The sequence below is a fragment of the Pseudomonas sp. YNh genome (genome assembly GCF_037993085.1).
Classification (GTDB): Bacteria; Pseudomonadota; Gammaproteobacteria; order Pseudomonadales; family Pseudomonadaceae; genus Aquipseudomonas; species Aquipseudomonas putida.
In genome coordinates this window covers 1-55,654 of the sequence record NZ_JBBMRJ010000035.1, presented here as the reverse complement: position 1 = coordinate 55,654, position 55,654 = coordinate 1, and the positions used below count along the sequence as shown (strand labels likewise).

Below are 55,654 nucleotides of genomic sequence, written 5' to 3'. Positions count from 1 at the left end.
CAGCACGTCATAGCAACGGCGTAGAGTGACGAGAGGCTCTCGGCAGTTAGGTCTCTCAGGAGGTCGTCGTCTTCCACAATGAGGATGGTTTTCGGCATGTAGGGTTTGCTCGCGGGTCATATGCATTAGGGCTCTGGGCCTCTACGCCGTTGCTCCTGGGCGATGAGTGGTGCCCTAGGCGCCGTCATGAATTAGCGGCTATGGTAGGAAAGCGGTAAGCGAAACGACTGTACGCTCTGAAAGGATTCTGGGCGTTTCCCGTTATTGCGGAAGGGAAGACTATGCAGCAGCTACCAGTGGACGAAACCATCCGAGCGGCATTGAAGAAGACTCATGCGCGCTTGCACCGCCAACATGAGCTCGTGGTCGAGTTTGGCGTAATGTCCCTGAAGGCTGCGGACTTGGATCTGTTGCTGACCCGTGCATGTGAAGTAGTCGCTGAAGGGATGAGCACTCGTTTTTCCAAGGTGCTCCAGCCAGCAGAGGACGGGGAAGGGGAAGGGTTTGTTCTGACCCACGGCGTTGGCTGGGATGCTTCTGACATCGGGCGGGCAACCGTGGGCGGCGATGTGGCTAGTCCCGCAGGCTATGCATTGGCCACCTACAGGCCCGTACTCTCGAATCATTTGGGTATGGAAAATCGCTTTCGAACGCCGGAACTGCTGAAAAAATATGGAATCGAGCGGGCCATCAATGTCCCGATCCGGGGTGTGCTCAGCCCGTTTGGTGTACTGGAAGCCGACAGCAGCAACGGGGACGATTTTGTAGAGAGCGATCTGGTATTTCTGGAAGGCATCTCGAACGTCATTTCCATGGCTGTCGAAAGAATATCTGCAGGCGTGGATGTTCCAGTTCCCGACCCTTATTCCGAGACCATTCTGAACGCAAGCCCTGACTGGGTGGATATTTTGGCCCCGAGCGGCGAGATCGAGTTCATGAATGAAGCCGGGCTGACATTCCTGGATACCCAACTGACCACTGTTAAAGGTCAGCGATGGTATGACTTGTGGCCTGAGGAGTCGCGATCACTTGTTTGGGAGGCGGTAGCTAAAGTCAGCGCTGGCGAAACCATGAGGTTCGAATCGTACTGCCCAATCGCTCCCGATGAACCCAAATGGTGGGACGTGACTGTGGCGCCAATCATGGGCACGGATGGTCAGGTCGAACGAATCATAGCGGTATCACGGGATATCACTGAACGGCACCAGTACGAAGCTCAGCTGCTCTCTCTCATTGAGGCGCAGAACAGCAGGCAAAATCGAAGCGACCTTTATCTCGAAGAAATCCATCATCGCGTCAAAAATAGCCTTCACCTTGTAAACACCCTGCTGTTACTTCAAGCCAATCTCACGCCAGATGCGGCTGTTAAGTTGCAGCTCGAAACTGCCGCAGGGCGAGTGGTGACCATTGCCAGTGTTCACGAGAGACTATACCTGGCCGCCGAAGACCAAGAGGTATGTGCTAGCGATTACCTGAATGCTCTGTTGGGTGATCTGGGCAAGGCCTTGGCCGACCGACAAATTCTGTTGGAGGCTGACGACTTCGTCCTGCCACCAGAAAGAATGGCGCCTTTGGGGTTAGTGATGTCCGAGTTGGTCACCAACGCCCTCAAGTACGGCAAAGGCACCATCGACGTTATCGTCAAGCATGCCGGCGACCATGCCCAGCTTACCGTCAGGGATGAGGGGGAAGGCTTCCCAGAAGATTACCCTAAGCCCACGGGTACAGGTCTTGGTATGCGTCTGGTCAAAAGCTATTCCGGTTACGGCAGCGCGGCAGTGGTAGTTGATCGCCAAGATAGTAAAAGCTGTATCCATGTTCGCTTCAAGCTCTAGACGTATAAGGGTTACCTCTACGCGTCGATGGCACTTTGCCTAAAGCGTATGGTCTTGTATCAAGTCGAATTGATCGCGAGCCATCAACATTGAGGAGGGGGCGATGCGAAACTGGGGATGGTTTATGACCGCTATGGGCTGCGCTGGACTTTTCGGAGCGCTAGCCATGGTGGTTGCTGTGATTTTGGGATCACATGACCGCTTTGGTCAAATGCTCGGAATGAGCCTTGCCCTAACGGCTGCTTCATTGATGCTGGTGTTAATCGGTGGGCGGCTGCGAGCGAGAGGCAAACCCTTGTTGCCTATTTTGCTATCTTCCTGAGACTGTCTCGTCTCGTCCGGGCTTACAGGCTCTGTAAAGTGCTTAGCTCGCCAATTAATGCTCAACCTCCATAGAAGCTGATTGCAGATAGGCGAGTCGTTCTTTAGGTAAACCAGCCAGAACCTTGGCCATGGCCATGGCAATGATACTGACTCGGGATGTCACCCGTTGACGACTGTAAATCCTTCCCTTCTTAGCAGTTCTATATTCGTAGGTTTTACTAAAATGCGGGAGATCTCCTGAATCGCGAACCAGCGACATTCGACAATCTCGTGCGAAGGGTGGGGCATCACAGAGGCCGCTACGGCCATCCGATACAGCCAATGCTCTTCAGTCTCCAGAACGTGATGCCCCAGGAACTGAGGGTCAGTGAGTTCCAGCCTGGTTTCTTCCTGTAGCTCACGACGTGCCGCTTCAAGTTGAGTTTCACCTGGATCAATTTTTCCGCCAGGGAGAGACCACTCTGGGGCCTCCTTTCGCACAAGCAATACCTTGCCGGCCTGCAGGCAGATGACGGTGGAGTGAAGCTCTCTCGATGGGTTCATCACTTGTCCTCCCTTTGACGGAAGGCTCTCATGATCAGGTGAAGTTCACTTTGGGTGCCGAGAGGTCTCTATCCACGCAAGGGGGAGAGAACGTGAATGCTTGCAGGGTAAATGTATGCGGATCAAGTCGGTAAGGCGCTGAAACAATTCCATTGGTCTGAACATGTAATGAGCCACTGAATAGCCGGTTGCACGAGCGTCGCCTTGCGCTATGTTGGAATGACACATGTCTAATACTAAAGTCGTAGGAGGGCGGCATGCGCATACGCGGTGACATTTTTTGGAAATGGTCAGACCCGACGCTTCACCACCGAACTCACGATGAAACGCTGGACGACGGCACGACGTTGGATATCCAGGTGCGGTTGTCGCGAACGGGCAGCACGCAAATGTTCATAGGCGTGTATGCCGGCAGCGGTATGGCACTGCATGAAGAAGCTTTCGACACGCGTCCAGGAGAGTCTATGACGCGTGCCTTGGCCTGGGGGGTTGGCCGTGCGAGGTGCCTCGCTACCGAACGAAACCAGCCTTCGCACTGCTTGCGTAAACAATCTGCTGGTAGCCGTGAACAGCAATTTCCTCTCAGCGATCCGGCGCTTGATGAGTCCAGGCGGCATAATCCGCTTTGAGAGATTGGGGCAGGTGAGACAAGTTGGGTTTCAATCCGCCCGACTTTTTCACCCACTCCGTCAACCATGCGATGACCAGAGTGCGAGTGACAGAGCTGGGCCCAACCTGGCGCTCCAGTTCGGCAGCTACCTGATCTAGGAACGCGATCTCAGCGTCCAACTGGGCCAGCTGATCAACCATTGTCTTGTCCTCCTACACCATGTGCTGCTTTGGTTCCAAGGTGGATAGCGCACGACCCCGGCCAGCACCCCACGCCATGGCTCGAGTCACCGATTCACCAGGGCGCTTTGCATAGGCTTCCTCAATCCTCGCCAAGCCTGAGCGCTCATAGATCCCGATGAACAACTGCGTATCCCCAGTGCGGGAGAGCCGAACCTGAATATCGAGCTTGGCTCCATCTTCTAGCTCTTCCTCGTGGGAGTGGTGCTGCAGAGCTGGATCTGCCCATGCCCAAAATACTGCTCCTCGATGTCGCATCCTTGCCTCCTGATCACCTCTCCTTCAAGCGAGCTTAGTCCGTTTCGTCTAGAGCGGCGTTTTCAATCATTTCAGGACATTCAAATGCATGCCTTCTCTGACTCAAGCATGCTCATATGGCCGCTGGGAATTCGGAGACTCCATGCTTCTTCGCCAGGAAAGCTGCCAGTTCGGAACTCCGTATTCAGCGATGGATCATCAGATCATGGATGATCACTTTCGCGTTTAGGATGTCGCCCATTCTCCAGGTGCGATCCCTCATGAGCGTCACCAAGCATCGCCCGGTCAGAGCTAAGGGCACGATCATCTGCTCACGAAATGACAAGGTTCTGCTTGTCCGCAGGAAGGGTGCTAAATGGAAGTTTCCAAGCGGCGAGCTCGCGACCGGTGAAGCGCCAATCGTTGCCGCTGCCCGTGAGCTTTGGAAGGCCTTAGCGCTTCATTGCACAGGCTTAAAAGCTGTGGGCACCGTCGAGGTAGGCAATGTTCTTCACCACATTTTTACGACTGATCTACCTGACAGTTGCAGTGCCGCGCTTGGCAGAGGCATTGTCGCCTGTAAGTGGATTTGCTGGGAGGACTTGAGTTCAACCATGCTGAAGCCCACAGCCGCTGCTTTGCTTTCACGAGACCTGCAGGAGCTCGTTCACCAGGATGGGCGTCCTGCATCAGTGTCGGCTTTCAACACAAACTGAACGACGAGATTGGCGTTCGAGTCGGATCGTTAACTGCCATGAAAAAGGAAGTTAGCGATGAAAGCGATGACTCGACTGTTCACAGGCTTGGCATTGGTTGGTGCGATGGGAGCTTCTTCCGCTTGGGCTGATACGCCCGGTGCTGACTGGAAGGTGAACAAGGATCAGGCCGAGGCAGCCCTGAAAGGGGCAGGCTACACCCAGATCACCAAGATCGAGGCCGACGACGGTCACTGGGAAGGCGAGGGCATCAAGGCTGACGGCAAACGGTACGAATTCCAGGTAAATCCGCACGACGGCAAAATCGTCAAAGACGAACTGGATAACTGATCAGGGCGGGTATTGCTCTCTGAGCGGCCCGCGCGTGAAGCGCGGGCTTTTTTCGGCTAGCAGTCCATTCTCTGAGACTCTGAACAAAGTTATCGAAAGTTATCGATTGTCCTCAGTCATGCCGCTGTCTTCGTCCTGTACCGCTTGCGAAGCTTCATCAATTTTGCTTTGCCCATTGTCCGATTTGGGCCCCGTGGTATGACCTCCCATGCCACCCTGATGAGCTGCACCAGCTGCGCCCTGGTGATCGCTTTGGTATCCACCGCCTAAGTCTTGACCACCTTGAGGGACTTCTCGTTGAGGGTCGGATTCGCCTCCCCACGTCTGTCCGCCCCTTTGACCGGGCTCAGATGGCAAGTGTGGATCATTCTCGAAGCCATCAGGATCGTTCTGATCGGTGCCGCCTTGTTGACCGGTCTTGTCTGGATCGTTTGCCATGATCACTTACCTCGAAGTTTCACACAGGGAGCCTGTGTTACCTTGAGATACCGAGCAACAGCATCCCGCTCCCAATACTTTCGTACTGGCTGACCGGGGGCGCGAAAGGTCGTAAAGGGTAACGTCTTGCACGATAAAGGTCATTGCGATACGCCCCGCAAGCGGAGCGCGCCGGCCAGGATGGCCAGAGGCGTGAGGATGGAAGCCCGACCGGGCCGTAACCTGCCAACGGCAGGGTGCGGTTCACGACAGCCGTCCCCAGAGGGGCACGTAAAGGTGGCGATCAAGCTTCCGCTGCTAATCAGGCGTGAAACGCCAATGTGATTGGATTTTCGCAGTCTGAGAAGGTAGGGCCGACAACTTCCCAATTGATCGTGGAACAGTACCCAAAAGAAAGCCCGCTGGGGGCGGGCAAAGGAGCTTCTATCACACGTAGGGATAGCTAACGTTCCCACACCGCATGTGAAAAGGACATGAATAGTATCGGGCGAGGTCTATCGCAAACCGCTTGCGTGAGCCCAGGCTGTGTAAGCCGAAACCAGGCTTTGAGGGATGCTCGGCAAGCCCTGCTCAATTTCGGCCAACTGTGACTCTCATCGCAGGCGCGTTTCGTCCGCACTACCTATGCAGGCAGGCATTTTCGGAATACTGTATGTCTATACAGTTATAGAGAATGCCGCCATGACAGGCACCAATCTGCCCGTAATGTCGATCCAAGAGTGGCAGCAGCTGCTCAACGACACCGAGGCCCTGCTCCTCGCACCTAAGAAACACCACAGGGAGCTTCTGCATCACGCATATGCGCTACGTGATGCCCATGCCGTAGACTCAGGAACCTTGGCCGATATGCTGGAGCTCGCAGACGAAGCATTGATGTACGCCCACTCCGTCCAAGCGGATCACCACTGGTAGGCTAGAAGACGGCTCTGCGGGATGGAGTCCTGTGGGATAGCAATGGCGAAAATGTGGTCTAGCGGTTGCGTAAGGTATCCAGTGCAGGTGACCAGACGTTATGTCCGCAGCGTTCACACACGACTGAATCTTCAGGTTCATGGAAGGTTGGGAAGCCGCAGCTGACGCAACAATGTAGGCCAGCGTTCGGCGGTGCCAGGTACTCTGGACGATGTTCAACTGGCAGCACCGATAGCCCAGGCCGGGTGTCATCAGGCCCATAGAAATACAGACTGATATCGCCATCGGTTTCCAATAGGCCGAGTCGAACCTGGCCGAGATGCTCCACGCCTTGTTGGCGCAGTTCCATGAAGAGCTCGTTGGACGAGATGTTCAAATTGCGCAGCGAATGGATCTCGTACATGCCATCCTTTACGACCGTGATGGGCAATCCATCGATCCAGGCCTCACATGTTCTGCTGCGCCTCATCATGTAGACGGTTCCGCGATAGAGCAGCAAAAGCGTGATGAAAACCAGTGCAACCGGGAGGAGGGGTACATCTTCATAGAAAGTCACATCGCCTGCAGCTGAGCCCAGGGTGAGGATCACCACGAGCTCGAATCGGGAAAGCTGCCTGATTCCACGGCGACCACTGAATTTCAGAAAGAAGAACACGGCTAGAAAAGCCGCTGAAACGCGGAGCGCTACCTCTAAGAGAAAGGTTAGTGGGAACTCGCCAATGAGCATCCTTTGCAGATCAAATGAAACCATTACCTGTATCCCACCTGTTGCAATCTCCCGTTACAGATCGACCGGCAATTTTCGGTCTTGGTTCAAGCGCTGGTGTCATTGAGAGATGTATTCATGTCCACTGGGAGCGAAGCGGCTCTTTCATGGTGCCGGCAGGCTCAGCTATTCGCATTGCTGATGCAGGCGAGGGTACTTGAACGCCACTGCATATAAATTGAACAAGAATGGAGATGCATGCTCAAAATTTAAGTAGGGCGAGCTGAAAATGGTTTACAGTGACCCACTAATTCATCCGGTATTTGGGGAGTTATCTATGTCACGTCTTGCAGAATTCCGTAAGCTCGAGCAAACATTGGCCGCACAATTGGCCGAACTGGAAGCTATGAAAGGCTCCTCCGAGCTGCAAGCGGAGATCCAATTTGAAACCAAGCTGCGTGATCTGCTGGCCGAGTACGGCTACAGCCTGAGAGACGTCATCAACATCCTGGATCCTCAAGCCAGCCGTCGTGCGGCTGCCCCTGTAGCAGCTGAGAAGGCACCGCGTCGTGCGCGCCAGGTTAAGCTGTACAAGAACCCACACTCCGGCGAAGTGATTGAGACCAAAGGTGGCAATCACAGGAAATTGAAGGAGTGGAAAGCAGAATACGGCTCTGACGAAGTTGAGAGCTGGGTTTCAAAGTAAGTCGGAAAGAGATGAAGGAGCCTCCGGGTGGGGGCTTTTTTATGGCTGGGAATGAGGTCTTATCTGCTGAACCAAGCCTAATTACGGCACCTCATGCGTAACCTCGCTGGCTATGCAGGATGGGGAGTCTCCTTTCGGTAGGGCAGATAGCTGAGGCTTCAGACGATCAATGACTTCATGCGCTGCAAGCGTAGGGACGTGCTGACTGGATGCCGGCCTCGAAAGGGGGAGTTAGGCAGATGTCCTCCCGAGCAGTGTCGGCCGCCTTTGGCTGTTGAACAGGAGGACGGGAGAAAGTGAACCCAACGGAAAAATGAATAATCGCCTTGGCACTCGAGAGGCTTTCCCCATGCAGGAAGACCAAAAAGCACAGCTCACTAAGGCTACAGAAGGCCTGCGCTACCTTGACTTGATACTCACAGCCCAAGAAGCTGATGATCTCAGGAAGCTCGTTCAAGAACTTCAAGCCGCAGGTAAGTACTCTACGCTGGACGGCGTGTTCAGATCCATGTTGGAAGATACATGGAGCTGTGATGAGCCTTGGCCCAAGATCTCGTCACCGGCAACGCCCAAGGGCGATTGAGCTCTACTCTTTGGCTGGCAGTCGGATCTGAATGGTATATCTGCGGGCTATCCAACCTTCCAAGGTCTCACCAGCGACATCTACAGACACTCGAATCCAGACTTCGCCATCCTCCAGAACCTGAAGTAGGGCGCCCTTCTGGGGCAAAGCCTTAATTTCAGATTGTTCTGATGGCTCGGTTCTCAAGTTTACCTTGTCGCCAGTGAGCACCCTGTGCCCTTCGAGCAAACTGAGTTTGTCCACGGGAATGGTGGCTAGAGTTCCGGTGATTTCTGTTGAGCTTTCCGCGCCGAACAATTTCTCTTGTACGAAGTCGTAAGCCTGCCAAACACCTATGACATCCACGATCGCACTGGCCATACCTATCAGGAACACGAGGCACGCAATTAGACGGGCTCTGGAGGCTGCGGGCAACTGCTCAACTGCATCCCCACGGTCTAACCGTTCGACTAACTGACCGTCCACTGCAGTGGCTTCGAACTCTTCAAACTCACTGCTTTCAATCAAATCCAGCGGGTCATCGAATGCAGCTTCACGCAGCAGCAGAGCAAGGTCAGGTGCTTCGTCAGAGGCGAGATAGCTCAGCAACGGTGAATTCAGCTCTCCCCACGAGGTGACAGCTGCTGCAGCCATACGCAGGGCCGAACGGTTTGTTAACGAATCCAGCCCGGCAAAAGCACTTTTCCATGAAGCGAGATTCAGCGAATCCAGTGCTGCTCTGGCTGATCGCAAGCTGGAATTATTGAGGGAATTGAGTGCAGCTGCAGTCGCTCTCCATGAGGCGTTGTCCATTGCGTTGACGGCAGCCATTGCCTGCTTCCAAGGCGGGTTCTTTATCGACTCGATAGCTGCTACGGCCTGTCTCAAGGACGAGGTATTGATCGAATCGATTGTCGCCATTGCCAGCTTTATGGACGGAATGTTCATCGACTTGACCGCTGCCACCGCCTGCTGCAAGGACGAGCTGTTCATCGACTCAACTGCTGCCAAGTTCGGCCTCAAAGACGAACTGTTGAACGATTCAACCGCAGCTCTTGCTTGCTGGAGGGAGGCGCTGTTCATCGACTCAGCTGCCGCCAATGTCTGCCTCAGCGGCGAGTTGTTTATCGATTCAACCACTGCCCTGGCCTGCTGCAGAGACGAAGTGTTCATCGACTGAACTGACGCCAGTGCCTGCTTCCAAGATGAGTCTTTCATCAGGTTCAGAGCAGAAATCGTCTTTTCCCAGGGCGGGTTTTTTATTGCATCGAGTGTGGCTCTCGCTTGCTTCAGGGACGGAGAATCCAACATGTCCCGAGCTTTCGATAACGTCCGGGCGGCTTCTTTTGGGCTCTGCGGTGCTGGCTCAGCTTCGCCAGTCGCGTTACCCAGATCAAGGACGAAGGGTTCGGGCTTGGGCTTTGCAGCGATTGGCCCCGCCCCCTGAATATCGACTGCTTCGTGTGGAGCAATGCCGGATCCAAGGATGGCTTGATCGAGTTCGTTCCCTGAGCCTTCGGAGCTCTTTTTCGGTTTGCCTGCACTGCTGCTCGGAGCCTGGCTCTTGTCTTCCACTCGATCACCATCCTTCTCCGGCCTCTGAGATGGGGCCTGGATGGAGGCGATTCTAAGCCATTTTCCTCCATCGCTGGCTGGCCGCAAGACAAAGTAACAGCGGCATTCTCTAGCCCAAGCCGCCTTCTCGGACACTCTGCACCAATCATGAGATGGCACCTACCCGTCGTTTCTCCGGCTCGAAGAGTCCGGCTACTTGTGGACGCTTTTCGTTGAACGTGCGGCTCTGGGGGTCGGAGACGCGAGGTGGTGGAAGGGGCGGCATCGGGTTGATGAGCGGGGCGCGCGCATCTTCTGCATGGGACAGGGACTTGCATTGAGGCAAAGGAACTCAATCAAATTTCGGCTTGGCTTCAAAGTTGAGGCTTCACACAACAATCCTCATTGGGATTGGGAAATTGACGTCAAACAAATCACATTAAGAGGATGCTCTTAGCATACCGTTTTTATACTCTGTCAGAGTATGCGCTTTACATACCGTTAAACATTCTTTGCGATAGTCGTTTACGCGGTGTTACTATCTGGCCGACCAACTATTTCGAGCTGTATTTTTGTACAGTGTCAGTATCTGATGGCTGTGCTTTTGTACAGTGGCGACTACGTATTCGAATATCGAAGGGCCGCAGTGTTGAAGCGATCCTTGATAACTTACGTGCCTATTTCGGGCGCTCGCGGAATCTTTATGGACAAATCTCCGGACAAATTACCTTTTGACGCGACAAAGTTATTCGAGGCGCTCCAGTATCAGCTCGTCGTTGCGCTTGAATATTGCTACAAGCTCGAAAAGGGCAAGCGCCTGTGGATCGAGGTCTACGGCGATGTGACGCTGGAAGACGTAGTTCAGGTAGAGGTCAAGCTTTACGCCGACACCCTGCGAGACGGGCATCAGAATATCTGGAACACGATCAACAACTGGCTGCATCCAGCGTTTGACCATCGAGCCTATGAGGGCCTGATGCTGGTGACAAACCAGCGGTTTTCGGCAAGGTCTACCCTGAAGGATTGGAATATAAGCACTGCCGCGGAGAAGCATGCCCTGCTCGCTGCCATCTACGAGCCCGCCGAGAAGAAGTTCGCTGCTTCCAGTGGCAAAGAACCGTCCGAGGGCCTGGCGCTGCAGCGTTCCGTCATGGATCCCGCGCTAAAGGATGACCTCTTGGAGATTTTGGACAAGGTCGAATTCCTCACCGGATCGCCTTCGCTCCAGCAACGCATTCACGACTTCAAGGTTCGCCACCTCAAGGCGATCCGGGAGTCCAAGCATCAAAGCTTCATCGATGACATTCTCGGCTTCATCGGCAGTACCAAGTACATCGAGGCCGGCTGGGAGATCACCTGCGAAGAGTTTACCGCCAAGGTCGCTGAGCTGACCAAGCGCTACATGCCCCATTCCAGCATTTTTCCCGAGGTTGACGCGGATGCCCTGGAGCAAAAGATCGACCTCGATCAAATTGCTGACCGACCTTTCGTGAAGAAAATTCGCGAGATCGATGGTGATAGGAAGGTTCAGCAGGCGGCCTTGCACTTGCTGATTGCCGGCGAAGTCATTGATCAGCTGTACGCAGATAGCTTGGCCTCTCCGTTCGACATCCAGCGCTACCAGAAAAACCACCTGAATCGTCACAAGGATGGGCGGGAGGGTGCGATGTTCGACTGCATCGGTGAAACGTGCCCGACCCAACTCAAGCATAAATCGATGAGGTTTTTCTTCGCTCAGCATTCTGCTCCGGTCGTGAAGCTGAACACTTTTGAAGACACCACCACGGAATTCCGCAACGGCATCTACCACATGCTCGCCGATGTGAAGGCCGACAAGGTGGAAGATGAGTTCTACTGGAGGCTCTGGGATGAGTAAAAACGCTGCGGATCACATCTACACTCTGCGCCGAACTCCCTTTGCTCTCGCGCCGGTGATCCATTCCTTCTATGACCACTGGGATGGCACCGAGAAGGACGTCTTGCTCAGCTACCTGATCCTCCCGCTGGTGACGTACAAGCCGCTTCACAAATTCCTGCATAACGCCAACAGGAATAGCTCGATGCGTACGCTGCTGCAGGAGCCAAGCCGCGTTCTAGGCCTTGAGCTGCGTATCGAAGAATTCAAGCCAATCACCAATGCAGCGCTGCTGATCCTGACGTCAGAACGGGGTATTCAGATCGCCGACGACATGTCGGTCGCGTCGCAGGGGAAAATCCGGGAAGAAAACGCCGACGAGAAGCTCATGAAGTACGCAAGAAAGCTGGCGGTGGTTTTCAACGGGGAAAGTGTCGTTTCCATTTACAGGTCGCTGGGGCTCAAATCGCTATGAATTGCTACGTTAGCTACATCGGTGTCGTGGACAAGGACAAGGAGCTGCACTACGTCCCGCTGACCCCAGGCCTGAACATCATCACTGGCAGGTCGTCGACCGGAAAAAGCGCGATCCTGGAAATCTTCGATTACTGCTTGGGTAGCAGTGAGGACACCATTCCGGACGGCAAGCTGACCGACCGTGGCGAGATTTTTTTCACCGTCCTACAGTTCCCCGAGCTGACCCTCGTGGTAGGGCGAGTGGCGGCGTCGAAGCGTTGCTTCCTGCGTGAGGCGATCGGGCCAGGCGCTGAAGAGATCATCGAGACCATGAAGCATGTCGACTACTTCTTCGAGGATCGGTACTTCATCCACCGAGACCAATATCTCAAAAGCCTTGGGAGGTTTTTCGGCGTAACACTGGAGAACATTGACGTCGACCCTATGTACCAGCAGGTCACCGGCGCGAAGGGTGCAACGCCTTCGGTACGCAGCTTCCCGTCGCTGATGCTCCAGCACCAGAACCTGGTGGCGAACAAGCACGCGATTTTCTACCGATTCGACGAGAAAGTTAAACGTGATCAGGCGATCGATCACTTCAAGATCCTGATGGGGATCGTCGGCGAGGAGTACTTCGATATCGCCAAGGAGCTGACCGAAGCCAACTACGAGCTGCGTCGGGCCAGGCTCAAGATCACCAAGGATGACAAGCAGAAAGAGATCACCATCAGGAAGTTCGATGATCTGCTTTCAGAGTACAAAGCGCTCGCAGGTAAGCCTCTCTTCGACAAGACTGCCGAGGAGATATACATCAAGCCTCAGGCAGCGTTGCGCTTGCTGCAGGACGCCCCGGTCTTGGTCGATGGCCTAGCTGATGATTACCAGACCACCCTGAACACGCTGCGTGAGAAAAAGGCCAAGTATGTTCTGGAATTGCGCTCGGCACTGGGTAGGAGCGACCTTCTTGAGCGCTCTGCCAAGCAGGCAAAAGGGATCGGTGCCAACTTTGCATCGCTGCCGGTACCGCGCTCGACCAACCTTGAACACACCTTCTGCCCGGTGTGCGAATCTCATTCCGACATTCCGGAAGACCAGGCCAACAAGCTGACCGAGGCCATCGAATGGCTGAACGGCCAACTGAAGCTTTCGTCTTATGCGAGAGAAAGCTTGGGCCAGGAAAGCCGCGACCTGAAGGATGAGATCAAGGGCATACGCCTCCAGATCAGGGAAGTGCAGGCTGCACTCAGACCGTTCGAAGAGCAGGAGGCGCGGCGCGCAGAGGCGAACGCTCTGGAGGATGCTCCCAAGAAGACGAAGATGCGGCTTGAGATCGAGATCGAGAAATTCCTTGAAGATCTACCTTCCGAGTCGAAAAGCATGGTGGAGTTCTGGGAGCATAAAGTCGCCCAGCTGAAGGCCCTTCTTGGCTCTTATGATGTCGAGGTCGAACTCGACCGCCTGACCCGCGACATCAACAAGATGATGAAGGAACTGGGTAAGGGCTTCCCCTTCGAGAAGCATTACAGGACGGGCTCACTCAAATTCGACCTGAACACGTTCGATTTATGGCATGAAAAAGACGCGTTCAAAAAAGTGTTCCTGCGATCCATGGGTAGCGGTGCCAACTGGCTGTACTCCCACCTCACGCTGTTCATGGCGCTCCATTACCAATTTGCTGCGCGAGCCAAGGACTGCAAGATTCCACCGATCCTTTTTCTCGATCAGCCGACCCAGGTCTACTTCCCTTCAGCTGACCATGGGGATGAGTTCGACCCGGCGAACCTCCGCTCGGATGAGAACAAGGGGGTGGATTGGCATGATGACCTGGATGCAGTGGCCAACATGTTCACCCAGCTTGCCCGATTCTGCGATCAGACCAAGCACGAGACAGGTGTGATGCCGCAGATCATCGTCTGCGATCACGCGGATCACCTCGAGTTGGGAGAGGGCTATCGCTACAACGACTTCGTTCGCGCCCGGTGGCGTCAGCGTGGGCTCATAGCAGACTGATCACCAGATACAGTCAGCTATCTCGCCTGAGGCTCGCGTAATCACGGCTGCGGATTACGTTGGCCTCAGTGCATTGAGCAGGGTATGCGTGGTGATCGTGTGCCTGCAGCGAAACCCGCATCTATGCGCATAGGGCGCTAGGGTGTTGGAGCGCTCCCAAGGACGGCGGAGTCAGTTTTTGCGGGCAACGATGGGGCAGGGCGTTGTTGGGCCGCTTCGGCGGAAATGCTCGCCTGTTTGTCACCCTTGAGCATGCCCTCTAGCCCGCCATCGTTCTGGAACTTCGAATACAGCGTGAAGAAACCGAACAGGCTGATTGCAACCACTGCGGAGCAGATGCCGCCAAGCAGGTGATTGCCGATGACCTTCGAAAATGGAGGCTTCAGTCCGTCGATCTTGCTTATCAGGGCTGGCTCCATCACATCGATGCGTGCCATGAACTCGCTCGTCATCAAGCTGGTTCGCATCTCTTCGCCGTGCTCTTCAAGCGTGATGTCGATGAAGTTCTTCGCCATCTGTTCAGCCTGGTTGCGATACATCCCAATCTGCTGCGGGGTGCACGCTACCTTCTTGAACGCCTGGTGATCGTCTTGCGGGTGAGTCTGCAGCCACTCGATCTTATGTCGCTTGTATAGGGAGTAAGCAAGCAGACCCAAGAAGTCATCAGGTGCGTTCACCAGCTGACTAAACACGTCAAAGGATTCGCCGCTCAACGAAGAAACCGACTCCGCCTGGCTCGCCAGGGAAGGCGGCGAGGTATCGAAGTCGGTATCTTGTTTTGATGCGGCTTGCGCGATATCGGTGATTCGGCCGGTGGACGGTGCTGACAAGATTTTCCAGTCCAGTTCAGCGCGCTAGGCGCTCGTACGCCTTCTTCATAAGGCTGTTGATCGCGTCGGAGGAAAGCTTGGAAGAGCGGGCGGTTACGGTTTTCCGAGCACCTGAAGCGAGCATTTTGTTGCTCTGCTTGATGAGCGCAATCGATACGGTAGGCATCCAGACCTCCTGATCCAGAATGAGTACTTGACTCGTGAAGGCTATCTAGAGCCTTCCGTTGATCATTTTTGATCAACGGTAAAAGAATTTCAAGGATTCTCGTGCTCCAAATTACGCGAAAAACGCCTTAAACGCTGCCTCTGCACGACCTTTAGCGGCAAAAGGGTGGTGATTTCTAACAGCGGAGCGTTCTACACGATTTCAACGTTCCAATCGGTTGGCTGATGGTACCTAGGAAGCCGTAGGCATCGCCTTGGTTGACTCTCATGCCGAAGGCATTTCCTGGGTCGTATACGCCGGTCAGGCTGAATCTACTGTTCGAGCGCTCCGGCTTCACGCGCTCGTTCTTCTTCGCACTCCAGAATCCAGTTCTGAGCGCTGTCCAAGACCATGAATGCGGTGTGTTTCGCGGCGTCTAAGCTGTCCTGCCAGCGCGGGTAAGGGGCAACGTAGCCACCCGTATGTGCAACCACTACGAGCCACCGGCCTTTGCTCTGCGGGATAAGGGTGATGGTGAAATCCTCAATCCGCGTTGTGTGGGAGCCATTCCCCAGCTCCGTCCATTGCGTGTTGCCATATGTGCGGAGCAACCGGCGCTTGAAGCGCACCATCTGCCGAACCAAGGCCAATAACTCGCCAGAAGGCCGTACCTCTCCCTCCAGGGCACGATTGATTCCTCTTAGTATCGTCTGGGGTTTTCGGTAGTCGCCTAACGAGCGCATCCGATCCATCAGTGCTGCTGGTGTCCAGCCCAGTTCCTCAAGGTCTTCGCGCAGATTCTCGACATGCACGGCAACGTTCTCGGTTTCGCTTGGGAAATCATCTGCATCGTTCATAAGGCACCAAAATGTCGTTAATCAAGTGACAATTTGTCATGCTGCTCGTGACATTTAAGCACCTTTGTACGGCTTTGCAAGCGGATGCGCTCAAATCATGGCGATGCCCCGGAGCCGCTAGCGCAGTGAGGCTCATGATCAGGTTGCTGCACGGGCTGCCATTGGCGCTCATTCGCGTTGAGATCAAGAGTCCCGGTCATCCAATCAGCACTCTGATGGATTGACCGAATGATGCCAGAACGCTTAACTGTACACATATACAGTTCAGGCGTTCCGTCATGGTCACCATCTCCGGCCCACTCGAGCCAAGTGGAGTGAAGCTTCCGCTCTCTTCCTTCCATGTCCCGGCAGGTTTTCCGTCGCCTGCTGGGGTATGCGCCGGGAGATGATGAGCCAAAGCTTCACCACTCGAATTGATGAGCCATGGACTGTCTACTCCAAGTGAAAGGCTGGGACAACGGTAGGTTTGTTGGTGAGCGTTTCATTTCCGCTGCTGAGTGCCTGATACTTAGAGCTAACAAAGGGGACATCGATCTATGAAGGCGTTTTGGAATGCATTACGCGTAACTGCTGCCCGGTGGCGGGCAAAGAATGAGGAGTACCGGGGCGGCATTGTGATGATCTGGGAAGGGGAGGTATACGCTTGGAAAAATGAGGTTCGAGATCCTCAATGCGAACGACCAGGCGTGTACGCAGTTGATGAGAAGGGACAAATCTATATCGCAGTAGGCGGTGATGACTACAACGGAGCAGAACGCTGGATAGTGAAACAGCCAGCGGTGGAAGATTGTTCAGGTTCAAGCTGATCAAATATTCAGGGCCTTCTCTTTGAATTGTCACCCAAGCAAGCCATGCGCGGTAGAGGAGCTAGAGCGGCCCTGCCCATAGGGAGCAACAGGCATGAAAGTCCTCAGCAGAATGCTTCTTCCTGATCACCCGATGTACACGGCAGCCGTCGAGGCAATGAAGGCGTATCACCAGGCGCAGGCGGACGGTATCACTGGTGCTGAGCTTGAGCGGCTGCGCCTGATGTCCGAGCATCGCTTCCAGGCGACTACTGACTACCAGCTTCAGATTGTGGGTGGCCCGGCAGAGACCAGTCATTAGCCGGAAGCTCTATGCGTAGGATGAACGAGGGTTGAGTTCGGAGTTGCTTCAGTTGATCCTCTGCCCTGCTTCATCAGCGTCATCTGGTGTAATCAGGGAAGACGGTAAAACCAATAGGAATGCAAAAAAGCCCGCAGTAGATCACCGGAGAGGGTGCGGGGGATCTGCAGCGAGCTAAGCACTTCGCGAAATCGCTAAGGTTAATGATGCAGAACGAACTCAGCTTCACAGATGTAATCCGACAGATACTCCGCCAGAACCCTGAGGGGCTGACACCCCAACAGATCCGAGAAATTGTGAAGGTGGAGTACCCCCAGCACGTTGGCACCCCCAGCCATTTGAAAAACGTCGCGGCTGGCAACTACAAGGATCTGGATCATGCGGTGCTGGCACGAATCTACCTAGCGTGCAGAAGCGCTTCGGATATCACTGCAGACAAGAGCAGGAAGCCTCACCTGATGACGCTCCTGGCAGACGCAAATGCCGTCGAGATCAAGGCTGATGAATTCATTGAGGGGGAAGACCTGGCGAAGCTCGAGGCTGATGTCGGTACCCTGTACGTGCTTTCCACCGGTCTCTATACCGCCGAACAGGTCGAGATCGTCAAAATCGGAATTACTACTGGTTCGGTCGACAAGCGAATCACCCAGCTATACACGACTGGAGTGCCATTCCGCTTCACGATTTTGAGTCAACTTGAAACCACTAACTACTCCAAGCTAGAGCAGGCCTTGCACTGTTTGTTCGACAAGTATCGGATCAACAAATCGCGTGAGTTCTTTACATCGGACTGTCTACAGTTCATGCCAGAGCTAATCGCGATCCATCGCAAGATTGAGGAGGCGTGAGAAGCGGGTTTCGGTTTGAGGCGTTCATAGCATCGGCCGGAATCAGACCAACGTAGCTTTCTAATTCGCGGGTCGCTCGTTGCCTGAACGCGAGTTCGAGTCGAAGTGACCGGTGATGCAGCTAAGATAGTGGAGCAATGCCGGCGAGGAGGACGTGCCTAACGGGCGCTTCATCTAGGCGTTGACGAATCGCGACTTTGCAGCAGGGTCATTAAAAATGATTTGGTTCCTCGGGGACGTTCATGGCCATTTTGATCATGTGATCCGACTTGTGAAAAAACATCGGCCCGAGGCAGTGGTCTTCCTGGGTGATCTTGAATGTAGCCTACCCCTAGACGTCATCCTGCGGCCGATCCTAGGGCTCACGGAGGTATGGTTCATCCATGGTAACCACGACGTCGACCAAGTCTCTTATTGGCAGAATCTGTATGGCAGCGGCCTGTCCGAGCGCAGCTTGCATGGACGAGTAGTAGAAATCGCTGGCTACCGCGTAGGTGGATTGGGAGGTACTTTTGAGGCTCCAGTTTGGCGTCCAGGGAGTCCTGATACAGGCATTCAAAACTACTCGGATTTTCTTGAGCGCTTGGCTGCTCGGCCGCAGCACGAAGACTTCATTGCGACGAAAAAACGGCACGCGCTGTCCGCGATATTCCCTGACGACTATTTCTCGCTCGCGCTCGAAAAAGCCGACATCCTGGTTTGCCACGAAGCACCGAGCTGCCATCCCTATGGCTTCTTCGAAATCGATGAGCTCGCGCTAGCCATAGGCGCAAAGCTGGTGGTGCACGGCCATCATCACGATTCCTTGGATTACAGAGCCGACTGGCCCCGGTTGGGCTTTGAGGCCTATGGCGTTGCTTTCAGGTCAATCATGGGCATCGACGGCTCGGTCATTAATTGATGATTCGGTGCCGGGGCTGCGAAGCTGCTTATCTAGCATAGGTCGTGGCTCCGGGCTCGTAGGGCCGGCTACTCTGTGAAAGGCGTGGTGTTGGTGCTAGCGGGCTTTGCGGGCAAAAGAAAGCCCGCTGCTAGGCGGGCAAGGTCTATCACACGTAGGGATAACACAAAGAATGCGCTACCCAGTGTGAAAATAAGGTGAAGGCGTTTGCCCCTATCGCTGAGGTAGCACCTAGCCGAGGGATAGCATCCGTTTTTGAAAAACATCGGTCTTCCGTTATCGAATTACGCCAAGTTTTTGTTTTTAAAGAGTACACCTACTTGGCATCGCCGCAAGACTGTTTCGCTTTTGAAACACATTTGCAGCCCTAGTGGAAAATTGTTCTTGGCTTTCGCTAGGTTGGACTACGCTTTCGTTAATCGTTATGACCGCGAGCGGAGTTGTTAATATGAATGAGACGAAACTCATACCAGCAATTCAGCTTTATCACAATGAGCATAAGATCTTCACTCCTCCGGAAGATGAGTTGCAGACGATGAAGCTCGATATGGCCAGTACATGCAATATAGCTTGTGATTACTGCTTCGTTGATGAAGGTCACGCCTTGCCTGGGCCCAAGCTAATGAGCGTTGAAACTATTACTAAGTCGATAGCGTGGTTTGCACAGGGTCGGAACAGTAAAAGTGAGCCTGCTGCGGTGGTCATGTTCGGCGGTGAGCCGCTATTAAATATTAAAGGCGTAATTGCTGCTTGTGAAAGAGTAATAGATCTTCGGAGTCGGGGGGTGGATATAAGGCTTCAGTTGATAACGAATGCAATGTTAATGACTGATAAGGTCGCAGATCTTCTCGGTAAAGCTGAAGCAACAATTATGGTCAGTGTTGATGGGGGGCAAGAGCTACATGACTCCCACAGGATTGATCACCGTGGTCGCCCTACCTATCAGAAGGTCATGCGCGGTTTGAAAGTTCTAAAGCGGCATGTGAAAAGTGAGCGGATTTGGGCGCGGGCTACCATGGCGCCAGGGGCTTCTGAGCTAGAATATTTTGATGAGTTGACTAAATCTGGGATTTATCAGATAAGTTTGGGCTACATAGATGATGCGCTGCCAGCTGACTTGACAAAAGAAAACTATAAAGTATTAATTGACGAGTTTCTAGAGAGGATGGTCGCTTTTACGAAAGAGGGTAAGCCTGTTCAGGTTCATCCGTACAGTACATATCTTTCCTTGATTTATGGTGAATTAGGGAAGGGTGAAGTATGGCCAAGATATGACTGCGGCGCAGCGACTAGGATTATTAGTATTACACCTGATGGTTCCATCTATCCATGCGAGCAAGCAGTTATAGTTAGGAACACACATCAATGGGCCCTTGGCTCGGTTGATACCGGTATTGATAAGGCTGCGGTTCAAAAATTCCTTGCTGAAACTTCGCGAACTCACTCCGGCTGCACTAACTGTGGTAGCTCAAAAATGTGTGATCAGGGTTGCAAGGTAGAGTCGACCGTGCATGGGACTCGTGACAGCTGTCATGGATACGAATCGAAACTTTTGGTGTTATGGGAGAGGTTGCGTTATTGGTACCTAAAGCTGTCCGATGAAGATCCGGGGGTGTTGTTAAGGCTCATTGATCCAACAGCATACAGAGTGGTCAGAGTTAATTAAGAATTTGAGCGCAATGGAGGTGATATCATGACGTCAAATAGTTCTGTAGATACCATGGCCTTGGCAATCTGCGATCGCTTATGTCTGAATCATGACTTGTATTTGGAGTTCAAGGAGAATCCAATGCTTGTCATAAATAAGTTTGTTTTAATCGCCGCTGAGCAGTCGCTTGTGCTGAAGCAGGTTCAAAAAAAGATGGATAAGGTGAAGCTTGAAGCTCATTGGAAAAATCAAGTTTCCTGCGCTTGTCGAGATGTTTACTATCAGTTGCCTGTCTAAGTAGGAAGCTTGAGTGGCTGAAAAATGTTAGTAGCCACTTAAGGTCGCCTGAAAATTTATAATGCTTAAGCTTTGGAGGATTGCATTGAGGCTCACCTCAAGGTTTCTGCAAAAATATGTATTAAAGAGAGACCGAAGGTGGCTTACTAAGGAAGTAGCTACAGGAAGGCTGAGCACATGTCATCCGAAACCATTGCTTATCGGAGCAGCAGTCATGAAATACCTCAGCAGAATCCTGATCATCCTATGTATGCGGAAGCCGTCGAGGCGATGAAGGCATATCACCAGGCGCAGGCGAACGGTGTCACTGGTGCTGAGCTTGAGCGGCTGCATATGCTAGCCGAGCATCGCTTCCATGCGACCACGGACTATCAGCTTAGAGCTCCAGCCATTGGTATGGATAGCTGAGTGGTGTTGATCAGTCGTTGAGCCATTAGGCCGATGACCTGCAGGTCGCCTACCTCCTGGCGAAGCTGTGTGAAATGGTACATCTGACGACCTGGTGTGAAGACGACGTTCTTGCTCATGATAGGCTCCGCTCGGGATACATTGGGTGCTTCGAAGATAAGCTTCCTGATGAGTCCTGCAGAGGATCGAATCTTAAGAATCCTGGTGTAAGGCTTCTTTTGGTGCTCCATGGCATGTGCTTTGAGGGCGGCGAAAATTCTCGCTTTGGTCGGTCGAATGCGCCCTGGGCGATGTCTAGCCTAGAACCGTCGCGTTGCCCGAAGGGGCTGCAGGCTGCAAGAGAATCCCGTTCTTGGGACGCCTCGTTCGGAGAACAAGTACCACTGCTTCGATGGAGCGGAAGCGTGATTAGGATGATTTTTGGATTGATATTTTGGGCCTTCGTTACGCTTACGGTCTTAGCCGCGACCTTCATTCCTCTGTTGGTAGTAAGCCTATTCGCCCTGACGGTGCTCATTGGAGACGACAGCTTGGTAAACCCATTGGTCGTCTACGGGATCTTCCCTACGGCGGTTGTAGCTACGGCCTACCTAATGTACCGCTATGGCCGGCAGATCGCCGATTTCGTCCAATTCCTCTCGCCCTAGAGGGCTCATCCAGGATGCTGCAGCTGAACTCGTGATTCTCTAGATGCTTTTTTTAAAAAGCATATTTTGCTTCTTGATGTATTCCATGGGATGCTTTTAGCCATCTGAAAAGGAGTCTTCCATGAGTGACATCATTTCCTTGATCGAGAATGTTGCTAAGACCAAGAGTGACCTAGCTTCCGCGTCTATTCGGATGCCAAAAGAGCTCTATTCCTTCATTGAAGGGCTGGCTGACCATCTCGATATGAGCCGTCAGGAGACTATGCTCAAGCTGCTTGAGAAAGGTGTTGAGCTAGCCAAGGTCGCGCTGAAGCTCGATGACGAAGTGGAAGCTGCAGCAGAAATCGAGTCCCTGCCGGCTTCAAGCTTTCACATCCTGAACACGAACAAGCGTCATAGCGTCGAGGATCATGAGCGCATGCTAAGCGAGGGCTGTGCGGCTGCGTTTTATGCCCCCTGGAAGCTCAACATTGATCGGATCAACCAGGGTGACGTCGTCTTCCTGTACGAGAATGGCAAGGGCATCGTTGCTTACGGAAAGGGCACAGGCGTTACTAAAAAACGCATGCACGACGGCCAGATCGACGAATGCCACTACCAAGAGCTTGAAGGGTTTGAGCGCCTTGAAAAACCGATCTCGGCTGCGGAGATCAAAAAGACGGTTCAGAAGAACGTCGTACTCCTCCGGACGATGTCTCCGATGCCGGAAGGTCAGTTACTGCTGGATCTGATCAAGAAACGTGGGTAAACGTCGGGAGCCCATAAAGCAAAAAACCGCCAAAAAGGCGGTTTTCTGTGAAGCGATTTTCTTCTGCAGTATATGCCCTAAGGCCGTCGCGAAGATCCGGTACTGCTCCAGTATTCCTCGCCAGTGATGAAAATGTTATCGCCCGCGAATCACTATGTCAAACAGATTGGCTGTTCGGCTTCCGATTAGGCGATCAGTTTCTGTGGTGAATCTTCATCAGCTATGGCCTTGTAAAGCTCTCTCAGGTCAGCAACAGCTGCTTCAAGCTGGCCTTCGCCAAACCCTTTTCCCCAATCTTTGGCGACCTCCTGGTACAGCAGCAGCTCCTGCCGTTCGGCCTCAAGGGCTGCGATACGGGCATTCGCCGTTTCCAAGTCGGTTGCTACGGTGGTGAGCGCTTGGAGCTGATCGCGCGTCTCCACCAGCCTCGTTTTGGTCTGCTGGTAGTCCGTGACCCCGATAGTATGAAGCAGCGAATTCTTCATCAGGGCCTTTTCCGCCTCAGCAAGGCGCAACGTGTAGTGTGTATTACGGCCTCGACGTGTCTGGCCACGTACCCGGTACTCAGTCACTGGCGGCAGGATACGGTTTACGGATACCGACTCCACCATTTGGCAGACTGCCCAGCTGTCCTTGCCGCTACTCCCCCATGCCGGCAGCTGATCCAAGGTTGCGCGCGAAAGCTGGAAGGACGTTTTGTCAGCGCTGCCTGGGTCATTTGAGGTAACCGGGACGACTTGGCATACGCCCCTGCCAGCCTTAACCACGATCGCCAGGCGGCGCTTGTGCATCTCACCCTTTTGCAGTGTGTCGCAGTAGCGCTTGTTCGTACGAAGCACGCCGTCTTCGCGGCCGATGGTCTGGATGAACCCGTAGTCGACCTCAACCACTGTGCCAGGCTGAACCACCCTGGTCAGTGAGCTACCGGTCTTTTTCAGCGTCTGCTGAAGGTACTCTTCGCCCACCGCACTGAAAATCTTGCTCAGAGTCACTGTGAACTCGGCAGGAACAACGCCAGGAGCCGTGAGCTTCTCGACGCTTTCTACAAACCAGCGGTAGTTGGCAACACCGGTGAATTTCTTGATGCAGAAGATTTTGAAGTCACCGCTCCCAGGCATGAGCGCCTCGGAGATCGAGCTATATGTCTCTTTGCCCAAGAGAGACACACTGATTGCATCCGTCGCCAGGTCTTTGACCTGCTCTAGATACCTGATGACGATCGTGTCCATGCATTTCCTTGGTGCAAGCGGTGAGGTCGAGGGGTGCAAATATGCCATAACTCAGCGGCCTCCGTAGCTACTGGCCAGACTGCAGAGGTTGGGCAGGAGTGCGAGCTGCTGGCACGTGGGTGGACGTAGCAACGGACAGCCCTTGATAACGCACATTGAGGCCCTTGATCAGGTAGCGGTTAGTCCGGTCAAAGTCCATGGCATCGTTGCCACCTGGGTCGCCAGAGCGGAACGTGATCAAGTTCATCTCCATCAACAGCGTGATCGCCGGGCTTACAGCATGGCGGCCTACATCGGTGTACTCAGCGATCTTGTCGTAGCTGATCACGGTCAAGCCATCGTCGTCCGGGTAATCACGGTGACGCATCGCGAGCAACAAGACGTAGATCTTGAGTGCCTGCAGCGAGAGGCGCTTGTTGAGTCCAAAAGCCTTCAGCTTCACCAGCGTCGTCTCTGGGTTCTCAGTCGACTGGTCTTTTTTGGGCCCACGGCCATGGTAGAGCCAGCTTTTAGGAATCTTGGAGAAGCTCTTTTCCTCGAGCCAGTTTTCGACGTAGATCAGCGATCCGCCCCTGGGCTTACCAGTATCACGGCGGATGTACCCGCCGTCCTCGAGCACCTAGAGTGAGCGCCCAACCACATTCCGTGCATGGCCTACCAGGTTGCCCAGCTCCTCGTAGGTCGTCTTGGCTATGCCGGTGTGGTAGTTCGCCCGAGTACAGATAGCTAGGTACACCTTCAAAGCTGCCAGTGAGGTGTTCATCGCCACCAGATCTACGTGCTTCTCAGCATTCAGCTCACTGAATTTTTTAAGGCCACCAGAGGTAACCCAGCCTTTGGGCATCTTGGCCCAGCGAAGCTCAGGAATCTCCGATTTGCTCATTTACCGTTCCTCAACAAAGCCAAGCTAAGTACCAAAGAAATGCAAAGCGCGAGAACTAGTGGATCGGTCGAGAAAGCTTTCTCGGCAAAAGTAATCAGGTCAGTCATGGGAATAGGCTCCGTTCCTCGATGAAGCCAAAATTACTCGAACCTCGCTGGCGGTATCTAGATATAGGCGTTTTGCGCTGAATACCTCAATGCCACAAGATACGTGGCTTCCGGAGGAATTTCATCGTAGATCATTAGTATTATGAAGAATCTTGTTTTTCATCAAAATATCAGTTTTGATTCATGATTTGAGCATTTTGCAATCAGAAGTGAGGTTTTGATATGGCTGATGCCGAATTGCCGATTGTCGATGGGCAGCTGGATTTCCACCTCAAGGTTGCCAAGCGCAAAGTCCGAGCCGTGGCCCGTGAGGGCGGCTTCACTTTGCAGATTGAGCACTCCGACCTAGCGCACACCCTGACCACCCAGCGCGGTAGCCCCAGGGTGTTCAAGAATCTCAGTACCGTGGCCACCTTTCTTAAGGATAGGGGAGTGAAGAGGTTCACCGTGATACTCGAGCAGCGGAGCTCTGATGAGAAGGCAGCTACGAGTAGTGTTAAGGCCAAGCCCAAGCCCAAGCCCGATGCCGGCATGAAGGTGAAGCGCACATCTAGTAGGAACGGCAGGACGTTGAGCTTCGACATGGAGTGGCCGCCTGGCTGTAAATAGGTCAGTGTGCATGATCATTGGCCGTCGTTGGCGGAGAGGGACTCTCGTGATCGGAGTGATGCCGCTGGGAGCAGATTGTCTACGATGATGGCGTTAGGCTATGCTCAGCTGTTCGCTTACTAAAAACGCTGATGAAGGCGAGTCATCGGGAGCGAGAGCCCGATCATTTTGTGCTCTGAGTTAGCCCTGCCGTAATCTTCAACTAGGACGAAGTCTGTGAGAGTGTCGCTCGATACGAACGTGCTGCATCAGGAGGGGTTTAATTCTCAGTCGATGCGTTTATTGCAGCGGCTCATTATTGCAGGCTTTGTGAAGCTATATATCAGTAGAATTGTGCTTCGTGAGCACGATACAAAGCGATACACTGAGACGTGCTCCAGATTGCAGAGTGTTCGGGACAATCTTCTAGAAATAAACAAAGCATTCTTAAAATCTGGCGTTCAGATGAGCGCGCTTTCCAAGCTGGAAGGTCAAATAGAAAAATTAGCTCCAGACTTAGACGCAAGTCGGGAAGCTTCTACTGAGGCTTGGTTACGTGATTTTCAGATTGAAATTATAGAGGCAGATGCCCAAGTCCATGAGTTGGCTTGGGACGACTATTTCTCTGGGAACGGCGCATTCAAGCGTGCTAAAAATCGCGAAGACATTCCTGATGCAGTCATAGCGAGATCATTGGAGCGCCTTGCTAGCGATGAGGAAGAGCTAACGTTCATTTGTAAAGATGGACAGCTGAAAAAATTCATGAGTGAAGTTCCTGGGGTTCGCGTCTTTAGTGAGCTGTCGGAATTTATTTCCAGCCCTGATGCCGTGAATAAACTAAATGCGCTCGACTCTCATGACAAAGCCATTGAGGCATACAAAGCTGCCATAGCGTCCGAGGAATTCCTTGTCGGTGTTATAAAGTACTTTTCCGCTCCTGAATCTGATTTCCAGTATGCAACCTGGCAGGGTGAAGAGATCGAGAGCAAAAGCGGACTACCACTGGTGGCTTATGGAGAGCCAGTCGTAAAGGGGGTGGTTGCCCAGTCGGTGAAAAGTCTGAGGTTCGGGCCCGTAGCCTCTCTTGCCCCAAGGCACTATGTCGTACCGATATCGTTTACGGCGAATGCACGTTTTATATTTCTCGCTGATTATAACGAATGGCTTCAAGCTCCCGACGATGTCAAGGAGTGGGTTGATGTCATTTCATCCGATCGGGCAGGACTTTGTAAATTTTCGGCACTACAAACCTGCGAGATCACTGGTCAAGTTGATATTCATTTCCCGGAAGGTGTTACGCCCGAAAGCATGTTGATACACGCCAATTACATCGGTGCAGATGATTCGCCCCTTGACATAGAATTTATTCCAGGGAAAGTGATTGTTTAGAGTCCGGTCTCGACGATTTGTGACAACATTGTTGATTGAGTTTATGTAAATGAATGGGCATATTCAAGAACCAAAGTTTCGTCTAAGGCTTCCGCACTCCGCAGAAATACTTCTCTGGTTGATCATCCCGGTTGCGCTTTTGCTCCGATTGACTTACATGTATGAGTATGATGCTATTAAGTATTTCGTGCGTGACTACTACTGGGATATGATTATAGCTACGCTATTTACAATATTTCCAATATTTTTCAGGCAGATTTTCTCAAGCTATCCTCTAGAGTTCTTGATGAAAGCTAAGGCTTTTAGTCACGAGTCCGTAATTAATGTTGGTCGAGATTACATTGCGCCCGCTAGGGAGGGAAGTCGCTTCGATGATGCTCGAGTAAAGAATCCGCATTTATCAAGCGGGACGGAAGCTTTATTTGGGCAAGCTGAAAGATCTCGTAAGCTTGCCAAAGACATTTATGGCCGCTCCGGCGTCTATCTGTTGCTCGGCGTTTTGGTGGCATTCTCCGGACTTGTATTTTTCTATACCCAAACAACCACTCTAAATGAGCCGGGTGCGCTCAGCGAAAAGTTGCTTCTATTGGCGCCAAAGTTCGGTATATTGTTCTTCATTGAGTTTGTAGCTTTCTTTTTCTTGAGGCAGTATCGATCGGCTATGGATGAGTTTCGATACTATGAGTCTATCGCAAGAAGGCGCGAAGAGGTCAGCGCGCTGCTCATACTTTCAGCTGAGTCCGAACCGAAGATCAATCTGATGGAGCTTGTGAAAAGCGACTCATACTTCTCTAAAGTTTCCGCGCTTGAGAAAGATCAGTCTACAGAGATCCTTGAAGCCAGAAAGCTGGAGAAGGGTGAGCTTGAGCTACTAGGGAAAGTCGTTGAATCGGTTGCCAAAGCAAAGGGATAGGTAGAGACGCTAGCGCTGAGAGCTTGGGCTGCCAGGCTAGGCGACTGGGAGGTGGGACGCGCTGTCTCTACATGGCCGCAGGCGGGGATAGCACCTGCTTCAGAAGATCAGGTGCGTATCCTGTTGCAGAGTCCTCGTAGCAAGCCGACGACTGTCACAGAGAGTCTTACAGACGAGCTTAAGCCGCTGCCCTACTGGTCAACCTCGCATCATAGATGGGAAATGTGGCTCGTTTTAACAGGGCTTGGACAAAGAAGTTCAACGAGTTTTTGGAGCATTTTCCCTTGCGACGCTCCAGGTAAAAGTCCCTTGAGGCTCTCCAGGCCAAGGCAGCCATTCCGAAGACTACGGCGCAGTAGATCGCAAGGATGATGCTGGTAACGGTGTAAGCTGTGAGATTGTGAAGGTATGGAGCTGCTTGCGCCTTCAGGCTTTCATTGTTGTCCAATATCCTGAACGTTGCGTTCATCGCGAGTCCGACGAAGCCAAGGGTGAAGAAGCCGCGAAACAGCTTTATGCTGAAAATATGGTTAATGATGCTTTCACCTAGTGTCAGCGCATTTTCTTTAAAGCTTTTGCTTAGATTAATGACTTTTTCGAGGTTCTCTACAATTTCTAAGTAGGAAGCCTCGGAGGCATTAAGGTGCCGCTTCAGCCAAGCACTCTTATAGTCCTCTAGCCTGCTGCGGGAGTAGGTTGTCTCGTTACCCAGGATGCCATGCTTCTTGAGCATAAACTGCCGGTATTCCGGCTCGTATCGGCGTGCCAGTAGGTATAGAGCAACTAGCTCGAACATAGCAGCAATGAGACAAAGGGGTAGGGTGAGCTTGGAGTCCGCGACCTGAGCAGCGAAAGACCCGACCATGAAGATAACGGTCAACAGAATAAAGCCTATGGCAAGCTTGTAGGTCTTTGTCTTGGGGCCTGACGCGATCGTGGATGGGCCGAAGGCAAGGTTGTACTTCATTGCAACTGTTTCGATTTTTTCTAAAGTTAGAATTTCCATTGTTCTCTTGTATTACATCAATTGTTGCGGTCGTGATTCTAAATCAAAGCACTTAGTGACAGCCCTGATGAGTGACTGTCCACGGTACCTTACCGCACCTCGGCAGGGCTGTCAGCGCTTTATCCCATGCCGTGTGTATGTCGCCGCTACGGGCCCGGAGAGGCCGCCTACGCTTCCTGTGCAGGGGGCGGGTATCTGAGGAGTCCTTACGAACAAGGCGGTGAAGAAGGGGTAATCCATACCAGCCCTTTGCTCAGAGGTGTTTGGTCTTGGTCGTTGCCTCTCGTACCCGCGCAACCTCAAAGTCCTTCTGTACCAGCTGTTTCAGGAGCTTCAACTCCTTTGTGTATTCCTCCACCGACAAACCATCTCCCAAGCGTCGAGTGAGCTCGGCTTCGCGTTCGAAGTAGGCTTCCAGTGCGCGCTGCATGTGGACAGAATTGACAGTCTCCGCGTAGTCCGCAGACGCAGCCAGTGCTAAGTGCAGATAAACGTTAATCGACTCTGGATCCAAATGGCCAGTCCACTGTGTCACCTGAATTTTGAAAATCTCGGTATCTAACAGGTTACGCCGGAAATCATCTTCATTCGTAATTTGATGCGTACGGATAAGGTCGATGAAAAGCTTTGTAATAAAGCGGTGTCTAAACATGTGGGGAAAAATAGGTGTTTCAATTCCGGATGCTACTTTCAGCTTCTTAATTTCATTATATAAGTATTTGCTTGATAGTGGTCGGCCATTTCTCTCGGAGACGAAGAACCGTCGATGGTCTGTACCATCCTTGTATTTTTTCCTCATGATGTCGTTACGCTGCCTTTCCACATAGTTGTTCAAGTGGTGTAGGAGCGTGGGTAGAACGGGTACCTCCCTAAAGCTAAGTACGCCGTGCTGCTTTAGAGTGGTTAGTCTCAGCGTGGGATTTTTTAGCTTTTTTGCGGCCTTAACATCATCGATTGTGAGTTGTTCAATTTCTGATCGTCGTGCCCCAGTGTCAGTTAGCAAATCAATAAGCAATGATCGTCTTACTTTGACGAATAGAGACGATTTTTCTTTTCGTGCAGCATCTTTAAGAAGTGCTATCTGCTCAGCTGTAATTGGATTTCTTTTCTTCGCTCGCGCAGGAGGGCCAAAGGAGTGGTGTGACAAATATGTCCCGCTTCTCTTTCGGCCTAGTTTGTCGTAATAGTGGTAAGTTTCCTCTGTGGCGCGAATTCTACCTTCAGGGGCTACGAAGTTCTCAAAGCCATGCAGCCGGCCGACAACGCCTAGAAAATCAAGCCATACACGACCAATTGCGGAAATTGTATCCTCCGTTCGCTTTGGCTCGCTGGGGCTTGTTGGAGATCCTTCTTCTCGTAACTCAGTGATGTAATCCGCGAAATCACCGTCTGTTAGCATTATCGGATCTATTTTGTCTTGATAGCATCGGCGTAATAGTTGACTTAAACTTGCGGCATAAACCCCCATGGTGCCGCCGTCTTGCCCTGAACGAGATAGACCGCGCTTTGATCCCCGGCCCTTTCTGTTGAAGAGGCTGAGCATATAAAGGTTTCCGATGATGCATGGTGACCCATTAGGCCAATTCATAAACGGGATGTTTGTTGCATCCCGTAAACTTGTGCGGCCGCCAGAATAGTGACTGAACGTGTCAAACTCGCCCAGCAAGCTATAGAGCTTGTGCGTCGACCGCTCCTTATTCTTTTTTGCGGTAGTCATTGATGTCAGCCACTGTATTGGATGAGACCTTCGGCAGCGGTGTCTCGGTGAGGTTAAATGGGGGGATGCACAGACTGGTGATGGATAGCAGACTAGCAATCGCGTCAGACGACCATTTTTCTATGATCTTAAAATCTTTGGCATCACGCAGGTCTCGGAACTGTCCGAGCGCATCCTGGAGCCCTCGGAGCAGTAGGAAGTTCGTCTGGCGCAGCATTTCCAGCTCTGACTCAACGTCTTGAACCTTGAGGCTGAGCCCTGACTTGGTGCGCTTGTTACTCTTAGCCTTCTTGCGATCCTCACGCTCAAACGCCTCGATAGCCTTCTTTCGCAAGGCATTGAGGCCGTTGAAGCCACCGGCCAGGCACTCATCGCTGTATTTTTTCAGCGTATTGAGACTGGTTGGAAAGGTGTTGGTGGCTGGTTCACCACCTGCACTCACAACGCGATCCAGCGAAGCCAGGCCGGCTTGGCTGTTAAGGGCGCTCCGCAGTTCAGCGTCCTCAACAAAATCGCTCGGCTTTGTGATCACCTGGGCAAGCAGGCGTTCAAGAGCCAAGACTCCGGCCTTGGCTACGTCGCCCCGTGAGGGGCGATCTGTCATGCTGCGACTCCATTTTTGAGGCGTGCCACGACTTTCATATGCTCCCCTGTAGCATCAGTGAAAAACACAGGCGAAATTTCGACCATGCCTTCGTTAATCTTGTCAACGATATAATCTTCCAACTCAGAGCTCGGAATCAACCCAAAATCGTCAGTACCATATCGTTCTTTGAGCATTTCAGCTAATACTGTGAAGTTCTCAATATTGCCGACGTGGATGTTTTCTGCAGCAAACTGAGCCCCAACAGAGTTAAGCAGGGCGCCGTCTGTGCTTTCGGTAATATAATTGTAGACGTGCTGGAGGTTCGCGTGACCAAGCATCCAGCGCAGCGTGTCGAGGCTCGAGAAGCTTCCACAGTAGAAGAACAACATTGCAAAGAATCGGCGCATTTGATGCTGACGCAGATACCAACGCTGACCTTCATCGTTGACGGGCGTTTCGAAATAATCGCAGAACATATCCAGATTACGGTTGTAGGCGTTATTGCTCGCGTCGATGAACTCTCGCGTTCCACGCATCTGCGGCAATGCAAACAGAGTCTTATACGACTTGATGTACCCGATTTTTAGCAATACTTTTTGCATCCTGATCATGTTTTTGATCATGTCTGCGGCTATTGGCTCGATGGGTCGAGCTTCTGTCCGGCGCAAGCCGAACAGATGCCTGGTACTCTTGCCGTTGCCAAACAGCAGCCATTCTTCAGACTCATCCAGGCACCGGTCAGCTTTCAACGAATACAGCTCGCTGACGCGCCTTGCCATAAGTATGCCGACGGTGAGCTGGATGCCCCCGACGTACACGGCAAGCAGGTCGTACAAGCCGGTGTTTGACCTCAGGTTCGAATAGAACTCTTGCTTATCGCCTTTGATGGATTCGCGCAAGGTCTTGGTGTCGATGATCCTGGCGCTTAGCGAGAGGCGTGATACGCCAAGGTTGACCAGGTAAGGGCCAACGATATGTCTAACCTCGGCCTCGGAGAGGCTAGAGGGGTTCACGCCGCGCTTCTGGCACTCGATTGCAATGCGACAGAAGCCTTTAATGATCTCCGAGCCATGTTCAATGTGCAGCTCGATGGCATTGCGCAGGGACGTGAACACCAGATCCGACGGCACGGTTCGGAAACGTCCCTTGGTGCCAAGCTCAGGCGTGAAGCAATCCGCTTCTTTCAACGCTCTGGAGGTAGGCGCCGGCAAGCCAATTTCGTGCAGCGTGCCCAAGTTATACACAGCGCTTCGGTAAGTAAAGAACGTCTGGTCACGCATCAGCTCGAGCGCACCCGTGTTTGTCCGAATCCCTGGGTACTCTCGGGTGAAGAGTGATATATCATCGTTATACCCGAGTATCAAGTGAGCGGTCTTAGACTGGTTTTTACCCCATAGCACATTCGGGTAGAGGATGCCCGAAAGCCTGATGGTGTTAGGCTGATGGCCATACTCGACCTGTGGTGTCCCATACAGTCCTCGGATGTACAGCGCTGCACGAATCGGTGGAATCAATTCGTAGGGGATACCTAACTCGTCGTCATCCTTCTGCTCGTTGGTAACGATGAGCAGCTGCGGACGCTCTTTGAGCACACTGAGAATTTCCATCTCGCTTGTGTCTGCCAAGATGCTATGGCAGAACTCTCGAAGCGTTGGTGTCCAGTTGTAAACCGATTCTGCGCTCGAAGGCGTTTTGGAGAAGGTCTCAAGCATCTCAATGAGGTTGCCACCTGTGAGACCTGCTAAGCCATACGCAGACAGCTGGTAACGCTTATCGTTGATCAACAAAAAATCGATGATCTGGCATGCTCTGCCAAACTGCTTTGCCTGTTGGCCTTCCAGCTCATTTGTAGTGCCTAGGTCAAAGTCGCGACGGGTGCTTGAAGTAAGATAGTACTTGAACCCCAAAAGGAGCTCTTCGTTCTTCAGGGCGAGCAGCGAACTACCATCCGAAAGCGTGATTTCCCAGTCGAGCTCCTTGGGATTCTTCTTGTAGCCAAACGAGTACTGCCACTTCGGGGCATCGAAATCGCTAAGCAGCCAGGGTGCTGTTTTGAATTCCTCACGCGGAGAGTTGAGCAGAGGGGCAAGAAATTTCAGTTCAGGCGGCAGTAGCATAAATCAAACTCTCCATTTGGCTAGCGTCAATCTGAGTTTTGGCTGTAGCCAGGTATTCTTGAAGCTCGAACTCGTAACCTTCGGTGATCTCGTTGACGAGCAGCTTTGTCAATTGGGCCCAATACATGGCCTTAGCGCAAATCTCGTCTTGACGATTGGACTTCCGGACTGCTTCCTCAAGAGAGAGAAGAGCGGTCAAAATACCCACGTCGACAGAAATCATTACCCGGTCAGCGCTGTCGTCGTTTGCTGCTTGCTTCGCGTTTTTCTTGTTTTGCTTCGTCGGGGCTTCCTCACCTGTGCGCTCGCGGGCGGCACGATAGCCTTCAGGATCACGCATCGCCTCGGGGATATCCTTGAGTGCATTGTTCTCCAGAAATTTATGTAGCTCTTCCATCGACTGAAAGTTTGACACTTTCAGTAGGTGTTTGCTGTCCTTCATTGCGTGGCATATGATCCCTCGTTGGAAAGCTCTGATCCACCTCGTCTGGAAGAACGCCAGAATCGGTTCTGGCAGGTAGCTGCTCAGGAGATCAGGTGAAACGTTAGTGTGACCAAGCGCCGCTGCGGTTTCGGTCAAACTATTATTCGCGATGTAGAGCAGCACTGCTCGCGTAGCTCTCAAGGACGTGATTGAGATCCTGCAGATGAACTCTTCGATCTCCTTTTTTGGCAAATCGATGAATTCAGAAAACTCTCCAGCTAAGTGCTGGTAGCGAGTTTCTAGCGTTCCACTGTTCCAGTTCGTGGGCTTCATCTTAGTGGGGTACGTGATGCCCCTGGAGCATTGGATGAATAGTTGTCGCCACGCATCGTCACCTTCTGCACGCAGATAGTCGCGCAGCGGTTGAGTGCTGCGAATGATCTGCCGCACGCGAACGGCGTCGCGAGGTCTCAGCTTAATCTTGATCTCGGCGTTGGCTCCGCCTTTCCGATCTTTGTAGCCGGTGAGTTGATAATATCCATCGAGTTTGACGAAACCGGTCAGATCGCCCTTCTTGTCGTAGAGCTCAAAGTTGTCCAGAAACGATTGTGTGATGCACGGGTACTCATGCACTAAAAGGATCTTGAACGGATACAGGTCGTTAGCGGATGGCACCTGTAAGAAACTGTTAAGGTATTCTCGGTTTATGATTTTCCCGAACCGTTTGGAAAAGCCATCATGAACATATCCGAACCCGTGCTCTTTGAATGCAGCACATACATCTTCAGGTTTGACGTCCTCAAGCTCGGCATAGGTTGCATAAATAACTTTTTCGGGGTTACCTGATTTTGCTAATCTATCGCGTGACTTCTGAGCGTTAGAAGTGCTCCAAGCTTTTTTGTTAGCCCACCGGTACAGCGCGTCATTGTCGGATTTGATGCTTTTGAAAATTAGCTCGATTGCTTGGGTGTCAGTTAGGTGATAAGGGATTTCGGTGATCAGCTTCACCTTGATCACTTCCCCCTTGGTATTTTTTTTATTGTTAGTATCTGCGCCTCGAACGTGTTGGACTGCGGGTTTAGGGATGCTTCCGGCATAAGGCTTTACCCAAACGCCAGACGCGAGCATCGTTGCGTTCACTAATTGAATAAGGGCTGCGTATGATTTTGTCGCGGTTGGAATGTCCAGCCCGCGCTCGTGCTGGTCGGTGAAATAGTGAAGCATGTACGCCAAAAACACACGCTTGATCTGAATGGGATCTTGGAATGTCTCTACAGGCCACGCTTGTGCGCGTTCTGAGATGTAGTCCAAGAAGGCGTTGAACTCTGTGCTCCTTGGGCGCCGCATTTTGAGAAAATGCTGGCGCATGCATTTGTAGATTTCTTCTGCAAACTCTGGCCCGTGGGAGATCCACACGTTAGCTAACGATATATAAGCGACTTTGTCGTTCATATACTCGACCGCCCATCCGTTCCAAAACCGGACAGCCTGTGGGTCAAGATTGTCTTTAATCGCTATCCAGTACTTGGCGTTGAACTTTGGCCAGCCGTCTCGGCCGCCATTCTCTTCGAAGGTCGGGAGCAACGGGATCTCTTTGGCCATCTCTTGCAGCATCCGCACGAACTCCCGTGCATAGCTGTTTCGCAGCGGTCGCGTAAGGTCGATGAAGGTAGGGTCGTACAGCGCTCCTAGGAATCCTCGGACGGTGCGTTCGAAGGCTGGGGAGGAGAGGCCGAGGTAGGTGACGGTGCTGCCAGTGATGTTGCAGTAGGCGTCGAAAATCTTAGTCAGCTGGCCCATGCCGTCGCGTGCGATTGGCTCGTAGGAGCGGTGCATGAGCGTCTGGACATCCGGGGGCAGGGTGGTGAACGGATAGTTCGCCAGAGCCAGCGATCCTTTGATAATTGTCAGATTTTCCATGGAGCACTTGATCGTCTGTATAGCCCGTGATATCTATATTCTGACAAATTTGACAAGACTGTGTAAATGACAAAATGGTCGAACGCAGCCTGGATGCCGACCTGGCCCTGGCGCTGAGCCTCAACGGCCGCGCGTTGCTGCGTGACGACCCACCGCTGAAGATCATGCTGATGTCGGCAACCCTGGAAGGCGAGCGCCTGTCGCGGCTGCTGGACGACGCCCCGGTGGTCAGCAGTGAGGGCCGCATGCACCCGGTGGACATCCGCTGGGGGCGGCCCTTCCAGCCGGGCGAGTTCATCGAGCCACGCGTCGTGGACAGCGTGCTGCAGGCGCTGGCCGACCAGACGGGCAGTGTGCTGGTGTTCTTGCCGGGCCAGGCCGAAATCCGCCGGGTGCACCAGAGCCTGCAGGAAGCACTGGGCGAGCGGCCGGAGATTCTGCTGTGCCCGCTGCATGGCGAACTTGACCTCAATGCCCAGCGTGCAGCCATCGACCCGGCGCCCGAGGGCCAGCGCAAGGTGGTGCTGGCCACCAACATTGCCGAAACCAGCCTGACCATCGACGGCGTGCGCGTCGTGATCGACGCAGGCCTGGCCCGGGTGCCGCGTTTTGACCCTGGCAGTGGCATGACCCGGCTGGATACCCAGCGTATCTCCCGCGCCAGCGCCACCCAGCGTGCCGGCCGTGCCGGCCGCCTGGAGCCGGGCGTGTGCTACCGGCTGTGGTCCGAAGCCCAGCATGACCAACTGGCTGCCCATGGCAGCGCCGAAATCCTCCAGGCCGACCTGGCAGGCCTGGCCTTGCAACTGGCGCGCTGGGGCGTCGCCCCGCATGAGTTGAGCTGGCTCGACCAACCGCCCAGCGCAGCGTTTACCCAGGCTCAGGACCTGCTGGCGCGCCTGGGGGCATTCAAACCGGGCAGCCGCGACAACCTCAGCGATCACGGCCAGGCCATGGCCGAGCTGCCGGCTCACCCACGCATCGCCCATTTGTTGCTGCGTGGTCAGAGCCTGGGGTTGGCCGCCATGGCCTGTGATGTGGCGGCGTTGCTCGGTGAGCGGGATATCCAGCGTGGCGGCGGTGCCGACCTGCACAGCCGGCTGGCCTTGGTCAGCGGCGAGAGCAAGGCCAGCCGTGGCGGCCAGGGTGGCGTGCAGCGCGCCCGGCAGCTTGCGCGCCAGTACCGTGGGCTGTTGCGCGGCAAGGCGGGGGCCGCCGTCGCCGACCCCGACCATCCGCGTTGGCTTGGCGCCTTGCTGGCGCTGGCCTATCCCGACCGGGTCGCGCAGCAGCGGCGTGCAGGGGGCGCCGAGTATCGCCTGGCCAACGGCCGTGCTGCCTTGTTCGGCGAGGTCGATGCGTTGATGAAGCACCCGTGGTTGGTGATCGCCGACCTGGGCAGCCGCCAGGGCCAGCGCGAAGAGCGCATCTACCTTGCGGCAGAATTTGACCCGGCGCTGCTTGATGATGTGCTGGCCGAGCAGGTCGAGCGTGTCGATCTACTCGACTGGGACGAGCGTGAGCAGGTGCTGCGTGCCGAACGCCAAACCAAAGTCGGTGAGCTGATACTAAGCCGTGAACCACTGGCGGGCCTGACTGACGAAGCGCGGGCCAATGCGCTGCTTGGCCTGGTACGGCGCAAAGGCCTGAACCTGCTGACATGGACCCCGGAACTGCGCCAGTGGCAGGCGCGCGTGGCACTGTTGCGCCAGCTGGACCTGGACAGGGACGGGCAAAGTGAATGGCCCGACCTGGGTGACGAGGCGCTGCTCGCCAGCCTGGAAGACTGGTTGCAGCCCTACCTTGGCAAAGTGTCCCGGCTCAGCCACTTCAGCGCGCTGGACCTGCCGTCGCTGCTGCGCAACCTGCTGCCCTGGCCGCTGCCGCAACGCCTGGAAGAACAGGCCCCCGCGCATCTGGCCGTGCCGTCCGGCTCGAATATCCGCCTGGACTACAGCGAAACCCCGCCGATTCTCGCCGTGCGCCTGCAAGAACTGTTCGGCCTGGCCGATACCCCGCGCATCGCCAATGGCCGGCAGCAGGTCAAGTTGCACCTGCTGTCGCCGGCACGCCGACCGGTGCAGGTCACCCAGGACCTGGCCAACTTCTGGCGCACGACCTATGCCGAAGTGAAGAAAGACCTCAAAGGGCGGTACCCCAAGCATTACTGGCCGGACGACCCTCTGGTGGCCGAAGCTACGGCGCGGGCCAAGCCTCGGGGTACCTGATTACGGTGCTGCCTGGCCGAAACGCGGGCCTGGGCATCACGCCCCGGCTTCGCCCTCCAGCAGCATGAACAGGCGGTACAGCACCACGGTGCTGAACAACTGCAGGAAGCCGCTGAGGCTGTCCATGGCCAGCTCCATGCCCGGCGATGGCTCGGGGAAGGCCATTAGCAGCAGCCCGTCGATCAGCCAGATTGGTGCCAGCACGGCCACCACGCAAATCATGATGCGCATGAAGTGCCCGGTGGTCATGCGTGCGCTTTCGCGCATTGCCTGCACCACCGGCAGGCCGCGCAGCACCAGCAGGTACTCGGCGAACACCAGGTTGATCATGATCCACACGCCCGGGAAGATGAACAGCGCCAGGCCGGCCATGATCAGCAGCGAGCTGATCAGGATCAGCAGGGCCAGTTGCGGCCATAGCTGCAGGGCGCGGGCGAACAGGTCGCGCTTGCCGATGTCCTGGCCGTTGCTGCGCGTGTGCAGGTAAAGAATCAGTGCCGCGCTGTACAGCGGGTAGAACAGCAGGCTGACCAGCATGCCGTAGGCCGGCGAGGCCTGGTCGCCCATCTGCCGGTACAGCAGCTGGGTGAGCAGGGCCTCCAGTACCACCAGCGGCAGGCACAGCTGGAGAATGCTCGGCAGGTGGCGGCGGAAGAAGTACAGGGAGTCGCGCAGAACGCTCAGCGGATTCATCAGTCAACATCGCATGGCAGTAAAATCAGGGGCATAACTTTAGCCCAAAGCGGGCGTGGGGCTGTCACTTGCTGAAAAAAGTTTCACGGCGCCAGTGATTGAATCCCGTGCCGCTACACCCCATCTTTGACGCTGTCCGTTGTCCCGCTACCCCACGAGGTCGCCCCATGAACACTGAAGAACAAACCCTGATCGACGGCCTGTTCGGCCGCATCAGGCAAGCCGAAGACCCAAGCCAGCCGCGTGACGCGCAGGCCCAGGCGTGCATCGAGCAACACCTGCGCCAGCAGCCGGCGGCGCCTTACTACATGGCCCAGGCGATTTTGGTGCAGGAGGCGGCAATCAAGCGCCTCGACGAACAGAACAAGCAGTTGGAGGCCGAGCTGAAGCAGGCCCGCGCCCAGGCCGAGGCGGCACAGGCCGGTACCGGCGCACCGGGCAGCGGCGGTGGTGGCTTCTTGTCCAGCATCTTTGGCTCGGGCGGGCGCAATGCGGCCCCGGCTGTGCAGCCTCAGCGCCCTTCGGCGCCGCCTGCAGCATCCGGTGGTGGCTGGCGCGAGCCGTCGGCACCGGGCTTCTCGCAGGCTCAGCCGCAACCGCAGCAGCCAGGCTTTGGCGCTGCGCCGGCGCGCGGCGGTGCCAGCAGCTTCCTCGGTGGGGCCATGCAGACCGCAGCCGGTGTGGCCGGTGGTGTGTTGCTGGCCCAGGGCATCAGCAGCCTGTTCAACCACAATTCACAGCCCGAGGAAGTGGTCGAGGTAATCAAGGAAGAGCCAGCACCGGCCAGCGACAGCGGTGGCTGGAACGACCAGGGCGGGCAGCAGCAAGTGGCTGACAACGGTGGTTGGGGCAGTGACCAGGGCGGTTATGCCGACACCGATTACGGCAGCGACGATGGCGGGTTCTTCTCGGACGACGATTCGTACGTCTGACAGGTCTGGCATACTGCAGGCAATTTTGGGGGCGCTTTGCGCCCCTTCGCGGGCACGCCCGCTCCCACGGTGACCTGTACGACACCTTTGGGAGCGGGCGTGCCCGCGAATGGCTGCGCAGCAGCCCCCGGTATTCCAGGCCAGACATGAGGTTCCCAGGTGAAAAAGATCGCGCTGTTCGCTGATGTGCAGAACCTCTACTACACCGTGCGCCAGGCCCACGGCTGCCATTTCAACTACACCGCGTTGTGGGCCGACGTCAGCCGTGAAGGCGAAATTGTCGAAGCGGTGGCCTATGCCATCGACCGTGGCGACAGCAAGCAACAGCAGTTCCAGCAGATTTTGCGCAACCTGGGTTTCGATGTGCGCCTCAAGCCTTTCATCCAGCGCAGCGATGGCTCGGCCAAAGGGGACTGGGATGTGGGTATTACCCTGGATGTGATCGATGCGGCCAGCCGGGTCGACCAGGTGGTGCTGGCCTCTGGTGATGGCGACTTCGACCTGCTGCTGGAACGGGTGATCCAGCGCCACGGTACAGAGGCCGTGGTGTATGGCGTGCCTGGGCTTACCGCATTGTCGCTGATCCGTGCGGCCACCCGTTATGTGCCCATCGAGGGTAAGCTGTTGCTCAAACATTGAGGCCCCTTCATGGAACGTATTGCTGTCATCGACTTTGAAACTACCGGCATCAGCCCTGGCGCCGGCTGCCGCGCCACCGAAGTGGCAGTGGTGATGCTGGAAGGCGGGCGTATCGTCGAGCGCTACCAGAGCCTGATGAACGCTGGCGTGCCGGTACCGGCCTTCGTCGCCGGGCTGACCGGGATTACCACCGCCATGCTGCGCAGCGCACCACCGGTGGACAAGGTGATGAACGAAGTGGCCGAGTTTGTCGGCGACACCCCGCTGCTGGCGCACAACGCGGCGTTTGACCAGAAGTTCTGGGACTACGAACTGAGTCGCATCGGCCGTAGCCGCAGCCAGTCGTTCGCCTGCTCCCTGCTGTTGTCGCGGCGCCTGCTGCCGATGGCACCGAACCACAAGCTGGGCACCCTCACACGCTGGGCCGGCTTGCCGGACACCGGTACCGCGCACCGGGCCATGGCCGATGCCGAGATGGCCGCCAACCTGCTGCAGCACCTGGTGGGCGAACTGCGCCAGGCCCACGGTATTCAGCAACTGTCCCATGGCCTGCTTTGCCGTCTGCAGAAAGTGCCTGCCGCAAAGGTACGTGAAACCCTGGCCAAGTTCCGCTAAGGCTACTGTCCAAGCCGTGCGCACCAAAAGTGTGCCGCTCATTTGAGCCCGTTCTGTAACGTAACTCCACTCAGGCAGGCCGTTAAACTGAATCACCCGTAAACGGATTTCGAGTTTTTCCCATGCCTGCCGCCCGTCGCTTCCCGTTGCTGCTCATTGGTGCTTTCCTGGCCTTGTACCTGGTCTGGGGCTCTACGTACCTGTTCATTCGTATTGGCGTGGAGAGCTGGCCGCCGATGCTCATGGCTGGTGTGCGCTTCGTGATCGCTGGGGGGCTGCTGTACGGTTTTCTGCGCTGGCGCGGTGCGCCGGCGCCGACCTGGGCGCAGTGGCGGGCGGCAGGGGCAATCGGCTTTCTGCTGCTCAGCTGTGGCAACGGTGGTGTGACCGTGGCCGAACATGCCGGGGTGGCATCGGGCGTGGCGGCGCTGGCCGTGGCGACAGTGCCCTTGTTCACCTTGTTGTTCGGCCTGTTGTTCGGGCACCGCAACTCGCGGCTGGAGTGGGCGGGGATTGCCCTGGGGCTGGTGGGTATCGGCCTGCTGAACCTGGGTTCCAACTTGCAGGCAAGCCCGATGGGTGCGGCCCTGATCATTTTCGCGGCGGCGTCGTGGGCGTTCGGCTCGGTGTGGAGCAAGAGCTTGCAATTGCCCCAGGGGCCGATGGCCAGCGCGGCGGAAATGCTGGTGGGTGGCGCGGCGCTGTTGCTGGGCAGCGTGCTGTCTGGGGAGCGTATGACGCAGATGCCGACCGCGGCCGGCTGGGGTGCGTTGGCCTATCTGGTGTTCTTTGGCTCGATCCTGGCGTTCAGCGCCTACATGTACCTGCTCAAGAACGTACGCCCGGCGGCGGCCACCAGCTATGCCTACGTCAACCCGGCGGTTGCCGTGCTGCTGGGCATCGTCTTTGCCGGCGAACAGATTGGCGCAGAGGAGTGCGTGGCCATGGCGGTGATTATCGGTGCGGTGGTGCTGATCGGCCTGCCACAGTGGCGCAAGGCACCTGCGCCTACGCAGCCGCTGGAAGGCGAAATCTGCAAGTAGGACGGGGTGATGCGGTAAACTTGCCGCCTTCGCTGAACCCCCTGACGGTATTGCCATGAATTTCGCCAAACTCGGCCTGATCGAACCGCTGCTGCGCACCCTGCAGCAGCTGGACTACACCACCCCGACCCCGGTGCAGGCCAAGGCCATCCCCGCCGTGCTGGCCGGCCGCGACCTGATGGCCGCAGCCCAGACCGGCACCGGCAAGACCGCAGGCTTTGCCCTGCCCGTGCTGCAGCGCCTGGCGCTGGAGGGCGAGAAGGTGGCCAGCAACTCGATCCGCGCGCTGGTGCTGGTGCCAACGCGCGAGCTGGCCGAGCAAGTGCACAACAACGTGCGCGAGTACGCCGAGAACCTGCCGCTGAGCACTTACGCGGTGTACGGCGGCGTCAGCATCAACCCGCAGATGATGCGCCTGCGCCGTGGCGTCGACCTGTTGGTGGCCACCCCGGGCCGCTTGCTCGATCTGTTCCGGCAAAACGCGGTCAAGTTCAACCAGGTGCAGACCCTGGTGCTGGACGAAGCCGACCGCATGCTCGACCTGGGCTTTGCCGAAGAACTGCAATCGGTGTACGCCGCGCTGCCCCGCAAGCGCCAGACGCTGTTGTTTTCCGCCACGTTCTCTGACCAGATTCGCGTGCTGGCCGGGCTGGCCCTGAACGATCCGATCAGTATCGAAGTGAGCCCGCGCAACGCCACCGCGACCAGCGTCAAGCAGTGGCTGGTACCTGTGGACAAGAAGCGCAAGGAAGACCTGTTCTGCCACCTGCTGCGCAAGCAGCGCTGGACGCAGGTGCTGGTGTTTGCCAAGACCCGTAATGGTGTCGACCAGCTGGTGGCGCGCTTGCTGGCCGAAGGCGTGAACGCCGACGGCATCCACGGTGACCGCCCGCAGGCCACCCGCCAGCGTGCGCTGGACAGCTTCAAGGCCCGCGAGATTCAGGTGCTGGTGGCAACCGACGTGGCGGCCCGTGGCCTGGATATCGACGACCTGCCGCTGGTGGTCAACCTCGACCTGCCGATCGTTGCCGAAGATTACGTGCACCGCATCGGCCGTACCGGGCGGGCGGGTAACAAAGGCGAGGCGATTTCGCTGGTGTGCGCGGATGAAGTGCAGTTGCTGGGGGCTATCGAAGTGCTTACCCGGCAGACGCTGCCACGTCATGAAGAGCCGGATTTCATCCCCGATCACCGAGTGCCGATGACCGACGCCAGTGGCCAGGTGATCAAGAAGCCGAAGAAACCCAAAAAGCCGAAAGAGAACAGCGCCAAGCGCGGGCTGGGGCGCTGGATGGACAGTGGGGATCCGGAGCCTGCTGTGAAGGCGGTGCGCAAGGTGCCGAGCTTCAATGGTGGGCCGCGTAAGCGTAAGCCTTGAGATTTTTGGGGCCGCAAAGCGGCCCCAAAAATCTGTCAGGAAGCCCGCGTGACCCAATCCGCCGCCGCCCGCCCGGCGCGCAACCCGCTGGCGAAGCAAGCCGTCAGCAGATACCCCCCGGTCGGCGCCTCCCAGTCCAGCATCTCGCCGGCACAGAACACCCCCGGCATGCCCTTGACCATCAACCCCTCATCCAGCCCCTCGAAGCGTACCCCGCCGGCACTGCTGATTGCTTCATCCAGTGGCCGCGTACGCACCAATGTGATCGGCAATGCCTTGATCGCCCGCGCCAGCACCAGTGGGTCGGCAAAGCTCGCCTGATCGGTCAGCTCGCGCAGCAGCGCCGCCTTCACGCCATCAATGCCCAGCTGGCTGTGCAGATGTTTGGCCATGGAGCGTGAACCGCGTGGCTTGGCCAGTGCCTGGGCAATCTTGTCCACAGGCTTGTCCGGCAGCAGGTCGAGCAGCAATACCCCTCGGCCTTCGCGGTTGATGGCCTCGCGCACCGGCGCCGACCAGGCATACACCAGGCTGCCTTCCACACCTTGGGCAGTGAGGATGAACTCGCCCTTGCGCGGTGCACTGCCCGGTATGCTGAGGGCAATGTTCTTCAACGGCGCGCCGGCGAACTTGTCCTTCAGCAACGCGCTCCAGCCTTCCACCTCAAACCCGCAGTTGCTGGGCTGCACAGGCGAGATATCCACAGCCCGTTCGGCCAGCAATGGCTGCCAGGCGCCATCCGAACCAAGCCGCGCCCAACTGCCGCCACCCAGCGCCAGTACCACGACTGCAGCCTTCACCGCGCGCTCGCCCTGTGGATAAGCGATCCGCAAGGCACCCTCGGCGTTCCAGCCCAACCAGCGGTGGCGGGTGTGGATAACTACCCCGCTGTCGCGCAGGCGCTTGAGCCAGGCGCGCAGCAATGGCGCGGCCTTCATGTCGGCGGGGAACACCCGCCCCGAGGTGCCGACGAAAGTTTCGATGCCCAGGCCGTGAATCCACTGGCGCAAGGCGTCGGCGTCGAAGTCGCGCAGCAGCGCATCGACTTCGCCCTGGCGCTCGGCATAGCGTGAAACGAACGCCGGGTATGGCTCGGAGTGGGTGATGTTCATGCCGCCAACCCCCGCGAGCAGGAACTTGCGCCCTACCGAAGGCATGGCGTCGAACACCTCGACCGCCAGGCCTGCCTGGGCCAGCGCTTCGGCGGCCATGAGGCCGGCGGGGCCGCCGCCGATAACGACGGCGAGGGGAGGGGAGGCGGGGTTTAGATCGGGCATGGTGGGCAGCAGGCTGTGGAAAAGATGCGCATTCTAGCGCAGCGCTGCCCATGCAGGCACTGGTCAAAAAACGATCAGAGTTCTGCAGGCCTTGTGTGCAAAGGGCTACAGCGCCTTTCCCGCAGGTTATCCACAAGCGGTTCCACAGTCATTGTGAACAACCGATGACGCGTGCCGCGCTGTGGTGCAGGATGCCATGGCGCCTGGCCAACGCTTCGCGGTCCTTGCTGTAGCCGCCGCCGATTACGCCAACCACCGGGATGTCACGGCCCAGGCAATGGCGCAGCACCGCTTCGTCACGGGCAGCCAGGCCGGCGTCAGTCAGTTGCAGGTAGCCCAGGGCGTCGTCCTTGTGCACATCGACGCCGGCGTCATACAGCACCAGGTCGGGTTGATAGAGCGGCAGCAGGTAGTTGAGGGTGTCGTCCACCACCTTCAGGTAGGCCGCATCGCCCATGCCACGAGGCAGGGGAATGTCCCAGTCGCTCTGCGCCTTGCGGGCCGGGAAATTCTGTTCACAATGCAACGACACGGTTATGGCTTCAGGGGTGTCGTGCAGGATGCGCGCGGTGCCGTCACCCTGGTGCACATCGCAATCGAAGATCAGTACCCGGTGTACCCGGCCAGCCTCCAGCAGGTAGCGGCTGATCACGGCCAGGTCGTTGAAGATGCAGAAGCCGGCGGGGTGGTCGTAATGGGCATGGTGGGTGCCACCGGCGAGGTGGCAGGCGATGCCATGTTGCAGCGCCATCTCGGCGGTCAGCAGCGAGCCACCCACTGCCCGCACCGTGCGCCGGGCCAGGGCTTCGCTCCAGGGCAGGCCGAGGCGACGCTGGTCTTCGCGGGACAGGTCGCCGTTCATGTAGCGCTCGATGTAGCCACGGTCGTGGGCCAGGGCGAGGATGTCGTTGGGGCAGATGTCCGGGCGCAGCAATGCCTGGTCGGTGGTCAGCCCGCTGTCTACCAGGTGGTCATGCAGCAGGCGGAACTTGTCCATCGGGAAGCGGTGTTCGGCGGGGAACTCCGGGCTGTAGTCTTCGTGGTAGATCAGCGGCAACGGCATGGATGGGGTCGCAATCAGGGCCAGTGCTGATCTTGCCATGGCCGGGGCCGCTTTGCTGCCCAATCGCCTGTAGGAGCAGCCTTGTGCTGCGAAAGGGCCGGTATGACAAACAGGTTTCTGTGGCAGTAATGGCCTCTTCGCAGCACAAGGCTGCTCCTACAAGGGAATTGTGATTGCCTGCATCACTTGGCGGCGCTGGCCAGTACCCGTTGCCAGTCAGGTTCGTTCAGTCGCCCGAGGATGCGTGCTTTGCCATTGCCATCCACCGACACGAACAGGGCGCTGGCATAGTCACTCTGGCGCTCGCCACCGGTAACGTTCTGCTGGCGGGCGAAGTGGTCGATGCAGCCGTTGTGGGTCACCAGCACCAGGTTGTGGCCGGGGCGCTTGCGTGACAGTGCTTCACTGGCGAACTGGTTGTCACAGCCTTCCAGCCAATCCTCGCTGGCCACCGCCTGGCCGAGGATGAAGTGCGCGGTTTGCCGGGTGCGCAGCTTCGGGCTGCTGAGCATGTCGGCGTTGTTCAGGCCCAGTTGGTGCAGCCCCTGGCCAACGCGGCCAGCGGCCTGGCTGCCGGCCACGGTGATGCCGGTGGGGTCGTCCAGGCAGGGCCCGGGGGCGCTGTCGCAGCGTTCTGCGTGGCGGATCATCACGATCACAGCCCCGTCGGCCCAGTCCTGCAACAGGCCGCTGTCACTCAGTTGTTGCTCGTTACCAAGGTCCACGATGTGCGTCCTCGTCGCCAGCCAGGTGGTCAACGCCGCCACGACCATGCACAGGCCAAGGGCGGCACCGAGGGCCTTGCGTGACAGGCGTCGCTTGCGCCGGGCATGAATGGCAGGGTGCCCCAGGGTGTTGCTCGATAGCATGGGTTGCTCCGTTGGCAGTGCCGCGGCTGGCGCGGAGGTGGATGGCGGCATCCTGCCAAGCGGCCTGTCGGGGGCCGGTGAAGGGCGTGTGAAAATTGCATTCGGCTGCTGCCGGTTGGGTGAAACCCGCGCCCGCGCCTACGCTGTAAACTGCAAGGCGGTAAACCGGAGCAGGCCCCATGACCCCCATTCTCCAACTGGAAAGCGCACGGCTGGTGCTGCGCCAATGGCATGACGATGATTTGCGCGAGTTCGCCGCGCTGTGTGCCGACCCCCAGGTGATGCGCTACTTTCCGGCGCCGCTGACGCGCGTTGAGGCGGCTGCGTTGATCGGCCGTGTGCGCGGGCATTTCAATGAGTACGGCTTTGGCCTGTGGGCGCTGGAGCGCAAGGACAGCGGCGCGTTCATCGGCATGACCGGGTTGCTCAATGTCAACTTCGAGGCACCCTTTGCCCCGGCGGTGGAGATCGGCTGGCGCCTGGCACGTCGCCACTGGGGCCTGGGCTTTGCCAGTGAGGCGGCGTGGACCTGCCTGCGTTGTGCTTTCGCCCAATTGCGCCTGGAAGAAGTGGTGTCGTTCACTAGCGAGAGCAACCTGCCGTCGCAGAAGGTGATGCAAGCCATCGGCATGCAGCAGGACCTGAACGGCAGCTTCGAACACCCCCGCCTGGCCAAGGGCCACCCGCTGCGCCCGCACGTGCTGTACCGCATCGACCGCGCACACTGGGAGCGCACCCTGCGCGCCTGAATGCACGGCCATGCCCGGCGCGAATGACAAACCCTGTATCATTTGCCTTCATAACGAGCGCTGTAGAGACGTGTTGCCTTGCGAGGAGAACCCCCAATGAGTCATGTGTTGGACGACCTGGTCGACCTGTTGAGCCTCGAATCCATCGAGGAGAACCTGTTCCGTGGGCGTAGCCAGGACCTGGGCTTCCGCCAGCTGTACGGTGGGCAAGTGCTGGGCCAGTCCTTGTCGGCGGCCAGCCAGACGGTCGAGGACGCCCGCCATGTGCATTCGTTGCACGGCTACTTCCTGCGCCCGGGTGATGCCAGCCTGCCGGTGGTGTACTCGGTGGACCGCGTGCGCGATGGCGGCAGCTTCAGCACCCGGCGGGTAACGGCGATCCAGAAGGGCCAGACCATCTTCACCTGCAGCGCGTCGTTCCAGTACGACGAGGAAGGGTTCGAGCACCAGGCGCAAATGCCTGACGTGGTCGGCCCGGAAAACCTGCCCACCGAGGTGGAGCTGGCCCGCGCCATGGCCGACCAGTTGCCCGAGCGTATTCGCGACAAAGTGCTGTGCGCCAAGCCGATCGAGATCCGCCCGGTCACCGAGCGCGACCCGTTCAACCCCAAGCCTGGCGACCCGCTGAAGTACGCCTGGTTCCGCGCCGACGGCAACCTGCCCGACGTTCCCGCCCTGCACAAGTACCTGCTGGCCTATGCCTCGGACTTCGGCCTGCTGACCACGGCGTTGCTGCCCCATGGCAAGTCGGTGTGGCAGCGCGACATGCAGATCGCCAGCCTCGACCATTCGCTGTGGTTCCATGGCAACCTGCGCGCCGACGAGTGGCTGCTGTATGCAACCGACAGCCCTTGGGCCGGGAATTCCCGCGGTTTCTGCCGCGGCAGCATCTTCAACCAGGCCGGGCAACTGGTGGCATCGTCGAGCCAGGAAGGCCTGATTCGCCACCGCAAGGACTGGGCATGAGCCTGGGCGAGGTACGCAACTGGGTGTTCGACATGGACGGCACCCTGACCGTGGCCGTGCATGATTTCGACGCTATTCGCGTGGCGTTGGACATCCCCGCCGAGCACGACATCCTCACTCACCTGGCGGCCTTGCCCGCAGAGGTATCGGCAGCCAAGCATGCCTGGTTGCTGGAGCATGAACGCGATTTGGCAGTTGCCTCCACGGCGGCCACCGGCGCGGTGGAGCTGGTGCGCGAGCTGGCCGGGCGCGGGTGTCGGCTGGGTATTCTGACGCGCAATGCCCGCGAGCTGGCGCATGTGACGCTGGAGGCCATCGGCCTGGCAGACTGCTTCCCGGTGGAGCACATTCTGGGGCGTGACGAAGCGGCGCCCAAGCCGAGCCCGGACGGGCTACTGAAGATCGCCAGTGCCTGGGGCGTGGCGCCAAGCGAGCTGGTAATGGTGGGGGATTACCGGTTTGACCTGTACTGTGGGCGTGCTGCAGGCGCACGCACGGTGCTGGTGAATCTGCCGGATAACCCATGGCCGGAACTGGTGGATTGGCATGCGGCCGATTGCCGGGCACTGAAGGTGATGCTGGGCTGATTCTTGTGTCGGCAACGCGGGCCTCTTCGCGGGCATGCCCGCTCCCACAAGTATTGTGCAAGTCTCAGGTCTGTGGGGCCGGACCTGTCTATGCTCAACCCCATTCTTTCCTCTGATACGGAGACCCACCCATGACCAGCAAGGCCATCTACGTACAACCCGGCGGCGGCTACGACAAGGTCGAGGTCGGCACCAGCGAGGCCCAGGCCCCCAAGGCCGGCGAAATCACCGTGCGCCTGCACGCCAGCTCCCTCAACTACCATGACTTTGCCGTGGTCAGCGGCATGTGGGGCCCGAGCGAGCGGCGTATCCCCATGGCCGATGGCGCCGGCGAAGTGGTTGCGGTGGGCGAAGGCGTCAGCGAGTTCCAGGTCGGCGACGATGTGGTCAGCACCTTCTTCCCCGACTGGCTCGACGGCCAGGCCAATGTCGAGGGCTTTGCCCGGGTGCCCGGTGACGGCCTCGACGGCTATGCCCGCGAACAGGTGACCGCCCGCGCCACCGCGTTCACCCTGGCGCCCAAAGGCTTCAGCCATGCCGAAGCCGCTACCCTGACCACCGCTGGCCTTACCGCCTGGCGTGCGCTGATGAGCGACGACCACCTCAAGCCTGGCGACACGGTGCTGGTGCAGGGCACCGGTGGTGTGTCGATCTTCGCCCTGCAGTTTGCCAAGCTGGCTGGCGCCACGGTGATCGCCACATCGTCCAGCGACGCCAAGCTGGAGCGCTTGAAGGCCCTGGGCGCCGACCACCTGATCAACTACAAGAGCACCCCGGCCTGGGGCGAGAAAGTGCGCGCGCTCACCGACAACCGTGGTGTCGACCATGTGATCGAGGTGGGTGGCCCGGCGACGCTGGAACAGTCGATGATTGCCGCGCGCATCGGTGGGCATGTGTCGCTGATCGGCATCCTTACCGGCGTGGCCGGTCAGCTGCCGCTGGTGCAGGCGCTGGTGCGGCAGATTCGCCTGCAAGGTGTGCTGGTGGGCAGCCGCGCCCAGCAGCAGGCGATGGTGCGCGCGATCGATGCCAACGGCCTGCGGCCGGTGGTGGACAAGCACTTCGAACTGGAGCAGATCGTCGAGGCGTTCCGCTACCAGGAAAGCAACCGGCATTTCGGCAAGATCTGCCTGACCTGGTGAGGGCTGGATTCCCACACGCCCTGCCCATACGCGGTACCTGTGGGAGCGGGCGTGCCCGCTAAGGGCTGCGCAGCGGCCTCTAGTCCGGCAGCAAACGGTCGCGGCTGTTGGACAGGTGCAGGCAGACCGCCGCCCGCGCTGCGTCCGGGTCTTGCCGGCGGATGGCATTGAGGACTGCCTCATGCTCCAGGTTGGCCAGGTACGCCTGCCGCGCCAGCTTCGCCCCGCCGCGTTCGGCCAGGGCCATGCGGTTGCGCGGGATCAGGCTGTTGCCCAGATGCAGCAGCATTTCGGTGAAGTACAGGTTGCCGGTGGCCTCGGCAATCAGCAGGTGGAAACGTCGGTCGGGCTCGATACAGCTGTCGCCGGCGGCTGCCAGGTCCTGATAGTCATCCAGCGCCTGGCGCATGCGCACCAGGTGCCCCTCGTCACGGCGCAGCGCAGCCAGGGCGGCGGCCTGGCCTTCCAGGCCAATGCGCAGCTCCAGCAGGTCGCGCACATTCGCCGCGCTTTCCGCCGCGATGCGCAGCCCGGCCTGGGCCTGGCGCTCCATCACGAAGGTACCGATACCGTGGCGCGGCTCCACCAGCCCGGAAGCCTGCAACTTGGACAAGGCTTCACGCACCACCGTGCGGCTGACGCCATGCTCGCGCACCAGTGTGTTCTCTGAGGGCAGCTTGTCACCCGGCTTGAAGGTGCCCAGCAAAATCTGCTGGGTCAGGCTGGAGACCAGGTCATGGGCGCGGCTGTGGCCGCGTTTGCGGGCGTGTTCGGGGTCCATGGTGTGATCCGGTTCGCGCTGTACTTGTACGACAAGTTAATCCATAAAATTATTTTTTGCCGTTTTTTTATGCCTCCAAGCTGGCATTTGACTTCTGTACTTTTGAAAGATCGCAGCATATTGGCATTGTGACAGCTTGTATTTTGCCATTTTGCCGACACTGTTGATCTTGTCGTACAACCTCGTCGCGAATATGCTCATCCCCACTGCCATGTCAGACAACCAAGACCCGCACAAAAACAATTAGTGGGAGATTCGCACGTGAACGACATCCTCGCTCCGTCTGCCCGGAATGACGGCGACGCCCTGGCCAGTGCTGTAGCCAAGGTCAAGCGCCATGTCCTGCCGCTGTTCGTCATCATGTTCATCGTCAACTACCTCGACCGCGTCAATATCGGTTTCATCCGCCCGCACCTGGAAAGCGATCTGGGCATCAGCGCTGCAGCCTACGGCTTTGGCGCCGGCTTGTTCTTCATCGGCTACGCGTTGTTCGAAGTGCCTTCGAACATGCTGCTGCAAAAAGTGGGGGCGCGGCTTTGGCTGACCCGCATCATGTTCACCTGGGGGCTGGTGGCCACGGCCATGGCCTTTGTGCAGAACGAAACCCAGTTCTACGTACTGCGCTTTCTGCTGGGTGTTGCCGAGGCGGGCTTCTTCCCTGGGGTGATCTACTACTTCACCCGCTGGCTGCCAGGCGCCGAGCGCGGCAAGGCGATTGCCATCTTCCTCAGCGGTTCAGCGCTGGCTTCGCTGATTTCCGGGCCGCTGGCCGGGGCGTTGATGCAGATCCAGGGCCTGGGCATGCATGGCTGGCAGTGGATGCTGTTCATCGAAGGCATGGCCTCGGTCGCCTTGTGCTTCTTCGTGTTTTTCTGGCTGGACTCCAAGCCGCACGATGCCAAGTGGTTGAGCCAGGCCGAGCAGGACGCGCTGGTGGCCACCATCGACCGCGAGCAGCATGAGCGCGAAGCCGTGGGTACGGTCAAGGCTTCGGCCTGGAGCCTGCTCAAGGACCGCCAGATCGTGCTGTTCTGCGTGATCTACTTCTGCATCCAGTTGACCATCTACGCTGCCACCTTCTGGCTGCCCAGCATCATCAAGCGCATGGGTGACCTCAGCGACCTGCAGGTCGGCTTCTTCAACTCGATCCCGTGGCTGATCTCGATCCTGGCCATGTACGCCTTCGCCGCCGGCTCCGCGCGCTGGAAGTTCCAGCAGGCCTGGGTGGCCGGTGCCCTGGTGGTCGCCGCCATCGGCATGTTCATGTCCACCACCGGTGGCCCGGTGTTCGCCTTTGTCGCCGTGTGCTTTGCGGCCATCGGTTTCAAGTCGGCATCGTCACTGTTCTGGCCGATCCCGCAGGGTTACCTGGATGCCCGCATCGCGGCGGCAGTGATCGCCCTGATCAACTCGGTCGGCAACCTCGGGGGCTTTGTTGCCCCCACCACCTTCGGCCTGCTGGAGCAGCAGACCGGCTCGATCCAGGGTGGGCTGTATGGCCTGGCCGTGACCTCGGTGCTGGCGGCCATTGCCATCTTCTTCGTACGCATTCGCCCAAAGGGCGCCCCTTCCGATGACCTCAAGGCCCCCTCGGCCCTGGGCCAGACCCACTGAATACTGCGAGACAACAATCATGAATATGCAGACCAACCCCGCCGTTCATACCAGCACCCCGGTGGTCACCGACCTGCGGGTGATCCCCGTGGCCGGCCATGACAGCATGCTGCTCAACCTCAGTGGCGCCCATGGCCCGTATTTCACCCGCAACGTGGTGGTACTGCGCGACAGCGCTGGCAATACCGGGCTGGGCGAGGTGCCTGGCGGTGAACAGATTCGCCAGACCCTGGAAGACGCCCGCAGCCTGGTAGTCGGCCAGCCGGTCGGCCACTACCAGCGCGTGCTCAATGCCATGCGCCAGACCTTCGCCAGCCGTGACTCGGCGGGCCGTGGCCTGCAAACATTCGACCTGCGGATTACCGTGCATGCGGTAACGGCCATCGAGTCGGCGCTGCTCGACCTGCTTGGCCAGCACCTCAACGTGCCCATGGCGGCCCTGCTAGGCGAGGGGCAGCAGCGCGATGCGGTGAAGATGCTGGGTTACCTGTTCTACATCGGCGATCGTCAGCAGACCAACCTGGCCTACCGCAACGAAGCCGACGCTGATGACGACTGGTTCCGCGTGCGCCACGAAAAGGCCCTGACCCCCGAGGCGGTGGTGCGCCTGGCCGAGGCGGCCAGGCAGCGCTATGGCTTCAGCGACTTCAAGCTCAAGGGCGGCGTGCTGCGTGGCGAGGAGGAGATGGAAGCCGTGACGGCGCTGGCCGAGCGCTTCCCTGAAGCGCGAATCACGCTTGACCCCAACGGCGCCTGGTCACTGAAAGAGGCCATTGCCCTATGTCGCGACAAGCATCACGTGCTGGCCTATGCCGAAGACCCCTGCGGCGCCGAGAACGGTTACTCGGGCCGTGAAGTGATGGCCGAGTTCCGCCGTGCCACCGGCCTGCGCACCGCTACCAACATGATTGCCACCGACTGGCGGCAGATGGGCCATGCGATCCAGTCGCAGGCAGTGGATATTCCGCTGGCCGACCCGCACTTCTGGACCTTGCAGGGTTCGGTGCGGGTGGCGCAGATGTGCAATGACTGGGGGCTGACCTGGGGTTCGCATTCGAACAACCACTTCGACATTTCGCTGGCGATGTTCACCCAGGTGGCGGCTGCGGCACCGGGCGAGATCACCGCAATCGACACCCACTGGATCTGGCAGGACGGCCAGCGCCTTACCCGTGAACCGCTGCGCATAGTGGACGGGCACGTGCGGGTACCGCCCCGGCCGGGGCTGGGGGTGGAACTGGATGAGGACCAGTTGGCCAAGGCCCATGATTGCTACCGCAACATGGGGTTGGGGGCGCGGGATGACAGCGTGGCGATGCAGTTTCTGATTCCGGGCTGGCGCTTCGATAACAAGCGGCCTTGCCTGGTGCGTTGAAGCGGTTACAGGCCCCGCAGTGCAAAGACAGCCCCGGGTGATCGGGGCTTTTTTGTGAGTAGCTGAAATTGCCTGGGCCGGCACTGGCAACACACATCCAAATGAAAAACAAAAGCGCCAGATGGCCCGGTGGCGCGATCGGGCATGCCATTCGCGACATCTGGCGGTAATGGAACTGCCCTGTCGTGATCGAACAGTTCCGGGGCGTTCTCGTGTAATTTCCCGCAGCCCTGCGAGGCTTAAATGAAGCCCGAACCGCACGGACTCGTTGCTCTGTGATGCGCGCCAAAGATCAACAACAGCGCGCGAGCAACCTGTCGACTAACTGATTTGAAAGGAGATATTTTCGCCTACGCCTGCCCGTCCATCCTTGTGTCAGCAAAAAGAGAACAACATCAATGAGCACCGTGGGATCTGATGGCAACCTTGCACAAGGTTTCAAGCCTCGTCATGTAACGATGCTGTCCATCGCCGGCATCATCGGCGCCGGACTTTTCGTAGGCTCTGGTCACGCCATCGCGGCGGCCGGGCCAGCTACCATAGTTTCGTATTTCGTGGCCGGAACCCTGGTGGTACTGGTCATGCGCATGCTCGGCGAAATGGCCGTGGCACACCCTGATACCGGATCGTTTTCCACCTACGCCGACCAGGCCATCGGCCGCTGGGCCGGCTACACCATCGGCTGGCTGTACTGGTGGTTCTGGGTACTGGTAATCCCTATCGAAGCACTGGCTGCCGGGCATGTGCTGAACGCCTGGTTCCCGCAGGTGGACAGCTGGATCTTCGCCCTGGCCTCGGTACTGCTGCTGGCCTGCACCAACCTGTTCAGCGTGGCCAAGTACGGTGAGTTCGAGTTCTGGTTCGCCATCCTGAAAGTTACGGCGATTCTGGGTTTCATCGGCCTGGGCTTTGCCGCACTGATGGGCTGGCTGCCCAACCGCGAGGTCAGCGGCCTGAGCGGGCTGATGGCCGAGTACGGCGGCTTTGCGCCGAAGGGCTGGTCGGCAGTGGTCGGTGCGTTCATCACCGTGATGTTCAGCTTCATCGGCACCGAGGCGGTGACCATCGCCGCGTCCGAATCCAGCGACCCTTCGCGCAACATCGCCAAAGCCACCCGCTCGGTTATCTGGCGAATCAGCACCTTCTACATCCTGTCGATCTTCGTGATCATTTCGGTGGTGCCGTGGAACGACCCGCAGTTGGCGGTGGTGGGCTCGTACCAGCGTGCGCTGGAAATCATGAACATCCCCAACGCGGCGTTCATGGTCGACCTGGTGGTGCTGGTGGCTGTGACCAGCTGCATGAACTCGTCGATCTACATTGCTTCGCGGATGATGTATTCGCTGGCCAAGCGCGGTGACGCCCCGGCCTTCCTCAACAAGACCTCCAAGGTTGGCGTACCGCGCGCTGCAGTGTTTGGCAGCACCCTGATCGGCGCAGCCATCGCCGTGCTCAACTACTTCGCACCGAAGGGCGTGTTCGAGTTCCTGCTGGCCAGCTCCGGGGCCATCGCCCTGCTGGTGTACATGGTCATCGCCATTTCGCAGCTGCGCATGCGCCGCCGGCTGGAGCGCGAGAACACCGAGCTGAAGTTCCGCATGTGGCTGTTCCCGTACCTTACCTGGGCGGTGATCATCTTCATTGCCGGGGCGCTGGCAGTGATGATGTACACGCCCGAGCACCGGGTGGAGGTCAGCTCTACATTGGGCCTGGCGATCGTGATTTCCTTCCTGGGGATCGTGACCTCGCGCGGCCATGCGCAACCGGTGGGGGCGCGGTCGATGGGGTGATTGAGTTCACCTGGCGGTAGGGCGAAGGGCACCCCTGGATGGGTGCCCTTTGTTTTTTTGAAACACTTGTCTGGCGGCGCGGGCGACCGGGCGCTGGCTCGTCGGGGGTAGACTTCCTGTCGAATTCACAAAGGGAGTCGATGCATGAGCGCTGAACAAAAAACACAAGCGCCGACCGCCTGTCTTTCGGTTAAGGATGACCGGTTCGAGGAAGTGCTCGGGTTGATTAAAAATGCTAGGCAACGTGCGGTGCAGGCGGTCAATACACAATTGATCGATTTGTACTGGCAGGTGGGGGCTTACATCAGCCGCAAGCTGGAGCGAGCTGAGTGGGGGGAATCTGTAGTAAGCCAGCTGGCAGCACACCTGGCTCAGACGCAGCCTGGGCTGCGTGGCTTTACAAAGCGCAATCTCTTCCGCATGCGGCAGTTCTATGAGGCGTATCGGAATGACGAGAAAGTGTCAGCACTGCTGACACAATTGCCTTGGACCCATAACCTTAGATCGTGTCCCAGGAAGTGGTGTAACTCATCATGGCTCTGGCCACTGAGTTTGCCGTTTAGTT

The 55,654-nt window shown here is 56.9% G+C and carries 56 protein-coding genes and 2 pseudogenes (1 of these 58 cut by a window edge); 36 read left to right on the top strand and 22 right to left on the bottom strand.

The window, feature by feature from the left end; genetic code table 11:
- Positions 1-98, bottom strand: partial view of a response regulator gene (locus WF331_RS25700; protein ID WP_340623429.1) — the 5' end (the start) only. The gene continues 283 nt to the left of window position 1, outside the view; only the first 98 of its 381 coding nucleotides appear in the window; its start codon is at positions 96-98; its stop codon lies off the left edge, out of view.
- 183 nt (positions 99-281) lie between these two features.
- Here WF331_RS25700 and WF331_RS25695 point away from each other — a divergent pair, with 183 nt between their 5' ends.
- Positions 282-1,835 (top strand): sensor histidine kinase, encoded by a 1,554-nt coding sequence (locus WF331_RS25695; RefSeq protein WP_340623428.1) that lies wholly within the window; start codon positions 282-284, stop codon positions 1,833-1,835.
- A gap of 483 nt (positions 1,836-2,318) precedes the next feature.
- Here WF331_RS25695 and WF331_RS25690 read toward each other — a convergent pair whose 3' ends face one another.
- Positions 2,319-2,702, bottom strand: a complete 384-nt coding sequence (locus WF331_RS25690; protein WP_340623427.1) for an NUDIX hydrolase — start codon at positions 2,700-2,702, stop codon at positions 2,319-2,321.
- Positions 2,703-2,959: 257 nt separating this feature from the next.
- Here WF331_RS25690 and WF331_RS25685 point away from each other — a divergent pair.
- A pseudogene (locus tag WF331_RS25685) lies at positions 2,960-3,220 on the top strand (hypothetical protein); the annotation flags it as partial.
- Between the two features lie 304 nt (positions 3,221-3,524).
- Here the strand turns inward: WF331_RS25685 and WF331_RS25680 are convergent.
- A complete protein-coding gene (locus WF331_RS25680) occupies positions 3,525-3,809 on the bottom strand; it encodes a hypothetical protein (RefSeq protein WP_340623426.1) in 285 nt (94 codons plus the stop codon).
- Positions 3,810-4,069: 260 nt separating this feature from the next.
- Between WF331_RS25680 and WF331_RS25675 the strand changes: the two genes are divergently transcribed.
- Together WF331_RS25675 and WF331_RS25670 are read left to right on the top strand one after the other, a co-directional pair.
- Complete coding sequence (locus WF331_RS25675; protein ID WP_340623425.1) at positions 4,070-4,504, top strand: NUDIX domain-containing protein; 435 nt, start codon at positions 4,070-4,072, stop codon at positions 4,502-4,504.
- Positions 4,505-4,561: 57 nt separating this feature from the next.
- Positions 4,562-4,834 carry a PepSY domain-containing protein gene (locus tag WF331_RS25670; RefSeq protein ID WP_340623424.1) on the top strand — a complete coding sequence of 91 codons (273 nt, stop codon included), beginning with the start codon at positions 4,562-4,564 and terminating at the stop codon, positions 4,832-4,834.
- A gap of 99 nt (positions 4,835-4,933) precedes the next feature.
- On the opposite strand, the gene WF331_RS25665 is transcribed toward WF331_RS25670, so the two are convergent.
- Complete coding sequence (locus WF331_RS25665) at positions 4,934-5,272, bottom strand: stress-induced protein (protein ID WP_340623423.1); 339 nt, start codon at positions 5,270-5,272, stop codon at positions 4,934-4,936.
- 552 nt (positions 5,273-5,824) lie between these two features.
- Here WF331_RS25665 and WF331_RS25660 point away from each other — a divergent pair.
- A complete protein-coding gene (locus WF331_RS25660; protein ID WP_340623422.1) occupies positions 5,825-6,184 on the top strand; it encodes a hypothetical protein in 360 nt (119 codons plus the stop codon).
- Positions 6,185-6,242: 58 nt separating this feature from the next.
- Here WF331_RS25660 and WF331_RS25655 read toward each other — a convergent pair whose 3' ends face one another.
- The gene (locus WF331_RS25655; protein WP_340623421.1) at positions 6,243-6,935 is read right to left on the bottom strand and encodes a DUF421 domain-containing protein; all 693 of its coding nucleotides are present in this window, start codon (positions 6,933-6,935) and stop codon (positions 6,243-6,245) included.
- A gap of 292 nt (positions 6,936-7,227) precedes the next feature.
- Here WF331_RS25655 and WF331_RS25650 point away from each other — a divergent pair, with 292 nt between their 5' ends.
- Both WF331_RS25650 and WF331_RS25645 read left to right on the top strand, forming a co-directional pair.
- The gene (locus tag WF331_RS25650) at positions 7,228-7,596 is read left to right on the top strand and encodes a histone-like nucleoid-structuring protein, MvaT/MvaU family (protein WP_340623420.1); all 369 of its coding nucleotides are present in this window, start codon (positions 7,228-7,230) and stop codon (positions 7,594-7,596) included.
- Between the two features lie 349 nt (positions 7,597-7,945).
- Positions 7,946-8,179: a hypothetical protein gene (locus WF331_RS25645; RefSeq protein WP_340623419.1), complete on the top strand. Its 234-nt coding sequence runs from the start codon at positions 7,946-7,948 to the stop codon at positions 8,177-8,179.
- Positions 8,180-8,182: 3 nt separating this feature from the next.
- Here the strand turns inward: WF331_RS25645 and WF331_RS25640 are convergent, their stop codons facing one another.
- Positions 8,183-9,733, bottom strand: a complete 1,551-nt coding sequence (locus WF331_RS25640; protein ID WP_340623418.1) for an SH3 domain-containing protein — start codon at positions 9,731-9,733, stop codon at positions 8,183-8,185.
- A gap of 682 nt (positions 9,734-10,415) precedes the next feature.
- Between WF331_RS25640 and WF331_RS25635 the strand changes: the two genes are divergently transcribed.
- The 3 genes from WF331_RS25635 to WF331_RS25625 are packed head-to-tail and all read left to right on the top strand — an operon-like array spanning position 10,416 to position 14,033.
- The gene (locus WF331_RS25635; RefSeq protein WP_340623417.1) at positions 10,416-11,588 is read left to right on the top strand and encodes a hypothetical protein; all 1,173 of its coding nucleotides are present in this window, start codon (positions 10,416-10,418) and stop codon (positions 11,586-11,588) included.
- Positions 11,581-12,042, top strand: a complete 462-nt coding sequence (locus tag WF331_RS25630; RefSeq protein WP_340623416.1) for a three component ABC system middle component — start codon at positions 11,581-11,583, stop codon at positions 12,040-12,042. The genes WF331_RS25635 and WF331_RS25630 overlap by 8 nt, the downstream gene beginning before the upstream one ends.
- A complete protein-coding gene (locus WF331_RS25625; RefSeq protein WP_340623415.1) occupies positions 12,039-14,033 on the top strand; it encodes a DUF3732 domain-containing protein in 1,995 nt (664 codons plus the stop codon). Before WF331_RS25630 ends, WF331_RS25625 begins: the two co-directional genes overlap by 4 nt.
- 137 nt (positions 14,034-14,170) lie before the next feature.
- On the opposite strand, the gene WF331_RS25620 is transcribed toward WF331_RS25625, so the two are convergent.
- The 3 genes from WF331_RS25620 to WF331_RS25610 form a co-directional block, all read right to left on the bottom strand.
- Complete coding sequence (locus tag WF331_RS25620) at positions 14,171-14,863, bottom strand: hypothetical protein (RefSeq protein WP_340623414.1); 693 nt, start codon at positions 14,861-14,863, stop codon at positions 14,171-14,173.
- Between the two features lie 16 nt (positions 14,864-14,879).
- Positions 14,880-15,029 carry a hypothetical protein gene (locus WF331_RS25615; protein WP_340623413.1) on the bottom strand — a complete coding sequence of 50 codons (150 nt, stop codon included), beginning with the start codon at positions 15,027-15,029 and terminating at the stop codon, positions 14,880-14,882.
- 311 nt (positions 15,030-15,340) lie between these two features.
- On the bottom strand, positions 15,341-15,865 hold the full coding sequence (locus WF331_RS25610; protein ID WP_340623412.1) for a hypothetical protein: 525 nt from the start codon (positions 15,863-15,865) through the stop codon (positions 15,341-15,343).
- Between the two features lie 373 nt (positions 15,866-16,238).
- Here WF331_RS25610 and WF331_RS25600 point away from each other — a divergent pair, with 373 nt between their 5' ends.
- The 9 genes from WF331_RS25600 (at position 16,239) to WF331_RS25560 (ending at position 22,469) form a co-directional block, all read left to right on the top strand.
- Positions 16,239-16,310 carry a hypothetical protein gene (locus WF331_RS25600; RefSeq protein WP_445325259.1) on the top strand — a complete coding sequence of 24 codons (72 nt, stop codon included), beginning with the start codon at positions 16,239-16,241 and terminating at the stop codon, positions 16,308-16,310.
- Positions 16,311-16,401: 91 nt separating this feature from the next.
- Positions 16,402-16,671, top strand: a complete 270-nt coding sequence (locus WF331_RS25595) for an antirestriction protein ArdR (protein WP_340623411.1) — start codon at positions 16,402-16,404, stop codon at positions 16,669-16,671.
- 94 nt (positions 16,672-16,765) lie between these two features.
- The gene (locus tag WF331_RS25590; protein ID WP_340623410.1) at positions 16,766-16,972 is read left to right on the top strand and encodes a hypothetical protein; all 207 of its coding nucleotides are present in this window, start codon (positions 16,766-16,768) and stop codon (positions 16,970-16,972) included.
- A 206-nt stretch (positions 16,973-17,178) separates the two neighbouring features.
- Entirely contained in the window at positions 17,179-17,820 is a 642-nt protein-coding gene (locus WF331_RS25585) for a GIY-YIG nuclease family protein (protein WP_340623409.1), read from the top strand.
- A 217-nt stretch (positions 17,821-18,037) separates the two neighbouring features.
- Positions 18,038-18,721 carry a metallophosphoesterase family protein gene (locus WF331_RS25580; RefSeq protein WP_340623408.1) on the top strand — a complete coding sequence of 228 codons (684 nt, stop codon included), beginning with the start codon at positions 18,038-18,040 and terminating at the stop codon, positions 18,719-18,721.
- Positions 18,722-19,169: 448 nt separating this feature from the next.
- Complete coding sequence (locus WF331_RS25575; RefSeq protein ID WP_340623407.1) at positions 19,170-20,387, top strand: radical SAM/SPASM domain-containing protein; 1,218 nt, start codon at positions 19,170-19,172, stop codon at positions 20,385-20,387.
- 27 nt (positions 20,388-20,414) lie between these two features.
- The gene (locus WF331_RS25570; protein ID WP_340623406.1) at positions 20,415-20,666 is read left to right on the top strand and encodes a hypothetical protein; all 252 of its coding nucleotides are present in this window, start codon (positions 20,415-20,417) and stop codon (positions 20,664-20,666) included.
- 177 nt (positions 20,667-20,843) lie between these two features.
- A complete protein-coding gene (locus WF331_RS25565; RefSeq protein ID WP_340623405.1) occupies positions 20,844-21,074 on the top strand; it encodes a hypothetical protein in 231 nt (76 codons plus the stop codon).
- A gap of 768 nt (positions 21,075-21,842) precedes the next feature.
- Positions 21,843-22,469 carry a hypothetical protein gene (locus WF331_RS25560; protein WP_340623404.1) on the top strand — a complete coding sequence of 209 codons (627 nt, stop codon included), beginning with the start codon at positions 21,843-21,845 and terminating at the stop codon, positions 22,467-22,469.
- A 185-nt stretch (positions 22,470-22,654) separates the two neighbouring features.
- Here the strand turns inward: WF331_RS25560 and WF331_RS25555 are convergent, their stop codons facing one another.
- The 3 genes from WF331_RS25555 to WF331_RS25545 form a co-directional block, all read right to left on the bottom strand.
- Entirely contained in the window at positions 22,655-23,698 is a 1,044-nt protein-coding gene (locus WF331_RS25555; protein WP_340623403.1) for a hypothetical protein, read from the bottom strand.
- A gap of 67 nt (positions 23,699-23,765) precedes the next feature.
- Entirely contained in the window at positions 23,766-24,317 is a 552-nt protein-coding gene (locus WF331_RS25550; RefSeq protein WP_340623402.1) for a hypothetical protein, read from the bottom strand.
- Positions 24,318-24,581: a hypothetical protein gene (locus WF331_RS25545; protein WP_340623401.1), complete on the bottom strand. Its 264-nt coding sequence runs from the start codon at positions 24,579-24,581 to the stop codon at positions 24,318-24,320.
- Positions 24,582-24,910: 329 nt separating this feature from the next.
- Here WF331_RS25545 and WF331_RS25540 point away from each other — a divergent pair, with 329 nt between their 5' ends.
- The 3 genes from WF331_RS25540 to WF331_RS25530 all read left to right on the top strand — a co-directional run bounded on the left by WF331_RS25540 (position 24,911) and on the right by WF331_RS25530 (position 27,578).
- Positions 24,911-25,297, top strand: coding sequence for a hypothetical protein (locus WF331_RS25540; RefSeq protein ID WP_340623400.1), 387 nt, complete (start codon positions 24,911-24,913; stop codon positions 25,295-25,297).
- A gap of 216 nt (positions 25,298-25,513) precedes the next feature.
- A complete protein-coding gene (locus tag WF331_RS25535) occupies positions 25,514-26,665 on the top strand; it encodes a PIN domain-containing protein (protein ID WP_340623399.1) in 1,152 nt (383 codons plus the stop codon).
- Between the two features lie 49 nt (positions 26,666-26,714).
- Positions 26,715-27,578: a hypothetical protein gene (locus WF331_RS25530; protein ID WP_340623398.1), complete on the top strand. Its 864-nt coding sequence runs from the start codon at positions 26,715-26,717 to the stop codon at positions 27,576-27,578.
- A 178-nt stretch (positions 27,579-27,756) separates the two neighbouring features.
- Here WF331_RS25530 and WF331_RS25525 read toward each other — a convergent pair whose 3' ends face one another.
- The 5 genes from WF331_RS25525 to WF331_RS25505 all read right to left on the bottom strand — a co-directional run bounded on the left by WF331_RS25525 (position 27,757) and on the right by WF331_RS25505 (position 35,348).
- Entirely contained in the window at positions 27,757-28,584 is an 828-nt protein-coding gene (locus tag WF331_RS25525; RefSeq protein WP_340623397.1) for a hypothetical protein, read from the bottom strand.
- Positions 28,585-28,837: 253 nt separating this feature from the next.
- Positions 28,838-30,301, bottom strand: a complete 1,464-nt coding sequence (locus WF331_RS25520; protein ID WP_340623396.1) for a tyrosine-type recombinase/integrase — start codon at positions 30,299-30,301, stop codon at positions 28,838-28,840.
- The gene (locus tag WF331_RS25515) at positions 30,279-30,905 is read right to left on the bottom strand and encodes a hypothetical protein (protein ID WP_340623395.1); all 627 of its coding nucleotides are present in this window, start codon (positions 30,903-30,905) and stop codon (positions 30,279-30,281) included. Before WF331_RS25515 ends, WF331_RS25520 begins: the two co-directional genes overlap by 23 nt.
- Positions 30,902-33,004, bottom strand: coding sequence for an integrase (locus tag WF331_RS25510; protein ID WP_340623394.1), 2,103 nt, complete (start codon positions 33,002-33,004; stop codon positions 30,902-30,904). The genes WF331_RS25515 and WF331_RS25510 overlap by 4 nt, the downstream gene beginning before the upstream one ends.
- Positions 32,988-35,348 (bottom strand): hypothetical protein, encoded by a 2,361-nt coding sequence (locus tag WF331_RS25505; RefSeq protein WP_340623393.1) that lies wholly within the window; start codon positions 35,346-35,348, stop codon positions 32,988-32,990. The genes WF331_RS25510 and WF331_RS25505 overlap by 17 nt, the downstream gene beginning before the upstream one ends.
- 68 nt (positions 35,349-35,416) lie before the next feature.
- Here WF331_RS25505 and hrpB point away from each other — a divergent pair.
- Positions 35,417-37,576 (top strand): annotated as a pseudogene (hrpB, locus tag WF331_RS25500) (ATP-dependent helicase HrpB); the annotation flags it as partial.
- A 36-nt stretch (positions 37,577-37,612) separates the two neighbouring features.
- Here the strand turns inward: hrpB and WF331_RS25495 are convergent.
- The gene (locus WF331_RS25495) at positions 37,613-38,269 is read right to left on the bottom strand and encodes a YciC family protein (protein WP_016501693.1); all 657 of its coding nucleotides are present in this window, start codon (positions 38,267-38,269) and stop codon (positions 37,613-37,615) included.
- Positions 38,270-38,436: 167 nt separating this feature from the next.
- Between WF331_RS25495 and WF331_RS25490 the strand changes: the two genes are divergently transcribed.
- From WF331_RS25490 to WF331_RS25470, 5 genes are all read left to right on the top strand, one after another.
- Positions 38,437-39,201 (top strand): DUF2076 domain-containing protein, encoded by a 765-nt coding sequence (locus WF331_RS25490; RefSeq protein WP_016501692.1) that lies wholly within the window; start codon positions 38,437-38,439, stop codon positions 39,199-39,201.
- Positions 39,202-39,360: 159 nt separating this feature from the next.
- On the top strand, positions 39,361-39,840 hold the full coding sequence (locus WF331_RS25485; protein ID WP_016501691.1) for an NYN domain-containing protein: 480 nt from the start codon (positions 39,361-39,363) through the stop codon (positions 39,838-39,840).
- Positions 39,841-39,849: 9 nt separating this feature from the next.
- Positions 39,850-40,455 (top strand): 3'-5' exonuclease, encoded by a 606-nt coding sequence (locus WF331_RS25480; RefSeq protein WP_049275210.1) that lies wholly within the window; start codon positions 39,850-39,852, stop codon positions 40,453-40,455.
- Between the two features lie 122 nt (positions 40,456-40,577).
- Positions 40,578-41,498 carry a drug/metabolite exporter YedA gene (gene yedA, locus WF331_RS25475; protein WP_340623391.1) on the top strand — a complete coding sequence of 307 codons (921 nt, stop codon included), beginning with the start codon at positions 40,578-40,580 and terminating at the stop codon, positions 41,496-41,498.
- 55 nt (positions 41,499-41,553) lie between these two features.
- On the top strand, positions 41,554-42,876 hold the full coding sequence (locus WF331_RS25470; protein WP_016501688.1) for a DEAD/DEAH box helicase: 1,323 nt from the start codon (positions 41,554-41,556) through the stop codon (positions 42,874-42,876).
- 35 nt (positions 42,877-42,911) lie between these two features.
- Here the strand turns inward: WF331_RS25470 and WF331_RS25465 are convergent, their stop codons facing one another.
- The 3 genes from WF331_RS25465 to WF331_RS25455 form a co-directional block, all read right to left on the bottom strand.
- Positions 42,912-44,153, bottom strand: coding sequence for a TIGR03862 family flavoprotein (locus tag WF331_RS25465; protein WP_340623390.1), 1,242 nt, complete (start codon positions 44,151-44,153; stop codon positions 42,912-42,914).
- A gap of 148 nt (positions 44,154-44,301) precedes the next feature.
- Positions 44,302-45,216: a histone deacetylase family protein gene (locus WF331_RS25460; protein ID WP_016489319.1), complete on the bottom strand. Its 915-nt coding sequence runs from the start codon at positions 45,214-45,216 to the stop codon at positions 44,302-44,304.
- A 182-nt stretch (positions 45,217-45,398) separates the two neighbouring features.
- Complete coding sequence (locus WF331_RS25455) at positions 45,399-46,085, bottom strand: lipopolysaccharide core heptose(II)-phosphate phosphatase PmrG (protein WP_016501686.1); 687 nt, start codon at positions 46,083-46,085, stop codon at positions 45,399-45,401.
- 179 nt (positions 46,086-46,264) lie between these two features.
- Between WF331_RS25455 and WF331_RS25450 the strand changes: the two genes are divergently transcribed.
- From WF331_RS25450 to WF331_RS25435, 4 genes are all read left to right on the top strand, one after another.
- A complete protein-coding gene (locus tag WF331_RS25450; RefSeq protein WP_016501685.1) occupies positions 46,265-46,834 on the top strand; it encodes a GNAT family N-acetyltransferase in 570 nt (189 codons plus the stop codon).
- 96 nt (positions 46,835-46,930) lie between these two features.
- Positions 46,931-47,800 (top strand): acyl-CoA thioesterase II, encoded by an 870-nt coding sequence (gene tesB / locus WF331_RS25445; RefSeq protein WP_016501684.1) that lies wholly within the window; start codon positions 46,931-46,933, stop codon positions 47,798-47,800.
- The gene (locus tag WF331_RS25440; protein ID WP_340623389.1) at positions 47,797-48,387 is read left to right on the top strand and encodes an HAD family hydrolase; all 591 of its coding nucleotides are present in this window, start codon (positions 47,797-47,799) and stop codon (positions 48,385-48,387) included. Before tesB ends, WF331_RS25440 begins: the two co-directional genes overlap by 4 nt.
- A 131-nt stretch (positions 48,388-48,518) precedes the next feature.
- Entirely contained in the window at positions 48,519-49,529 is a 1,011-nt protein-coding gene (locus WF331_RS25435; RefSeq protein WP_016501682.1) for a zinc-dependent alcohol dehydrogenase family protein, read from the top strand.
- A 79-nt stretch (positions 49,530-49,608) separates the two neighbouring features.
- Here the strand turns inward: WF331_RS25435 and WF331_RS25430 are convergent, their stop codons facing one another.
- Positions 49,609-50,310 carry a FadR/GntR family transcriptional regulator gene (locus tag WF331_RS25430; RefSeq protein WP_016501681.1) on the bottom strand — a complete coding sequence of 234 codons (702 nt, stop codon included), beginning with the start codon at positions 50,308-50,310 and terminating at the stop codon, positions 49,609-49,611.
- Between the two features lie 261 nt (positions 50,311-50,571).
- Here WF331_RS25430 and WF331_RS25425 point away from each other — a divergent pair, with 261 nt between their 5' ends.
- The 4 genes from WF331_RS25425 to WF331_RS25410 form a co-directional block, all read left to right on the top strand.
- Positions 50,572-51,924 (top strand): MFS transporter, encoded by a 1,353-nt coding sequence (locus tag WF331_RS25425; RefSeq protein WP_016501680.1) that lies wholly within the window; start codon positions 50,572-50,574, stop codon positions 51,922-51,924.
- A 19-nt stretch (positions 51,925-51,943) separates the two neighbouring features.
- Complete coding sequence (gene gudD, locus WF331_RS25420; RefSeq protein ID WP_049824903.1) at positions 51,944-53,299, top strand: glucarate dehydratase; 1,356 nt, start codon at positions 51,944-51,946, stop codon at positions 53,297-53,299.
- A 398-nt stretch (positions 53,300-53,697) separates the two neighbouring features.
- A complete protein-coding gene (locus tag WF331_RS25415; RefSeq protein WP_016501678.1) occupies positions 53,698-55,089 on the top strand; it encodes an amino acid permease in 1,392 nt (463 codons plus the stop codon).
- Between the two features lie 144 nt (positions 55,090-55,233).
- The coding region (locus WF331_RS25410; RefSeq protein ID WP_340623388.1) for a DUF1016 N-terminal domain-containing protein at positions 55,234-55,654 on the top strand (421 nt) is incomplete at its 3' end.

Excerpts from the sequence above, each read along its gene's own strand:
- WF331_RS25580 (WP_340623408.1), top strand. The coding sequence starts at position 18,038 with ATGATTTGGTTCCTCGGGGACGTTCATGGCCATTTTGATCATGTGATC.
- WF331_RS25660 (WP_340623422.1), top strand. The coding sequence starts at position 5,825 with ATGCTCGGCAAGCCCTGCTCAATTTCGGCCAACTGTGACTCTCATCGC.
- WF331_RS25430 (WP_016501681.1), bottom strand. The coding sequence starts at position 50,310 with ATGGACCCCGAACACGCCCGCAAACGCGGCCACAGCCGCGCCCATGAC.
- WF331_RS25455 (WP_016501686.1), bottom strand. The coding sequence starts at position 46,085 with ATGCTATCGAGCAACACCCTGGGGCACCCTGCCATTCATGCCCGGCGC.
- WF331_RS25415 (WP_016501678.1), top strand. The coding sequence starts at position 53,698 with ATGAGCACCGTGGGATCTGATGGCAACCTTGCACAAGGTTTCAAGCCT.
- WF331_RS25680 (WP_340623426.1), bottom strand. The coding sequence starts at position 3,809 with ATGCGACATCGAGGAGCAGTATTTTGGGCATGGGCAGATCCAGCTCTG.
- WF331_RS25440 (WP_340623389.1), top strand. The coding sequence starts at position 47,797 with ATGAGCCTGGGCGAGGTACGCAACTGGGTGTTCGACATGGACGGCACC.
- WF331_RS25565 (WP_340623405.1), top strand. The coding sequence starts at position 20,844 with ATGTCATCCGAAACCATTGCTTATCGGAGCAGCAGTCATGAAATACCT.
- WF331_RS25435 (WP_016501682.1), top strand. The coding sequence starts at position 48,519 with ATGACCAGCAAGGCCATCTACGTACAACCCGGCGGCGGCTACGACAAG.
- WF331_RS25465 (WP_340623390.1), bottom strand. The coding sequence starts at position 44,153 with ATGCCCGATCTAAACCCCGCCTCCCCTCCCCTCGCCGTCGTTATCGGC.
- WF331_RS25590 (WP_340623410.1), top strand. The coding sequence starts at position 16,766 with ATGAAAGTCCTCAGCAGAATGCTTCTTCCTGATCACCCGATGTACACG.
- WF331_RS25560 (WP_340623404.1), top strand. The coding sequence starts at position 21,843 with ATGAGTGACATCATTTCCTTGATCGAGAATGTTGCTAAGACCAAGAGT.
- WF331_RS25585 (WP_340623409.1), top strand. The coding sequence starts at position 17,179 with ATGCAGAACGAACTCAGCTTCACAGATGTAATCCGACAGATACTCCGC.
- WF331_RS25470 (WP_016501688.1), top strand. The coding sequence starts at position 41,554 with ATGAATTTCGCCAAACTCGGCCTGATCGAACCGCTGCTGCGCACCCTG.
- WF331_RS25610 (WP_340623412.1), bottom strand. The coding sequence starts at position 15,865 with ATGAACGATGCAGATGATTTCCCAAGCGAAACCGAGAACGTTGCCGTG.
- WF331_RS25515 (WP_340623395.1), bottom strand. The coding sequence starts at position 30,905 with ATGACAGATCGCCCCTCACGGGGCGACGTAGCCAAGGCCGGAGTCTTG.
- yedA (WP_340623391.1), top strand. The coding sequence starts at position 40,578 with ATGCCTGCCGCCCGTCGCTTCCCGTTGCTGCTCATTGGTGCTTTCCTG.
- WF331_RS25570 (WP_340623406.1), top strand. The coding sequence starts at position 20,415 with ATGACGTCAAATAGTTCTGTAGATACCATGGCCTTGGCAATCTGCGAT.
- gudD (WP_049824903.1), top strand. The coding sequence starts at position 51,944 with ATGAATATGCAGACCAACCCCGCCGTTCATACCAGCACCCCGGTGGTC.
- WF331_RS25695 (WP_340623428.1), top strand. The coding sequence starts at position 282 with ATGCAGCAGCTACCAGTGGACGAAACCATCCGAGCGGCATTGAAGAAG.
- WF331_RS25625 (WP_340623415.1), top strand. The coding sequence starts at position 12,039 with ATGAATTGCTACGTTAGCTACATCGGTGTCGTGGACAAGGACAAGGAG.
- WF331_RS25495 (WP_016501693.1), bottom strand. The coding sequence starts at position 38,269 with ATGAATCCGCTGAGCGTTCTGCGCGACTCCCTGTACTTCTTCCGCCGC.
- WF331_RS25480 (WP_049275210.1), top strand. The coding sequence starts at position 39,850 with ATGGAACGTATTGCTGTCATCGACTTTGAAACTACCGGCATCAGCCCT.
- WF331_RS25575 (WP_340623407.1), top strand. The coding sequence starts at position 19,170 with ATGAATGAGACGAAACTCATACCAGCAATTCAGCTTTATCACAATGAG.
- WF331_RS25450 (WP_016501685.1), top strand. The coding sequence starts at position 46,265 with ATGACCCCCATTCTCCAACTGGAAAGCGCACGGCTGGTGCTGCGCCAA.
- WF331_RS25520 (WP_340623396.1), bottom strand. The coding sequence starts at position 30,301 with ATGACTACCGCAAAAAAGAATAAGGAGCGGTCGACGCACAAGCTCTAT.
- WF331_RS25665 (WP_340623423.1), bottom strand. The coding sequence starts at position 5,272 with ATGGCAAACGATCCAGACAAGACCGGTCAACAAGGCGGCACCGATCAG.
- WF331_RS25615 (WP_340623413.1), bottom strand. The coding sequence starts at position 15,029 with ATGCCTACCGTATCGATTGCGCTCATCAAGCAGAGCAACAAAATGCTC.
- WF331_RS25595 (WP_340623411.1), top strand. The coding sequence starts at position 16,402 with ATGAAGGCGTTTTGGAATGCATTACGCGTAACTGCTGCCCGGTGGCGG.
- WF331_RS25525 (WP_340623397.1), bottom strand. The coding sequence starts at position 28,584 with ATGGAAATTCTAACTTTAGAAAAAATCGAAACAGTTGCAATGAAGTAC.
- WF331_RS25530 (WP_340623398.1), top strand. The coding sequence starts at position 26,715 with ATGAATGGGCATATTCAAGAACCAAAGTTTCGTCTAAGGCTTCCGCAC.
- WF331_RS25650 (WP_340623420.1), top strand. The coding sequence starts at position 7,228 with ATGTCACGTCTTGCAGAATTCCGTAAGCTCGAGCAAACATTGGCCGCA.
- WF331_RS25630 (WP_340623416.1), top strand. The coding sequence starts at position 11,581 with ATGAGTAAAAACGCTGCGGATCACATCTACACTCTGCGCCGAACTCCC.
- WF331_RS25510 (WP_340623394.1), bottom strand. The coding sequence starts at position 33,004 with ATGCTACTGCCGCCTGAACTGAAATTTCTTGCCCCTCTGCTCAACTCT.
- WF331_RS25505 (WP_340623393.1), bottom strand. The coding sequence starts at position 35,348 with ATGGAAAATCTGACAATTATCAAAGGATCGCTGGCTCTGGCGAACTAT.
- WF331_RS25490 (WP_016501692.1), top strand. The coding sequence starts at position 38,437 with ATGAACACTGAAGAACAAACCCTGATCGACGGCCTGTTCGGCCGCATC.
- WF331_RS25675 (WP_340623425.1), top strand. The coding sequence starts at position 4,070 with ATGAGCGTCACCAAGCATCGCCCGGTCAGAGCTAAGGGCACGATCATC.
- WF331_RS25690 (WP_340623427.1), bottom strand. The coding sequence starts at position 2,702 with ATGAACCCATCGAGAGAGCTTCACTCCACCGTCATCTGCCTGCAGGCC.
- WF331_RS25645 (WP_340623419.1), top strand. The coding sequence starts at position 7,946 with ATGCAGGAAGACCAAAAAGCACAGCTCACTAAGGCTACAGAAGGCCTG.
- WF331_RS25555 (WP_340623403.1), bottom strand. The coding sequence starts at position 23,698 with ATGGACACGATCGTCATCAGGTATCTAGAGCAGGTCAAAGACCTGGCG.
- tesB (WP_016501684.1), top strand. The coding sequence starts at position 46,931 with ATGAGTCATGTGTTGGACGACCTGGTCGACCTGTTGAGCCTCGAATCC.
- WF331_RS25540 (WP_340623400.1), top strand. The coding sequence starts at position 24,911 with ATGGCTGATGCCGAATTGCCGATTGTCGATGGGCAGCTGGATTTCCAC.
- WF331_RS25635 (WP_340623417.1), top strand. The coding sequence starts at position 10,416 with ATGGACAAATCTCCGGACAAATTACCTTTTGACGCGACAAAGTTATTC.
- WF331_RS25460 (WP_016489319.1), bottom strand. The coding sequence starts at position 45,216 with ATGCCGTTGCCGCTGATCTACCACGAAGACTACAGCCCGGAGTTCCCC.
- WF331_RS25670 (WP_340623424.1), top strand. The coding sequence starts at position 4,562 with ATGAAAGCGATGACTCGACTGTTCACAGGCTTGGCATTGGTTGGTGCG.
- WF331_RS25655 (WP_340623421.1), bottom strand. The coding sequence starts at position 6,935 with ATGGTTTCATTTGATCTGCAAAGGATGCTCATTGGCGAGTTCCCACTA.
- WF331_RS25545 (WP_340623401.1), bottom strand. The coding sequence starts at position 24,581 with ATGAGCAAATCGGAGATTCCTGAGCTTCGCTGGGCCAAGATGCCCAAA.